The organism is Gemmatimonadaceae bacterium, assembly GCA_020846935.1.
Taxonomy (GTDB): domain Bacteria; phylum Gemmatimonadota; class Gemmatimonadetes; order Gemmatimonadales; family Gemmatimonadaceae; genus RBC101.
The window spans coordinates 173,014-230,199 of sequence record JADLCY010000006.1 but is presented as its reverse complement, the minus strand read 5'-3'; the positions used below and the strand labels follow the sequence as shown (position 1 = coordinate 230,199).

Annotated in this window: 56 protein-coding genes and 1 tRNA gene (2 of these 57 cut by a window edge); 10 read left to right on the top strand and 47 right to left on the bottom strand. The window is 67.1% G+C overall.

Annotated features, from left to right (window positions below):
- The 17 genes from IT361_08515 to IT361_08435 all read right to left on the bottom strand — a co-directional run.
- Window positions 1–603, bottom strand: the start of a protein-coding gene (locus IT361_08515; GenBank protein MCC6317719.1) for an aspartate ammonia-lyase. Its footprint begins 813 nt before the window's first position; only the first 603 of its 1,416 coding nucleotides appear in the window; its start codon is at window positions 601–603; its stop codon lies beyond the left edge, outside the window.
- Window positions 604–758: 155 nt separating this feature from the next.
- Window positions 759–1,580, bottom strand: coding sequence for a hypothetical protein (locus IT361_08510; protein MCC6317718.1), 822 nt, complete (start codon window positions 1,578–1,580; stop codon window positions 759–761).
- A gap of 99 nt (window positions 1,581–1,679) precedes the next feature.
- Window positions 1,680–2,327, bottom strand: a complete 648-nt coding sequence (locus IT361_08505) for an MBL fold metallo-hydrolase (protein MCC6317717.1) — start codon at window positions 2,325–2,327, stop codon at window positions 1,680–1,682.
- 12 nt (window positions 2,328–2,339) lie between these two features.
- Window positions 2,340–3,365 carry an FAD-dependent oxidoreductase gene (locus tag IT361_08500; GenBank protein MCC6317716.1) on the bottom strand — a complete coding sequence of 342 codons (1,026 nt, stop codon included), beginning with the start codon at window positions 3,363–3,365 and terminating at the stop codon, window positions 2,340–2,342.
- A gap of 209 nt (window positions 3,366–3,574) precedes the next feature.
- Complete coding sequence (locus IT361_08495; protein ID MCC6317715.1) at window positions 3,575–4,288, bottom strand: SDR family oxidoreductase; 714 nt, start codon at window positions 4,286–4,288, stop codon at window positions 3,575–3,577.
- A 1-nt stretch (window position 4,289) separates the two neighbouring features.
- Complete coding sequence (locus tag IT361_08490) at window positions 4,290–5,165, bottom strand: PHP domain-containing protein (protein MCC6317714.1); 876 nt, start codon at window positions 5,163–5,165, stop codon at window positions 4,290–4,292.
- Window positions 5,162–5,428, bottom strand: coding sequence for a hypothetical protein (locus tag IT361_08485; protein ID MCC6317713.1), 267 nt, complete (start codon window positions 5,426–5,428; stop codon window positions 5,162–5,164). Before IT361_08485 ends, IT361_08490 begins: the two co-directional genes overlap by 4 nt.
- 2 nt (window positions 5,429–5,430) lie before the next feature.
- Window positions 5,431–5,673 carry a hypothetical protein gene (locus IT361_08480; GenBank protein MCC6317712.1) on the bottom strand — a complete coding sequence of 81 codons (243 nt, stop codon included), beginning with the start codon at window positions 5,671–5,673 and terminating at the stop codon, window positions 5,431–5,433.
- 14 nt (window positions 5,674–5,687) lie between these two features.
- On the bottom strand, window positions 5,688–7,025 hold the full coding sequence (locus IT361_08475; GenBank protein MCC6317711.1) for a 2-oxo acid dehydrogenase subunit E2: 1,338 nt from the start codon (window positions 7,023–7,025) through the stop codon (window positions 5,688–5,690).
- A 25-nt stretch (window positions 7,026–7,050) separates the two neighbouring features.
- The gene (locus IT361_08470; GenBank protein MCC6317710.1) at window positions 7,051–7,350 is read right to left on the bottom strand and encodes a hypothetical protein; all 300 of its coding nucleotides are present in this window, start codon (window positions 7,348–7,350) and stop codon (window positions 7,051–7,053) included.
- Between the two features lie 12 nt (window positions 7,351–7,362).
- Window positions 7,363–8,340: an alpha-ketoacid dehydrogenase subunit beta gene (locus IT361_08465; protein ID MCC6317709.1), complete on the bottom strand. Its 978-nt coding sequence runs from the start codon at window positions 8,338–8,340 to the stop codon at window positions 7,363–7,365.
- Window positions 8,340–9,533 carry a thiamine pyrophosphate-dependent dehydrogenase E1 component subunit alpha gene (locus IT361_08460; protein ID MCC6317708.1) on the bottom strand — a complete coding sequence of 398 codons (1,194 nt, stop codon included), beginning with the start codon at window positions 9,531–9,533 and terminating at the stop codon, window positions 8,340–8,342. The genes IT361_08465 and IT361_08460 overlap by 1 nt, the downstream gene beginning before the upstream one ends.
- A complete protein-coding gene (locus tag IT361_08455) occupies window positions 9,533–9,844 on the bottom strand; it encodes a hypothetical protein (GenBank protein MCC6317707.1) in 312 nt (103 codons plus the stop codon). The genes IT361_08460 and IT361_08455 overlap by 1 nt, the downstream gene beginning before the upstream one ends.
- A gap of 5 nt (window positions 9,845–9,849) precedes the next feature.
- Window positions 9,850–10,200: a hypothetical protein gene (locus tag IT361_08450; protein ID MCC6317706.1), complete on the bottom strand. Its 351-nt coding sequence runs from the start codon at window positions 10,198–10,200 to the stop codon at window positions 9,850–9,852.
- A gap of 116 nt (window positions 10,201–10,316) precedes the next feature.
- On the bottom strand, window positions 10,317–11,654 hold the full coding sequence (locus IT361_08445) for an inositol-3-phosphate synthase (protein ID MCC6317705.1): 1,338 nt from the start codon (window positions 11,652–11,654) through the stop codon (window positions 10,317–10,319).
- 32 nt (window positions 11,655–11,686) lie between these two features.
- Entirely contained in the window at window positions 11,687–12,403 is a 717-nt protein-coding gene (locus IT361_08440) for a CDP-alcohol phosphatidyltransferase family protein (protein ID MCC6317704.1), read from the bottom strand.
- A gap of 95 nt (window positions 12,404–12,498) precedes the next feature.
- Window positions 12,499–12,831 (bottom strand): hypothetical protein, encoded by a 333-nt coding sequence (locus IT361_08435; protein MCC6317703.1) that lies wholly within the window; start codon window positions 12,829–12,831, stop codon window positions 12,499–12,501.
- Between the two features lie 230 nt (window positions 12,832–13,061).
- Here IT361_08435 and IT361_08430 point away from each other — a divergent pair, with 230 nt between their 5' ends.
- The 6 genes from IT361_08430 (at window position 13,062) to IT361_08405 (ending at window position 20,076) form a co-directional block, all read left to right on the top strand.
- A complete protein-coding gene (locus IT361_08430; protein MCC6317702.1) occupies window positions 13,062–14,234 on the top strand; it encodes a beta-lactamase family protein in 1,173 nt (390 codons plus the stop codon).
- 192 nt (window positions 14,235–14,426) lie between these two features.
- Entirely contained in the window at window positions 14,427–14,783 is a 357-nt protein-coding gene (locus tag IT361_08425) for an iron-sulfur cluster assembly accessory protein (GenBank protein ID MCC6317701.1), read from the top strand.
- 12 nt (window positions 14,784–14,795) lie between these two features.
- Window positions 14,796–16,796: a glucosamine-6-phosphate deaminase gene (gene nagB / locus IT361_08420; GenBank protein ID MCC6317700.1), complete on the top strand. Its 2,001-nt coding sequence runs from the start codon at window positions 14,796–14,798 to the stop codon at window positions 16,794–16,796.
- On the top strand, window positions 16,796–18,343 hold the full coding sequence (locus tag IT361_08415; protein MCC6317699.1) for a sodium:solute symporter: 1,548 nt from the start codon (window positions 16,796–16,798) through the stop codon (window positions 18,341–18,343). The genes nagB and IT361_08415 overlap by 1 nt, the downstream gene beginning before the upstream one ends.
- Window positions 18,340–19,272: a hypothetical protein gene (locus IT361_08410; GenBank protein MCC6317698.1), complete on the top strand. Its 933-nt coding sequence runs from the start codon at window positions 18,340–18,342 to the stop codon at window positions 19,270–19,272. Before IT361_08415 ends, IT361_08410 begins: the two co-directional genes overlap by 4 nt.
- 150 nt (window positions 19,273–19,422) lie before the next feature.
- The gene (locus IT361_08405; protein MCC6317697.1) at window positions 19,423–20,076 is read left to right on the top strand and encodes a DedA family protein; all 654 of its coding nucleotides are present in this window, start codon (window positions 19,423–19,425) and stop codon (window positions 20,074–20,076) included.
- A 22-nt stretch (window positions 20,077–20,098) separates the two neighbouring features.
- On the opposite strand, the gene IT361_08400 is transcribed toward IT361_08405, so the two are convergent.
- From IT361_08400 to IT361_08390, 3 genes are all read right to left on the bottom strand, one after another.
- The gene (locus IT361_08400) at window positions 20,099–20,506 is read right to left on the bottom strand and encodes a cupin domain-containing protein (GenBank protein ID MCC6317696.1); all 408 of its coding nucleotides are present in this window, start codon (window positions 20,504–20,506) and stop codon (window positions 20,099–20,101) included.
- A 104-nt stretch (window positions 20,507–20,610) separates the two neighbouring features.
- Window positions 20,611–20,892, bottom strand: a complete 282-nt coding sequence (locus IT361_08395) for a hypothetical protein (GenBank protein MCC6317695.1) — start codon at window positions 20,890–20,892, stop codon at window positions 20,611–20,613.
- A 1,067-nt stretch (window positions 20,893–21,959) separates the two neighbouring features.
- Entirely contained in the window at window positions 21,960–22,103 is a 144-nt protein-coding gene (locus tag IT361_08390; protein MCC6317694.1) for a hypothetical protein, read from the bottom strand.
- A gap of 622 nt (window positions 22,104–22,725) precedes the next feature.
- Between IT361_08390 and IT361_08385 the strand changes: the two genes are divergently transcribed.
- The gene (locus IT361_08385) at window positions 22,726–23,727 is read left to right on the top strand and encodes an AAA family ATPase (protein ID MCC6317693.1); all 1,002 of its coding nucleotides are present in this window, start codon (window positions 22,726–22,728) and stop codon (window positions 23,725–23,727) included.
- 117 nt (window positions 23,728–23,844) lie between these two features.
- Here the strand turns inward: IT361_08385 and IT361_08380 are convergent, their stop codons facing one another.
- From IT361_08380 to IT361_08275, 22 genes are all read right to left on the bottom strand, one after another.
- Window positions 23,845–24,984, bottom strand: a complete 1,140-nt coding sequence (locus IT361_08380) for a DUF480 domain-containing protein (GenBank protein ID MCC6317692.1) — start codon at window positions 24,982–24,984, stop codon at window positions 23,845–23,847.
- Window positions 24,956–25,924 (bottom strand): GNAT family N-acetyltransferase, encoded by a 969-nt coding sequence (locus tag IT361_08375; GenBank protein MCC6317691.1) that lies wholly within the window; start codon window positions 25,922–25,924, stop codon window positions 24,956–24,958. Before IT361_08375 ends, IT361_08380 begins: the two co-directional genes overlap by 29 nt.
- A gap of 177 nt (window positions 25,925–26,101) precedes the next feature.
- A complete protein-coding gene (locus IT361_08370) occupies window positions 26,102–27,361 on the bottom strand; it encodes a dicarboxylate/amino acid:cation symporter (protein MCC6317690.1) in 1,260 nt (419 codons plus the stop codon).
- Window positions 27,362–27,392: 31 nt separating this feature from the next.
- Window positions 27,393–28,973 (bottom strand): amino acid permease, encoded by a 1,581-nt coding sequence (locus IT361_08365; protein MCC6317689.1) that lies wholly within the window; start codon window positions 28,971–28,973, stop codon window positions 27,393–27,395.
- 191 nt (window positions 28,974–29,164) lie between these two features.
- Window positions 29,165–31,666 carry a sodium-translocating pyrophosphatase gene (locus IT361_08360; protein MCC6317688.1) on the bottom strand — a complete coding sequence of 834 codons (2,502 nt, stop codon included), beginning with the start codon at window positions 31,664–31,666 and terminating at the stop codon, window positions 29,165–29,167.
- A gap of 278 nt (window positions 31,667–31,944) precedes the next feature.
- Entirely contained in the window at window positions 31,945–32,838 is an 894-nt protein-coding gene (locus tag IT361_08355; protein MCC6317687.1) for a hypothetical protein, read from the bottom strand.
- Between the two features lie 206 nt (window positions 32,839–33,044).
- Window positions 33,045–33,467 carry a biopolymer transporter ExbD gene (locus tag IT361_08350; protein ID MCC6317686.1) on the bottom strand — a complete coding sequence of 141 codons (423 nt, stop codon included), beginning with the start codon at window positions 33,465–33,467 and terminating at the stop codon, window positions 33,045–33,047.
- An 11-nt stretch (window positions 33,468–33,478) separates the two neighbouring features.
- Window positions 33,479–33,967 carry a biopolymer transporter ExbD gene (locus tag IT361_08345; GenBank protein MCC6317685.1) on the bottom strand — a complete coding sequence of 163 codons (489 nt, stop codon included), beginning with the start codon at window positions 33,965–33,967 and terminating at the stop codon, window positions 33,479–33,481.
- A 38-nt stretch (window positions 33,968–34,005) separates the two neighbouring features.
- Window positions 34,006–34,743: a MotA/TolQ/ExbB proton channel family protein gene (locus IT361_08340; GenBank protein ID MCC6317684.1), complete on the bottom strand. Its 738-nt coding sequence runs from the start codon at window positions 34,741–34,743 to the stop codon at window positions 34,006–34,008.
- A gap of 33 nt (window positions 34,744–34,776) precedes the next feature.
- Window positions 34,777–35,496 (bottom strand): TonB family protein, encoded by a 720-nt coding sequence (locus IT361_08335; protein MCC6317683.1) that lies wholly within the window; start codon window positions 35,494–35,496, stop codon window positions 34,777–34,779.
- A 212-nt stretch (window positions 35,497–35,708) separates the two neighbouring features.
- Window positions 35,709–37,202 carry a HAMP domain-containing protein gene (locus tag IT361_08330; protein ID MCC6317682.1) on the bottom strand — a complete coding sequence of 498 codons (1,494 nt, stop codon included), beginning with the start codon at window positions 37,200–37,202 and terminating at the stop codon, window positions 35,709–35,711.
- A gap of 243 nt (window positions 37,203–37,445) precedes the next feature.
- Entirely contained in the window at window positions 37,446–38,111 is a 666-nt protein-coding gene (locus tag IT361_08325) for a response regulator transcription factor (protein MCC6317681.1), read from the bottom strand.
- Entirely contained in the window at window positions 38,108–38,368 is a 261-nt protein-coding gene (locus tag IT361_08320) for a hypothetical protein (protein ID MCC6317680.1), read from the bottom strand. The genes IT361_08325 and IT361_08320 overlap by 4 nt, the downstream gene beginning before the upstream one ends.
- On the bottom strand, window positions 38,365–39,906 hold the full coding sequence (locus tag IT361_08315) for a PAS domain-containing protein (GenBank protein ID MCC6317679.1): 1,542 nt from the start codon (window positions 39,904–39,906) through the stop codon (window positions 38,365–38,367). The genes IT361_08320 and IT361_08315 overlap by 4 nt, the downstream gene beginning before the upstream one ends.
- 126 nt (window positions 39,907–40,032) lie before the next feature.
- A complete protein-coding gene (locus IT361_08310; protein MCC6317678.1) occupies window positions 40,033–40,866 on the bottom strand; it encodes a carbohydrate ABC transporter permease in 834 nt (277 codons plus the stop codon).
- A complete protein-coding gene (locus tag IT361_08305) occupies window positions 40,856–42,469 on the bottom strand; it encodes a sugar ABC transporter permease (protein MCC6317677.1) in 1,614 nt (537 codons plus the stop codon). Before IT361_08305 ends, IT361_08310 begins: the two co-directional genes overlap by 11 nt.
- A complete protein-coding gene (locus IT361_08300; protein ID MCC6317676.1) occupies window positions 42,466–43,737 on the bottom strand; it encodes a sugar ABC transporter substrate-binding protein in 1,272 nt (423 codons plus the stop codon). Before IT361_08300 ends, IT361_08305 begins: the two co-directional genes overlap by 4 nt.
- On the bottom strand, window positions 43,734–44,804 hold the full coding sequence (locus IT361_08295; GenBank protein ID MCC6317675.1) for an ABC transporter ATP-binding protein: 1,071 nt from the start codon (window positions 44,802–44,804) through the stop codon (window positions 43,734–43,736). The genes IT361_08300 and IT361_08295 overlap by 4 nt, the downstream gene beginning before the upstream one ends.
- Window positions 44,804–47,665, bottom strand: coding sequence for a hypothetical protein (locus tag IT361_08290; GenBank protein MCC6317674.1), 2,862 nt, complete (start codon window positions 47,663–47,665; stop codon window positions 44,804–44,806). The genes IT361_08295 and IT361_08290 overlap by 1 nt, the downstream gene beginning before the upstream one ends.
- A complete protein-coding gene (locus IT361_08285; GenBank protein ID MCC6317673.1) occupies window positions 47,665–49,941 on the bottom strand; it encodes a hypothetical protein in 2,277 nt (758 codons plus the stop codon). Before IT361_08285 ends, IT361_08290 begins: the two co-directional genes overlap by 1 nt.
- Window positions 49,941–50,360 (bottom strand): redoxin domain-containing protein, encoded by a 420-nt coding sequence (locus tag IT361_08280; protein MCC6317672.1) that lies wholly within the window; start codon window positions 50,358–50,360, stop codon window positions 49,941–49,943. The genes IT361_08285 and IT361_08280 overlap by 1 nt, the downstream gene beginning before the upstream one ends.
- A 276-nt stretch (window positions 50,361–50,636) precedes the next feature.
- Window positions 50,637–50,709: transfer RNA gene (locus IT361_08275), tRNA-Ala, on the bottom strand.
- Window positions 50,710–50,883: 174 nt separating this feature from the next.
- Between IT361_08275 and trxA the strand changes: the two genes are divergently transcribed.
- Window positions 50,884–51,321, top strand: coding sequence for a thioredoxin (gene trxA / locus IT361_08270; protein ID MCC6317671.1), 438 nt, complete (start codon window positions 50,884–50,886; stop codon window positions 51,319–51,321).
- Here trxA and IT361_08265 read toward each other — a convergent pair.
- Window positions 51,318–52,820, bottom strand: a complete 1,503-nt coding sequence (locus tag IT361_08265; GenBank protein ID MCC6317670.1) for a protein kinase — start codon at window positions 52,818–52,820, stop codon at window positions 51,318–51,320. The genes trxA and IT361_08265 overlap by 4 nt on opposite strands.
- 161 nt (window positions 52,821–52,981) lie before the next feature.
- Here IT361_08265 and IT361_08260 point away from each other — a divergent pair, with 161 nt between their 5' ends.
- Window positions 52,982–53,659, top strand: a complete 678-nt coding sequence (locus IT361_08260; GenBank protein MCC6317669.1) for a hypothetical protein — start codon at window positions 52,982–52,984, stop codon at window positions 53,657–53,659.
- A 45-nt stretch (window positions 53,660–53,704) separates the two neighbouring features.
- Complete coding sequence (locus tag IT361_08255; GenBank protein MCC6317668.1) at window positions 53,705–54,244, top strand: DinB family protein; 540 nt, start codon at window positions 53,705–53,707, stop codon at window positions 54,242–54,244.
- Between the two features lie 216 nt (window positions 54,245–54,460).
- Here the strand turns inward: IT361_08255 and IT361_08250 are convergent, their stop codons facing one another.
- The 4 genes in view from IT361_08250 to nrfD are tightly spaced (at most 13 nt apart) and all read right to left on the bottom strand, a layout consistent with a single transcriptional unit that may run on beyond the window.
- The gene (locus tag IT361_08250) at window positions 54,461–55,789 is read right to left on the bottom strand and encodes a hypothetical protein (GenBank protein MCC6317667.1); all 1,329 of its coding nucleotides are present in this window, start codon (window positions 55,787–55,789) and stop codon (window positions 54,461–54,463) included.
- Complete coding sequence (locus IT361_08245) at window positions 55,789–56,511, bottom strand: cytochrome c (GenBank protein ID MCC6317666.1); 723 nt, start codon at window positions 56,509–56,511, stop codon at window positions 55,789–55,791. Before IT361_08245 ends, IT361_08250 begins: the two co-directional genes overlap by 1 nt.
- A gap of 13 nt (window positions 56,512–56,524) precedes the next feature.
- Window positions 56,525–57,028, bottom strand: coding sequence for a DUF3341 domain-containing protein (locus tag IT361_08240; GenBank protein ID MCC6317665.1), 504 nt, complete (start codon window positions 57,026–57,028; stop codon window positions 56,525–56,527).
- Window positions 57,028–57,186 carry the 3' end of a polysulfide reductase NrfD gene (gene nrfD / locus IT361_08235; protein MCC6317664.1) on the bottom strand. Its footprint extends 1,284 nt past the window's final position, so 159 of the gene's 1,443 nt are visible here — the last part of the coding sequence; the start codon falls outside the window, past its right edge — the gene reads right to left on this strand; its stop codon occupies window positions 57,028–57,030. The genes IT361_08240 and nrfD overlap by 1 nt, the downstream gene beginning before the upstream one ends.

The following is a 57,186-nucleotide window of genomic DNA, read 5'->3' as shown; positions in this document are numbered from 1 at the left end:
CGCGTACGCGGCGAATTCCTGGCCAAGCCGGATGGGCATCGCGTCCTGCAGGTGGGTTCGACCGGCCTTCATCACGTCGTCGAACTCGCGGGCCTTGCCGGCGAGCGCGTCGCGCAGGCCGTGAAAGGCGGCGACAAGACCTCCGAGCTGCGACAGACACGCGAGCCTGATGGTCGTCGGAATCGTGTCGTTGGTGCTCTGCGCCATGTTCACATGGTCGTTCGGATGCACGGGATCGTATGTCCCGCGCGCTCCGCCGAGCAACTCGTTGGCCCGGTTGGCGAGCACCTCGTTCACGTTCATGTTGTGCGAGGTACCGGCACCAGCCTGGTAGGGGTCGACGACGAACTGGTCGCTGTATCGACCCGCCAGCACCTCGTCGGCGGCTTGCACGATCGCATTGGCGCGCCGCGCATCGAGCCGTCCGGTCTCCCGGTGCGTCAGCGCCGCGGCACGCTTGATCCAGACCTGTCCGATCACAAACGGACGGAGCGGGCGAAGCCCGGAGATGGGAAAGTTCTGCACGGCGCGCATGGTCTGCACGCCGTAGAGGGCCTCGCTCGGAACCTCGAGCGGGCCGAGGGGATCGCGTTCGATGCGCATGATCGGCGATGGGCAGAGGGGCGGGTCCGGGTCCATACAACGATCGCCCCGGTCACACGCCCTGTCACCCGGGCTCGACCGCATCACGCACGCGAGCGGACACGCTCGAGCCTGCCCCCTCGCCTCGACGCCCCGTCGACCAAGGCTGCCGAACCCTACGGCGTGGGCGTCGGCAGCTGGTACGTCGAGATGAACTGGATCGCGCCACCGTTCACGTTCTGCAGCACGGTGCGGAGTCGATTGGCGACCACCTGACGCGTCACGTTGCTCGCGGCGGACCACTCCTGGTACTTGGCCACCGGAATGGAATCGACGCCATCGTCTGCGAACGCGCAGAGAATCTCGCGCGAGACGGTGCTCCCGCCACCGGCCGGTGCGTACTGCAAGCTCAGGACGAGGGCGCTGTTGTTGTCGCTCGCTGCGGTCCAGCGAAGCTGCATGTAGCCGCTGGCCGGTGGCGTCACCGGCTGCATGGTGAAGGCCTCCGCTGTCTTGCCCCGCACCTCGGTCGTGGGATAGCCGCCATTGGCTCCGGGTACCCGCACCACGATGGAGTCACCTGGGCGATAGGCCACAGTGGTGCCTGCGGCGAGGTTGTACTTCGTGATCCCACCCCCCGAAATGCGCGGAACTTCGGTTGTTGTGCCCCCGATGTTCAGCGAGATGCTCGCACCGGCATCGAGAAACGCCACGCCAGCGAACGAGTTGGTCGGCGGGACGTAGGTGCGCGACGGGAAGCAGGTGTCGGGACGGACCGCAGCGCTCGGGAGCGACGAAACTTCGCCGCGAAAGAACGTCCCCGTTGGCGCGGTTCGCGTTTCGCCGGCCGGGTTCTTCACGGCGGAGAGGGACACGAAGCCCCACAGGAGTTCGTTGGGGCGAAAGCCGACGGTGGTGTCGCACGACGCAACGAAGGCGGTGGCGGCGCACAGGCCGAGCAGGCCGAGCCGACGCGGCGAATGACGAAGGAGGGGCATGTGGCGATGGTTGGGCGTGACGTCGCGGAAAAGATGGCGGGGCGTTCAAACCGGCGCCAACGGCAAAGATAGACGCCTGGCCCGGCCACACACCCTACTTCATCGGCGGATCGGGTGCGCCGTTCCGCGCAGGAACGGATTCGAGGCGAGCTCCTCGCCAATCGTCGTCTCGGGGCCGTGCCCGGGATACACGATGGACGCGGCCGGCAATCCGGCGAGGCGAGCCAGCGACCGCTGCATCGCGGCACCGTCGGCCAGCGGAAGGTCGGTGCGTCCGATCGATCCGGCAAACAGCAGATCGCCACCGAGCACCACGCCGTGGCCGTGGAAGATCACGTGGCCCGGCGCGTGACCCGGCACGTGCCACACGTCGAAGGCCAGCGAGCCCAACGTCACTCGGGCGCCTTCGGCGAGTGTGCGATCGGGTGCGGGAGGCGGCTCGAAGGGAACGCCGTAATACTGCGCGGCACGAATGGATCCCTCGCCGTACAAGGGAAGATCATCGGGATGCAGCCAGATGGGGACCTCGGGGTGCGCGCGACGCACGGCGGCGATCGCACCGATGTGATCAAGGTGTCCGTGCGTCACCCAGATGGCATCGAGCGTGGCGCCGCTCGCATCGAGCATGCGCAGCACTTCGTCACCCTCGTCACCCGGATCGACCAGCGCGGCGCGGTTGGTCACCTCATCGACGACCAGCCACGTGTTCTCCTGGAACGGACCGACCACTCTCCCTTCGATCCGCATGGTCACCGACGCCTAACGCGCGAGCCCGCGAATCCCGGCGTGCGACTCCTCGACGGCGCGGAACTCCATCGTTTCGGCGGACCGCTGCTCGCGCTTCGCCTCCATGAACGCCTTCACGTACTTCTCGGCGGCGACGGCGGCCGTGGTGCCGTCGCCGGCGGCCGTCGTCACCTGACGCGTCAGTTGCGCGCGCATGTCGCCCGCCACGAAAAGGCCGGGCACCGATGGTGACATCATCGTCATGTCCGTGATGACGTATCCGTTGACGTCGTGTTCCAGGTGCCCGCGGATGATGCCGGTGTTGGGCTTGAACCCGACGAAGACGAAGAGCCCCGTGGCATCGAGCACCTGCGTCGCTCCCGTCTCGACGTTGCGCAGTCGCAAGCCGGTCATGAGACCGTTTTCGCCCAGAACCTCTTCAGCCACGGTATTCCAGATGACGCTGATCTTCGGATTGTCAAAGAGCCGCTGCTGGAGGATCTTCGACGCCCGCAGCTCGCTTCGCCGGTGAATCAGCGTCACCTTCGAGCCGTAGCCGGTGAGGTATCCCGACTCCTCGACCGCGGCGTCGCCCCCGCCAACGACGGCGATGTGATGGCCCTTGAAGAAGTTCGCGTCGCAAACGGCGCAGTACGAAACGCCACGACCCGCGTACTCCAGCTCGCCCGGAATGCCCAGCTTCACCGGCGTGCCCCCAGCCGTCACGATGACGGCAGGTGAGACATACACGTCGCCATTCTCGCAGACCGTCTCGAACATTCCATCCGAGCGCTTGCTCACGGAGTCGACGCCCGTGAACTCCAGGAGCTCGGCACCGGCCTCGCGGGCGTGCGCCGCGAACTTTGCGGCGAGGTCGCGGCCAAGCACCTTGGGATAGCTGATGAAGTTCTCGAGGTACTCGGTATTGAGCAGCTCGCCCCCGGGCTCCCCGCGTTCGAGCACCACCGTCCGAAGCAGCGCGCGGGCGCCATAGAGGGCCGCCGTCATGCCCGCGGGGCCTGCGCCGGTGATGACAAGGTCGTAGTGGTGGACGGTCATGCCTGGGGGGTCCGGATCGGGTTGAGCGCGAGCACGTTGCGTGGAGTCAAAGATCGAGAACAGGCGGCACCGAAGCCGCAGGCGATGCGTTCACCACCAATCGTCAATCGGGCTCGAGGGTTCCATGTGGGCACGGGACCGGTGCGTACCGGCCGTCGATGCCGCGTGTTCGCGCCGCGTCTGACCACCGCTTCCGGACCACCACGACCTCAGCGGCGCACATGCCGCCCGCCATCGACGAAAAGTACATCGCCGGTCACGAACTCGGCGTCGACGAGGTAGAGCACCGCGCGCGCGACGTCCTCCGGCGACCCGTGACGACGCAACGGCGTGGAGCGGCGCAGCTGTTCGGATTGCTCCGGGCTGGCGTCGTCGGGCAGCAACACGACCCCTGGCGCGATGGCATTCACCCGGACGCGAGGCGCGAGCTGCGTGGCGAGGGCGCGCGTCATGTACGTCACCCCGGCCTTGGACACGCCGTGCGGGATGTAGTCGGGCCATGCCTCGAACGCGGCGAGATCCGACATGTTCACGATGCACCCGCCCTCGCGCATCTGCTTCGCGGCCTCCAGCGCGAGAAAGAAGGGCGCGCGCAGATTCACGTCGAGGATGCGGTTCCAGGTCTCGACATCGACACGGTCGATCGGAGCCCGGATGAAGTTCGACGCGGAGTTGACGAGGACGTCGAGGCGACCGAATGCCTGCATCACGTCATTGACCAGCCGGCGCGGCGCCTCCGCGTCACCAAGCTCCGCCCCGAACGCCTTGGCACCGTGGCCGATCGCGGCCACCGTCCGTCTGGCCTCTTCGCTCGACGTGTTGTAGTGCACCGCGACGCGAAAGCCACGCCCGGCGAGGGCCTGCGCCACCACGGCGCCGACGCGCTTGCCGCCTCCGGTGACGAGCGCGACGGGCGCGGACAATTCAGGCCACCCGCGCGCCGCGGCGTCGTTCGGCGAGGCGCTCGCGCTGGCGCTCGAGCCAGGCGAGCGGCACGCGCATCGCCCCGATCACGCGCGGGCCCTCGACCGCGCCGTGGGAGTCCGAACCGCCCGACGGCACCATGCCTAACGCGTCGACGGCCTCGAGCAGCCGGCGTCGATCCTCCAGCCCGTGGCTGGGGTGCAGCACCTCGGCGCCATCCAGACCCTGTATCTGCAGCGCCGCGAGCCGCGCCTTGTTGCCGTGCTGGCCCGGGTGGGCGAGGACCGCGAGGCCACCGCAGTCGTGCACCATGGCAATGGCGTCGCGCATCGTCAGCCGGCGCTTCTCCAGGTATGCGGGGCGGCCGTTGCCGAGATAACGATCGAACGCATCGCGCAGATCCCGGGCCCATCCGTGCTCGACCAGCGCCTTGGCGACGTGGGGTCGCCCGATCGCGCCCTCACCGGCCTGCTCCAGCACATCGGCGAACGTGATCTTGACGCCGATCGCGTTCAGCCGCGCCACCATGGCCTCGCCGCGTGCGTGCCTCGCCTCGCGAAAGGCGTGGAGCCCGGCGTCCATCGCATCAACATCTTCGATGTGCAGTCCGAGCAGGTGCGTCTCCTCGTCGCCCTGGTAGGCCGAGAGTTCGACCCCGGCGATGACCGTCAGGGAGCTGCCCTCGGCCGCCTTCCGCGCGGCCGCCACTCCGGCCACCGTGTCGTGGTCGGTCAACGCGATGGTGTGGAGTCCCGCCGCGAGGGCCGACGCCACCACGTCTTCCGGCGACCGCGATCCGTCCGACGCCGTCGAGTGCAGGTGGAGGTCGATGCACGGGCCGGGCGGCACCGCGTCGGGTGCCCGCCCGTCCGTCACCTGGCGTATCCGGCTTCGGGGGACGTATCGCTCGCCTGCGACTGCTCGAAGAGTCGCGTGAGTTCCGCGTCGGGCAGCTCGGCCAGCGACTGCTCGCGCGATCGTGCGCCGACGGGCGAGTAGCGCGTCACACGAATCTTCCGCTCGCCCAACGTCCCGGTCACGAACATCAGCCCGAACTCGTCGCGGTCGTACTGGGTCACATAACCGGACGGGAAGACCCGCCAGTCCGTGCCATCGATCGTGAGGATACGCGTGGGCATCGTCAAAGCTCCACTTCGAAGAGAATGGCCTGGCTCGCGGTGGCACGACCGGCCGCCGTGCAGGCGCGCTCGAGCGTTTCGACATCGCGGGCTTCGTAGAACTCGATCAGCACGCCGGGCGTTTCCTTACCCTCGAACACCCAGTAGTTGCAATCGTTCGCCTTGAGCGCCGCCTTGCGCTCGCGCAGCGCCGCGAGGACCGCGCTCCGCGACTCGGCGGGAACGTGCAGTCCGTGCGTGAACATGGCACGCGCCATCTTCAGTAGCCGCCCTCGGGAATCGTCTCGAGGGTCTTCTTCACGAAGGCCATGAACTGGTCGGCATCCGCGCCGTCGACGACGCGATGGTCGAAGGAGAGCGAGAGGTAGCAGCAGGTGCGGATGGCGATGGTGTCCTCACCGTCCGGCCCGGTCATGACCTTCGGCCGCTTCTCGATGGTGCCAAGGCCAAGGATCGCCACCGTGGGCTGCGGAATCACCGGCGTGCCCATGACCGAACCAAACACTCCTGGGTTGGTGATGGTGAACGTGGCGTCCTGCACGTCTTCAGGCTTGAGCTTCTTGCCGCGGGCACGCGTCGCGAGGTCGTTGATGCCCTTGGTGAGGCCAACGAGGTTGAGCGTGTCGGCGCGCTTGACGACGGGAACAATCAGGCCCCAATCGAGCGCGACGGCAATGCCGATGTTGTATTGCTTGCGGAACACGATGTCGGTGCCGCGCACCGCTGCATTCACCACGGGGAACGCGCGGAGCCCCTGCACCACCGCTTGAGTAATGAAGGGCAGGAACGTCAGCTTCTCGCCGTACTGCGCCTCGAACGCACCGCGCAGCTTCGCACGGACCCTGGCGACTCGCGTCAGGTCGACCTCAAAAAACGACGTGACGTGCGCCGAGGTGTGCTTGGAGTAGACCATGTGCCCGGCGGTGAGCCGCCGGATACGCGACATCGGCTCGACGACATCACCCGGCCAGGACGTGACCTGCGGAGGCTCGAATCCGAACCCGGCGGGCGCGTACATCGACGGCGCCACGGTGCCCGCTCCGCTCGAGGCAGCGCTGTCCGGGCGCGCAGCGGGCCCCTTGGCGATGTGTTCGAGGATGTCCTTTCGGGTCACGCGCCCCGCGATTCCGGAACCCGAGAGGCCACTGATCTCGATCCCGTGTTCCGCGGCGATCTTGCGCACGAGCGGCGACGACTTCGTACGAACACGGTCTTCGAACGAGCCCGCGGCCGCATGCGGGGCGGCGGGAGCTGGCACGGGAGACGCGGCCGACGCTGTCGCGGTCGCCGCGGCCGCGGGAGACGCCGCGGGTGCGGGTGCTGGCGGAGCAGCGGCGGGCGCCGGCGCTGGTGCCGTGGCAGACACCGCCACGCTGGCGTCCGTTTCCAGTCGCGCGACCACGGTCTGCACGGGCACCGTCTGCCCATCGGTCACGAGGATCTCGGCCAGCACACCGGCCGATGGCGCAGGGATCTCGGCGTCCACCTTGTCCGTCGAGATCTCGAAGAGCGGTTCGTCGCGCTTGACGCTGTCGCCCACCTTCTTCAACCAGCGCGACATCGTGCCTTCGGCGATCGACTCCCCCATCTGGGGCATGACCACATCGATTCGTGCCACCGCTCTATCCTCGCAGGTTGGACCCGCGCGCCTTGCCGCGTTCGAGTCGCCAGAAGACCAGGGACGGGAGTGTCAGTGCACCGACCACCGCACCCCCGATTGCGTAGATGTACCAGTTGCAGGTCGGCAGTCCCTCGCACGACGGCGCCTTGCGCGCCGCTTCGACGACCTTGCCGATCAGGACTCCCACCATCGCCCCGCTCCACACCCCGACGAACAACGTAAAACATCCCACGCCGACGCGCCGACCGAACGAGATGGCGTCCTCGTTGCTCAGGGTCGGGGGCTGGTCATTCGTGGCCATCGGCCGCTGCGCTCAGTACGCGGCGACCCAGCGGGCCGCGCGCACCACGTCGCTCGACTGTGGCAGCACGAAGTCCTCGAGCTGCGGCGCGTAGGGGAGCGGAATGTCGTGCGCCGTCACGCGCATCACCGGTGCGTCGAGCCAGGAAAAGCAGGACTCGTTGATGCGTGCGGTGATCTCTCCGGCGATGCCACCCGTGCGCGTATCCTCGTGCACGACGAGCGCGCGGCTGGTCTTGCGCACCGATGCCAGGATCGCCTCGTCGTCGAGTGGGGCAAGGCTGCGCAGGTCGATCACCTCCACCGAGAGGCCGTCTTCGCGCTCCAGCTGTTCGGCGGCTTCCAACGCCTTCCACGTCGCGGCGGCGTAGGTGAGGATCGACAGATCCTTTCCTTCCCGCGCCGTGCGCGCCTTGCCGATCGGCACGACCCCATCTCCTGAGGGGAGCGTGCCCTTCACGCGACGATAGAGGTACTTGTGTTCGAAGAAGAGCACGCAGTCCTCGTCGCGGATTGCGGCCTTCATGAGTCCATAGGCGTCTTCGGCGGTCGATGGATAAACGACCTTGAGGCCTGGCGTGTGGATGAAACCCGCCTCGGGATTCTGCGAATGGAACGGTCCGCCGCGCACGTAGCCGCCACTCGGGCCACGCACTACCATCGGGCACGGCAGGAACGCGCGGTAGCGCGCGGTGGCCACGTAGTTGGTGAGGATGTCGTACGCGTTGGCGATGAAGTCGATGAACTGCATTTCGACGACGGGACGCAGCCCCATGTGCGCCGCGCCAGCCGCCGCGCCCACAATGCCGATCTCGGAAATCGGCGAATCGATCACGCGTGCTTCGCCGAACTTCGCCTCGAGCCCTTCGGTGACCTTGAATGCTCCGCCGAACTTTCCGATGTCCTCTCCGATGCAGAAGACGTTGGGATCGCGCTCCATCTCGTCAAAGAGCGCCTGGCGGATCGCCTCCAGATAGGTGATCTCGGCCATCAGCGCTGCGCCTCCGGCTTGGCGTTCCACGTACCCCAGCCTTCGGCGCGCTCATTGCGCTCGACGGCCGAACGCGTGCCCTCCCGGAACCAGAGTGGTTCTTCACGCGGAGGGTCGGCGTAGACACCATCGAGCGCGTCCAGCGGCTCCGGCTGTGGAGATTGCTCCGCAAGTTCGGTGGCCGCGTCGACCTCACGACGGACCCGTTGGTCCACCGCGTCGAGGTCCGCGACCGTGAATGCGAATTCCGAGCGCAGGCGCGCGTGATACCGATCAATGGGGTCGTTGTTCGCGGCCCACCAGTCGACCTCGCCCTCGGGCACGTATGACTGATTGTCGTGCTCCGCGTGGCCCTTGCGGCGATAGGTGACCAGCTCGACCAGCGTCACGCCGTGTCCCGCGCGTGCGTAGTCCACTGCCGTCTTCGTCGCGTCGTAGACCGCAAGCACGTCGTTCCCGTCGGCCTGGAGCCCCGGCACACCGTAGCCTGCGGCCTTGTCGATCATCTGCTTTGCTGCCGTCTGCTTGTGCGTGGGCGTGGAGTAGGCGTACTGGTTGCTCTCGACGATCACGACCAGCGGACAGCGCTGCACGGCGGCGAGGTTGATGCCTTCGTGGAAGGCGCCGGTGGACGTCGCGCCGTCGCCGACATAGACGAGCCCCACGCGATCTTCACCGCGCATCCGGAACGACAGCGTGACGCCCGCCATCACCGGTACCATGTCTCCCAGCGGGGAGATCTGACCGATGAAGCCGCGATCGAGGTCACCGAAGTGGATGTTCAGCTCGCGTCCCCGTGTTGGCGAGTCGCCCTTGGCCATGTACTGCCGCAGGATCTCGAGCGGCGTGGCGCCCTTCACGAGCATCGCCCCCATGTTGCGGATCAGCGGGGACATGATGTCGCGGCGCTCGAGGGCAAAACACGAACCGACCGCGTCGGCTTCCTGGCCTAACGAGCGGAACAGACCGCCCACGACCTTGGTCTGCCGGTACAGGGCAACCAGGCGCTCCTCGAGGGTGCGCGTCAGGCGCATCCAGTGGTACAGCTCGAGCTTCTGCTCGCGCGTCAGCCGGTCCGAGGGACGCGGCGTGGCGGCCGTGCGCGATGCAGCGCCCGCCTTCGGGGCGGCAGTGCCCGTCTTGCCCCCGGCTTTCGATCCCCTGCCTCCTGTTGTCGGGCCCTTCGACGCCATCAGTACGACGCCTCGAGCGCGTACCGGGGGTCCTCCTGGTGTCGCAGGCCGACAAAGAAGCGCTTCACGTTCCGGTCGATGCGGCTTTCGCCCATCTGGTCGGTGTGCACCTCGACGAAGGTGTAGTGGCCCCCCTCGGCCCACGCCGAGAGGCGCACGCGTGAAGGCACCTCGGGTGTGCCGACCACGCCCGTGTACATGCGCTCGCGCGCGCTCGAAGCGGCGGTCGCGAGCCCCAGCGACGCGAAGAACGCGTCGGCAGCCTGCATCACCTCGGCGGGCATGAGGTGCGTTCGATAGAAGTGTCGCATGACGACTATTTCCTGCCTTCCTCGCCCGGCGGGGTTTCGGGGTAGACTTGCTGCATCCAGTCGTTGGTGCGCTGCAGCGGCGCCGTGGAGTCGCGCCGGAAGCGCATCCCGATCGCCCACGGGCCGGCGTTCACGAAGATCAGCTTGCTGTAGTAGGTGCCCAGCTCCGGTCCCTTTTCGAACCCGTTGTCGACGTTCTTGCGATCCTCATTGGTCGCGAAGATCTGCCCTTGGCCACCTTCGACCGGTTCGCCGGTCTTCTTGTCGCGCACCACGATGCGGAACTGCACGTCCTCGAGCGCGCGCGGCGGCGCCGGATCCATCCAGATCTGAATCGCGAGGTCGTCCGTGAACATGCGCTGGTGCGGCTGGGGCCCTTTGGGACCACATGCCGAGGCGAGAGCCATCACCGCGATCGCCAGTGACACCTGAGGGAGTCGCCCAGCCGACGTCATGCGGGACCGGACCGCGCTCACGACGCGTAGTACTCCAACCCCAGGTGCGTGATCTGCTCTTCGCCCATGAGGTGGCGCAGCGTGTTCTTCAGCTTGGTCTGCTGGATGAACAGGTCGTGTTCCGGTTGCAGTCCGGCCGCCGCCATCGGGCTCTTGTAGTAGAAAGACAGCCATTCCTGGATCCCCTTCATGCCTGCCCGCATCGCGAAGTCCGACAGGAGCGCCAGGTCGAGGACGATCGGCGCGGCCAGGATCGAATCGCGGCAGAGGAAGTTCACCTTGATCTGCATGGGATAGCCCATCCAGCCGACGATATCGATGTTGTCCCAGCCTTCCTTGTTGTCTCCGCGCGGCGGGTAGTAGTTGATGCGCACGACGTGCGAGAAGTCCTTGTACAGGTCAGGATAGACTTCGGGCTGCAGGATCGTGTGCAGGACGGACAGCTTGGACTCTTCCTTGGTCTTGAATGACGCCGGATCGTCGAGCACCTCGCCGTCACGATTGCCGAGAATGTTGGTGGAATACCAGCCGGCGAGGCCCAGCATGCGCGCCTTGAGCCCCGGCGCGATCACGGTCTTCATCCACGTCTGGCCGGTCTTGAAGTCCTTGCCCGAGATCGGCACGCCCTTCTCGTTGGCCAGCTGAATCAGGGCCGGCGTGTCCACCGCGAGGTTCGGGGCGCCGTTGCAGTACGGCACGCCCTCCATGATGCAGGCCCACGCGTAGAGCATCGACGGCGCGATGGAATCGTCGTTCGCCTCCATCGCCGCCTCGAACGCCGCCACGGTCGCGTGCTGCGCTCCCGGCTTGATGAACGTCTCGGTCGAGGCACACCACACCGCAACGACACGCTCGCACCCGGTACGCGCCTTGAAGTCGCGGATGTCCTGGCGCAACTGCTCGGCGAGGTCGCGCTTGTTCTTTCCCTGCTTGACGTTGGTCGTGTTTGTCAGGCGAGTGACGTATCGCGAGTCGAAGACGGCCTTCATCGGCACGATGGTCTTCAGAAAGTCGGCCACCGGAGCGAGATCACGTTCCTCGAGCACGCCGGCTTTGCGCGCGGCAGTGTAGGCATCGTCGGCGATCGGATCCCACGCGCCGAAGACGATGTCGTCCAGACCCGTCAGCGGTACGAAATCCTTGATCAGCGGCGACCGGCCTTCGGTGCGCTTCCCGAGCCGCACGGTGGCCATCTGCGTCAGCGAACCGATGGGCTTTGTGTGCCCTCGGCGCACACTCTCGACGCCCGCAATAAAGGTGGTCGCAACGGCGCCGAGGCCCGGTGTGAGGATGCCGAGCTTGCCCGTCGCCGGGAGGATATTGACACGCGGTGTCGAGGGAGACGAACCCTGCACGTTGGTATGGCCGGAGGAAGGGAGAAGAACGACTAGCGAGACAAAGACGATGCGGCCGCGGTGTGCACCGGGGTGTCGAGCGGCGCGACCTCGGGTTCCGTGGCCTCGCCATTGGGCACCGCGAGCGTCACCCGGTACACGTAGATGATGCGCTGCACGGCGGTGATCCAGGCGGTGACGGACAGCAGGATGCAGATGGCGATGAGGACCCACCCGTCGAGGGCAAGGCCGAAGAACGCCTGCGGTGCGGAGAGCAGCGTCACACGCTCGGGGCGCTGCAGGATGCCGACTTTGGCGTCGATGCCCAGACTCTCGGCGCGAGCACGCGTGTACGACGTCAGGAAGGTGCCGATAATGCCGAGGAGCACGACGCCAACCATGGGCGTGGCGATCCAGTCCGGAACGCCGTGGTGCATCTCGTTGCGCGCGAAGAAAACGATCAGGCCGCCGAGCACGGCGCCGTCTGCGACGCGATCCAGGGTGGAGTCGTAGAACGCGCCAAAGACGGTCGCCCGACCCGTCCGCCGAGCGACGGTCCCATCGAGCACATCGAACAGCGCCGTGAGGCCAAGCACCCAGCCCGCGATCGAGATGTGTCCCGTGGCATAGATGACGCCGGCAGCCATCGAACACAGCGTCCCCACCGTCGTGATCGCATTGGGGCTGATGCGACGCGCGACCATCCAGTCAGCCACCGGGGCAATGACACGGAGATAGCCGCGTTTGATCGCTTCCCAGATAGTGACCATCGGAGGGTTCGGGGGGTGGCGCCGACGCGTCGGGCCGAACGAAGGAAGTCCGTGAAATTACGCCGCTTACCGGCCTCGAACAACCCTGCAACCCGTTACGGGACGCGCCATTCGAAGGTGCCGGCAATGGTCACGTTATCGCGCGAATACGTGCGCGAACCGTCGGCCAATGTGGCGCGCAAGCGTACCGTCGAGCCCGAGGCCACTTGCGGGACGCTGAGGATCTCGGTGGAGTTGGCCGCCACGCGTCCGACCGTGTAGTCCGTGCCGTTTGCCTGCACGACGACGGTGATCGCCTGCGCCGCCGAGTTCGTGACACGCAGGGTCACGGCATCGCGGGTTGACGGCGTGGTGACGACGACCTTTCGGGAGCAGCCTGCGGCCGCACCGGCGAGTACGAGGCTGAGAGCGAGGGAGCGGAGGCGCATGGGCTGGGGTCGAAGGAGTGGGGGATTCTACACTCGGTCGGGCGGCGGGGTCACAAGGTGGGCTCGGCGGCGGCCGGGGAGGCCCAGCAACGCGGTGGCGCCCCATGCCCGAGCGCCTTCCGGTGGCAACTGCGTGATCCGCGCGTCTTCTCGTCCGGGGGGGGGCGATGCGGGGGGTATGGATTCCGTCGCCTTTGCTCCGTCCCAGTCTCTCCCCTATTGTGTGCGGCATGCGCCTCCTCGTTGCGTCCCTCTCGCTGCTCGCGGCGTGTGCCGCCGGCAGCCAATCGCCACTCGTTTCCGCGCCCACCACCGAGCTCGCTGCGCGCGGCATCGATTCGCGCGCGGTACACGACTCCATGGTGGCCGTACTGACCCGTGCCATGCGCGACAGCGCCTTCCCGGGCGCCGTGGCGATCGCCGGCACGCGCAGCGGGGTCATTGCGAAGGCTGTCGCCGGCCACCTCGATCGCGCGGCCGGTTCACCGGTGCCTGACGAGAACACCGTCTGGGACATGGCGTCCCTCACCAAGGTCCTCGCGCTCACGAGCGCCGTCATGCAGCTGACCGCTCAGGGGAAGATCGACCTCACCGCCTCGGTGCAGCGTTACCTGCCGGAGTGGACGGGCCCGTGGAAAGACCAGGTGAAGGTGCGCGATCTCCTCACGCACACCGCGGGGCTGCCAGCGTGGCGCCCGCTGTACAAGGAGACGGAGACGAAAGACGCGGCGATTCGGCTCGTGCTGTCCACGCCGCTCGAGGCGGCCCCCAACACCCGTATGGTTTACAGCGACCTGGGCGCGATCCTCATGGGTGAGATCGTGAAGCGCGTGTCCGGGGAGTCCTTCGACGGTTATGTGCGGAAGCACGTCTTCGGCCCGTTAGGCATGACGCACACGCGATTCCTCCCGCCGTCGTCGTGGTCGTCGCAGATCGCCCCCACCGAGGTCGATCCCTGGCGACAGCGGCACCTGCGCGGCGAAGTGCACGACGAGAACGCCTATCGGCTGGGCGGCGTGTCGTCCCACGCCGGGCTGTTCTCCACGGCCGGCGATCTCGCGCGCTTCGGCCGAATGATGCTCAACCACGGCCGCCTCGATGGCGTGCAGGTGCTCGACTCGGCGACCATCGACCGATTTACCACGCCACAGGTCCCGCAGCTCTCGGCGCGCGGCATCGGGTGGGAGACGGCCAATGGCAGCAATTCGGGCGGGCACCGGATGTCGAAACGCGCCTTCGGCCATACCGGCTTCACGGGAACCTCAATCTGGATCGACCCCGAACGCGACGTGTTCGTCGTCCTGCTCAGCAACCGCGTGAATCCCACTCGGGAGAACCGACGCATCGGCGAGGTCAGGATCTCGCTCGCCGACGCCGTCATGGCGGCGATCGGGGCACGGTGACCGCACGCGGCGGACACGGGAACCTGCGCGGTGCGGGATCGCCGATCACGCCAACCGACCGTCCCGCCGGCCCGGGAACCGCCCTCCACGTCCCCGGATAACCTCAAGCAGCACACGTGACTACGTCTCCTTGTCCACCCCCTGAGCCGCAGCTACGTTTCACGCACGCCGCAACCCGAAGGAGCTTGCCCAATGTCCGCCCACGTCCAGCCGGAAGTCTCCGTGACCGTCACCCCGGTCGCGGCCGTTGAAGTCAAGCGATTCATGGAGGCCGAACAGGTGTCGCCAGACGTGGGTGGCCTGCGCGTGAGCGTCCAGCCGGGCGGCTGCAGCGGCTTCAAGTACGGCCTGCTGATCGAAGATGCCCCGGCTGACGACGACTATGTGCTCACGCAGGACGGCTTCAAGATGTTCGTGGACCCGTTCTCGGCGCAGTACATGAATCAGGTGATCATCGACTACGTCTCGTCGATGCAGGGCTCCGGTTTCACCTTCAAGAACCCGAACGCCACAGGTGGCTGCGGGTGCGGCTCCTCGTTCAACGCCTGATTTCTTCCCACAATGACTCCGTCGGTGACTGGCCAATCGGCCGGTGCCGGCGCTGGTGAGGAAGCGGCCCGCGATGTGACCACGCATCGCGGGCCGTCGCCTTTCGGCCCCTCCCACTCGGGCCCCAGCGGCGCCATCGGCACCCCCACACCTCGCACCTGGCCACACGAGCGCATCCCTTCCCTCGTCCTGGCCGACCACGACACGGTCGCACGCGAGGTCGCGCACCGCATTGCCGCGCTGGTTCGCGCGCGCGCAGCCGAGGGGAAAACGTGCGTCCTTGGGCTTGCGACAGGCTCGACCCCGATCGGCGTCTATCGCGAACTGATCCGCATGCATCGCGACGAGGGGCTCTCATTCGCGCATGTCGTGACGTTCAACCTGGACGAGTACTACCCGATGGCGCCGGACAGCATGCACTCGTACCACCGGTTCATGCATGAGAATCTGTTTGCGCACATCGACATCCCGGCTTCGCACATACATATCCCGCGTGGCGACGTAGCCGCCCAGGATCTCGCGTCCCATTGCGCGGCGTACGAAGCGGCGATCGCGGCGGCGGGCGGCATCGACTTCCAGATCCTCGGGATCGGAAAGACGGGGCATATCGGCTTCAACGAGCCCGGGTCGAGTTTCGAGTCGCGGACACGGCGTGTGACGCTCGACCTGGTGACGCGCCGCGACGCGGCGGCCGACTTCTTTGGCGAAGAACATGTGCCGCGCGAGGCCGTGACCATGGGCATCGCCACGATCATGAGCGCGCGCGAGGTGGCCATCCTCGCCACCGGAGAACACAAGGCGGCGATCGTTCGACGCGCGATCGAAGGCGATGTGGACCTCGAGGTGGCGGCGACGTTCCTGCAGAGGCACTCCAACTGCACGTTCTACATCGACCAGGCCGCGGCCGCCGACCTCACGAAGGTGGCAACGCCCTGGTTGCTCGACGCCGTGGCGTGGGACGACACCGCCGCGGAGCGAGCCGTCGTGTGGCTCTCGCTGACGACGAAGCGCGCCATCCTCAAGCTCACGCACGGTGACTACGCGGAGCACGCGCTCTCATCGCTCGTGGCGCACTACGGATCGCCTGGTGCGGTGAACGGGCTCGTCTTCAACCGACTGGGCGCCAAGATTCGCGGCAAGTCCAAGCTGCCTCGTGGCCTTCGGGTGATCTGTTTCTCCCCGCACCCCGATGACGACGTCATCTCCATGGGCGGGATCCTGCTCAAGCTGGCGCAGAACGAAAACGCGATCACCGTGGCGTACATGACGAGCGGCAATATTGCCGTGTTCGATCATGACGTGCGACGCTACGTGGACTTCCTCGCGCGGCTCGCCGCAGCGCGCGGGCTCGACGTCGGCGGTGTCAACGCCATGCGAGACCGCGTGATTGCCTTTCTCGAATCCAAACGGTCCGGGGACGTCGACGTGGACGAAGTGCAGGACATCAAGCGCATCATCCGCGAGTCGGAGGCCGTGAGCGGCATCGAGACGCTGGGACTCCCCGCGAGTTCGGCGCGTTTTCTCGATTTGCCGTTCTATCAGACGGGGAAGGTTCGCAAGGATCCCGTTGGCCCGGGCGACGTCGCCATCGTGCGCGCCCTGCTCGAAGAGGTGCAGCCGCATTTCGTCTTCATCGCCGGCGATCTCTCCGACCCGCACGGCACGCATCGCATGTGCAAGGAAGCGATCGAGGCCGCGCTCGCCGAGACGCGCACGGCAGGCACGTTGCGCGAACGGCCGGAGGTGTGGCTCTATCGCGGCGCATGGCAGGAGTGGCCGGTGACCGAGGCAACGTACCTGGTGCCGTTGTCACAGGAAGAGCTGCAGCTCAAGATCCAGGCGATCTTCAAGCACCAGTCGCAGAAGGACTCGGCGCCCTTCCCCGGCCAGGACGACCGGGAGTTCTGGCAGCGGGTCGATGCGCGCAATCGCGACACGGCGCACATCCTCAATCAGCTTGGCCTCGCGGAGTATTTCGCGATGGAGGCGTACGTCACCCTGCCGGACTCCTGATGCAACTGCGATTCACGCTTCTCGACGGCCTGGTCCTGCTCGCCTACCTCGCCGGGACGACCGCGCTCGGCATGTGGGTCGGTCGACGACAGGCCGATGCGAAGGACTACTTCGTCGCCGATCGCGCCATCCCATGGTGGGCGGTGATGTTCTCGATCGTGGCCACGGAGACGAGTGCGCTCACGTTCATCTCGATCCCGGGGCTCGCCTATACGGGGAACCTCGGCTTTCTGCAGGTAGCCGCCGGGTACATCATCGGGCGCATCGTGGTCGCGTACGCCCTGCTGCCGCGGTACTACCAGGGCGAGATCGTCACGGCATACGCGCTCCTCGAGAAGCGCTTTGGCCTGGCAACGCGCCGACTCACATCGATCGTCTTCATGTTCACGCGCGCGCTGGCCGATGCCGTGCGCGTGTTCGCCACGGCGATTCCGGTGGCGCTGATTCTCGGCGACGAGGCATCGCGCGCCACGGTGATGCCCGCCGCCATCGTCATCCTCGGTGTGCTGACCGTGATCTACACCTACCGCGGCGGCATGAAGGCCGTCGTGTGGACCGAGATCGTGCAGGCCACGGTGTACATCCTGGGTGGGCTTTCGGCGATCGTCCTGATCGGCGGCGCGGTGGATGGCGGCTGGGGCGCCATCATGGAACGGGCGGGTGCGCAGGGCAAGCTGCAACTGCTCGACTTCTCCACCGGAATGGATCGGCCGCACACGGTCTTTGCCGGCTTGATCGGTGGCGCATTCCTGGCGATGGCTTCGCACGGGGCCGACCAGCTCATCGTGCAGCGCCTGCTGTCGTCGAAGAGCCTGAAGGACGCGCAGCGTGCGATCATCGGCAGCGGCATCACCGTGTTCCTGCAGTTCACCTTGTTCCTCTTCATCGGGATCGGGCTCTTCGTGTTGTACGGTGGCCGGGAGTTCTCGGCTCCCGACGCGATCTTCCCGACGTTCATCATCGAACGGATGCCGCCGGGGCTCGTTGGGCTCCTCATTGCAGCCATCGTCGCGGCGACGATGAGCACCCATTCGGGGGCGATCAACTCACTCGCCGCCGCCACGACGCACGACATCTACCTCCCGCTCTCGCGCCGCAAGGCCAGCGATCCGGAGACGCTCAAGGCCGGCAAGCTCTTCGCGCTGTTCTGGGGCGTCGTGCTCACCGGCGGCGCGCTGCTGTTCAAGGAGCAGGGCACGCCGGTGGTCGTGGTGGCGCTCGGCATTGCGTCGTTCACCTACGGCGGCCTGCTCGGCACGTTCTTTCTCGGCAACTTCTGGCGCCGAGCCACGCAGCGCGACGCCATCACGGGCCTCGTGGTGGGGATCGCGGCCATGTCCTTCGTGGTGTTTGCACGGCAGATCTCGACCGCTTACCCTTCGCTCGCTCAAACCCTGGGCCCGTTCGCGCGCATCGCGTGGCCCTGGTACGTGCTCATCGGAACGTCCATCACCGTCATCGTCGGCATGCTTTCGTCGTTTACTCATCCCGCGCCCGTATCGCCGGATCGAAGCGAGTCCTCGGCCCCGGTCCGGAAGGTGGCGTGAGCGACATCGTCATTGGCGTGGACGGCGGCGGCTCTCGGACCCGGGTGCAAGTCGCGGATGAGACCGGAAAGGAGATCGTCACGATCGAGACCGCGAAAGGCTCGGCGGCGCGACCAGGCGAGACCGACAGCGCTGCCGACGTGATTGCCGCCGCGGTGAAGGAGGCGCTGGTCGCGTGCGAAATGGGGCATGCGACCCCAAAGGCGCTCTGCGCCGGCCTGGCGGGAGCTGGTCGGGAGAGCGAGCGCGAGGCCATGTGGCAGGCGCTGGTCGCGCGCCAGGTGGCGGTCGACGTCCTCGTGTGTGCCGACGCGATGATCGGCCTCGACGACGCCTTTGGCGACGGCCCGGGCCTGCTGGTAATCTCGGGGACGGGTTCGGTGGCCTACGGCCGCGGCCCGACTGGCGCCTTTGCGAGGTGTGGCGGCTGGGGGCCGAACTGTGGCGACGAAGGCAGCGGCCAGTGGATCGGTCGTCGTGCCCTCTCCATCGTGACCGCAGCGCACGACGGCCGTGAGCCCGAGACCGCGCTGACGGGCGCCGTCCTCACCGCCCTCGAGGTCAACGAGGTGGCCGACCTCATCCCATGGGCTGCCGGGGCGACCCCAGCGGACCTCGCGACCCTCGCGCCCGTGGTGATGTCGGTGGCGCAACAGGGCGACCTGCGGGCGAACTCTCTCATGACGCTCGCCGTCGAGGAACTCGCTCTGCACGCCCGTACACTCGCGCGCCAGCTGTTCGTGGACGAACGGGCCGCCATGTCGCTGGCGCTCAGTGGAGGCCTCCTGGCCAAAGGGACTCTGCTCCGCAAGCGATTGGTCTCGCGCCTCAAGGTCGCGACACCGGGAGCCACGGTCCGTGACGACCATGTGGTTCCGGTTCGTGGCGCGGTGCGAGCGGCACTGCGCTTGCTTGGTACGCCGGCGTAGGGCCAGGCAATCGTCGGTCGACGTGACCGGCCGAGCGCCCGGCTGCGTCCACGGCGCGTCCCGGGATCGTTTGCGGTCGTGTCCACGTGAAGCTCGTCGCCCAGACCGAGTCCTGGCCTGGGAGCAACTCAACACCAGTCCAGCGACCCCATGGAGCTGATCCGCACCGCGCTCGAGTACGTCCTGCACCTCGACGCCCACCTCGTCACCCTGGTGGAGTGGGCGGGTCCGTGGACCTACGTGCTCCTCGCCCTGATCATCTTCGCGGAGACCGGTCTGGTAGTGACGCCGATCCTTCCGGGTGATTCCCTGCTTTTTGCCGTGGGCGCGCTCGCGGCAGCGACCGGGTCGCTCAAGATCGTGATCCTGCTGCCGCTGCTGATCGTGTGTGCGATCCTCGGGGATGCGTGCAACTACTGGTTCGGGACGATCTTTGGCGAGCGGGCGGCGGCGGGCAGGCTACCGCTGGTGAAGAAGGCGCACATCGATCTGACGCACGGGTTCTTCGAGCGCCATGGCGGCAAGACGATCTTCCTCGCGCGGTTCGTGCCCATCGTGCGCACGTTTGCCCCGTTCGTCGCCGGCGCGGGGTCGATGGCCTACGGCCGCTTTGCCTCGTACAACGTGATCGGGGGCATCGTGTGGGTAGGATCGATGCTGATGGCCGGGTACTTCTTCGGCAACTTGCCGTTCGTGAAGGAGAACTTCTCGGTGGTGATCCTTGCCATCATCGTGCTGTCGGTGATCCCGGGCGTCGTCGCGGTGTGGCAGGAGCGGGCGAGGATCAAGGCTTCGAGCCGGTGAGCGTACGCAGCCGCGAGGAACGCTAGGCGCCCCGCTTGGGCAGGCTGCCGCATGCGCGCTCCTCGAACGCCCGGACCTTGACAACAAGGTATACCAGCGGAGCCGCACCGAGTGGCGAAATGGAGTGGGCTTCCCCGGCCGGAACACGCAGCACGTCGTGTGACGCCAGCGTGATTTCGCTTGCGCCCACGAGAGACGAGGCGCGCCATTCACCCGCACCGTATCGGACGAGACCCTTGACCTTTCGACCGTGCCGCAGCACGCCAAGGCCGCTGCGTATCACGAGGATGTCATCCCAGAAGCAATGGAGCTCGAGCGCGCTCGCGGTGGTCCGACGATTGAGAACGAACTGCGCATTGTTGTCGCGTGCGGCCCGGAACAGCCCGCCTCGAGAGTCGGACTCGTCGCTCGCCATGAGGGCTGCGCGCATGTCTGAATCGGCGATCCTCGTGACAACCTGCGATCCGAGGCTGTCCGTCACCAGCACCAATGACGCGACAACAAGCGTGGCACTCGCTGATCGCATGGCCAACGTTACCTCCTGCGAATGGCGTTCAGACTCAGCCGCATCACCCCGTCGACATCCGTGCGCGCAACGATCGCGTGTCCGTCGTCGACCGCAAGGAGACTCCGGCCACCGTCGAGGGTCAGTTGGGCGATCCACTGCCCCGTTTCCGTCAACACCATGTAGGTCTTGTCGTCCTGAGGGTCTTCAGCGAATGCCTCAACCCACAGCGAGCTGCCGGTAGTTGGTACAAAGCGCACGAAGTGGGGCGCATAGGAGAGGGGGAGCGCCTCTCCGAAGCGCGCTCGCACCCGAGCCGAATCATCTGACGTGCGAACGTCGTGGAGCGCTCGTGCCGCGGCCTGACGGAGACGTTCCCTGGAGAGGCGATGACGTGCGAGCGGCCACACGGCTCGTGCCACGATTCTTCCTGACCGATCCACGCCCCTGATCCAGCCAGGCTCTGTGTCGCCATACCACAGCCGGGTGCCAGTCCCGCCAGCGACGAACGCCGGGCCGGGGTGAACGAGCGTGAACGCAAAGCCCGCAGGCCCCGCCCTGAGCGGATACCGGGCAAAGGTGCCTTGCGGGAACCTGCCAATCCATGAAAGAGAGACAAGGTCAGGCGAGGCCACCCCGATCTCTACACTGTCGCGCCATACCGCCTGGGAGTGAGGAGCCATCGCGCGCATCCCCCCGCCCCTTGTCACGAGAAATCCAGCACGTGGCGAGTACGCAAGCGGGAGCAGCAGCGCACGCGAGGAGTCAAGCGAACGCAGCAGCGAGCGTTCAAGGAATGTGTCCGCTCGAAACTTGCTTACCTGATTCGGTCCAGGTGATCGCTCGAGCGCAACGATGGTATCTGCCGAGGCGCTCAGCAACCAGAGCGCGGAGAGTTCGCCCGGGCCCATTCCTTTCCGCCCAATGATACCGCGCAGTGCTCCACCAGGGTGAAAGACGAACAGCGACTGCACTGCGGCATCAGCGACTACCACCTCACCTGACGGAAGGCGGCAAGCGCCGACCACTCTCCCGAAGCCGCCGTCCGGGAGATCCCCATCCCGGAGGGGAGTGGCTTCGGTCAAGTGCCACCGCTGTACCGAGGGCGGGGGGCGCTGTCCATGAACTGCGCCAGGATATGCGCCGAACAGCGCCAGAAAGAAGGCTGCACGAGTGCTGTATCTCACCGTTCCGTTCCCGCAAGTCGACGCAGCTGTTCGTATGTCGCGACGCCCCGATGGACCCCAGTGCGGCTTACGATGGTCGGGGTTCCGTTTACGCCAATAGTGTCACCCCAAGCCAGCTCGCGCACCAGCATCTCCGCTGCATTGACGGAGTGCATGCACGTGACGAGGTTGGACGGATCGCGGATCCCGGCTCAGCACGCATGCTTCTCCCAGGCAGATCCCGCCTGCCACGTCGAATCGCGCATCAGGTAGTTGTGCAGTGGAAGGAACTCGCCCGCCTGCCTGGCACACGTGGCGGCCAAGGCACCGAGCTTGGCCTGCGGATGGGCAGGCACGGGATAGTGAAGGTTGGGAACCCGGAAGTCCCGAAGTCACGGCGGAATCGACGACGGCCTTCACCCGTCGACAGAACGGGCATTCGTGGTCCGACACCTCGACAAGCTGAGCCGTGCCGACGCCCGACCACAGCGGGATGGCGGCCATGCTGAGAGGGTTCGTGCAGACCTGCTTGGTGTGGGGAGCCCTGACCACCTCACTGCGGCTCCAGGGAGCGCCCGGATACCCGGAAGTGCGCGGAGACAGCCGCAACAGGCGACACGCATAGAACCGATTTGCGCATCAGCCATGAGGTGGCCGCTGTACCGAGCGACTCCGGGGGGCGGCGACGGCGACAGAGTCTCAGGAACGCCCAGGGCCGCAAGGCGAGCAGCTCGCGGGATAGTCTCGGATGCCCTGGATTGTCGCGAACGCCTGGACCACCAGCCGGACCACCGCCAGGCAACGGATCCTGCGAGCACTGCGACTGGCTGAACGAGGAGATTGCGCAGGGGAGGCGCTCGGAATGTTGGCGCGAAATCACACCAACGCGGCGCGCTTCAAGCGCGATCACACGCCTTCCCGGCGCGCAGCGACGAGTCGATCTTTCGCGCGGCTCTTTCCCGCGCGACTCCATATTCGATGCTCATCATTGGACTGACCGGCCGAAATGCCGCTGGCAAGACCACCGCCGGGGAAATGCTCGGCGCCAGGGGATTCACCTATCTCTCGCTGTCCGATGCGATTCGCGAGGAGGCGAAGCGGCGCGGACTCTCGGCGGAGCGCGAGAACCTGATCGCGCTCGGCAACGAGTTGCGCGAGCGCCACGGCCCCGGCGCGCTCGGTGATCTGACGGTGGCGCGCATGCAGCCGGATCGGAACTATGTCGTCGACAGCATCCGCCACCCGGCTGAAGTCGCCGCCCTTCGGAAGGCGGGCTCGTTTACGCTCTTCCACGTCTTTGCGGCCCTCGAATCACGATTCGCCCGGGCGCAGGCGCGAAATCGCGAAGGCGACGGCCGAACGCTGCAGGAGTTCATCCGCCAGGAGGAGCGCGAGTTCGCGAGCAGCAACGTGGCCGCACAGCAGTTGCTCGAGACGGAGCGGCTGGCCAATCGGGTCATCGAGAATCACGGGACGCTGGACGAGTTCGCCGAGCGCGTCGCGAGCGCGCTGCGCGACGTGGAGGTGTCGTCCGCCCGCCCGACGTGGGACCGCTACTTCATGGACATCGCCCGTCAGGTCGCCGCGCGCAGCAACTGCATGAAGCGCCAGGTCGCGGCCGTGATCGTGGCCGACCGGCGGATCATCAGCACGGGCTACAACGGCACGCCCCGCGGGGTGAAGAACTGCAACGAAGGCGGCTGCCCACGGTGCAACGGCTTCAGCGAGAGCGGCAAGAACCTGGAGGAGTGCCTCTGCTCGCACGGGGAGGAGAACGCGATCGTCCAGGCGTCGTACCACGGCATCGCCATCCGCGATGCCACGCTCTACACGACGTACTCCCCGTGCCTGCTCTGCAGCAAGATGATCATCAACGCCGGCATCAGGAAGGTTGTCTACAATGAGTCGTATCCACTCAACGAGACGGCCACGCGGATGCTCAGGGAGGCGGGCGTCGACCTCGTCAGACTGAGCGTCTGAGCGGGATCGCTGGTCGACGGAACCGCCACGACGTGCCACGGGTCCGTCGGGTCGTCCTCGGGCCTGCGCCGCAATACCGCGACGTGGGTATCCACCGTGCGGCTCGCGCCGGAGGCGCTATAGCCCCACCCAGGTCGTGAACTCGCTCGCTGCCGGACGCGTTCTTGGCCCCGGTGTTTCGGCCGGGACTCCCACGCTGAGTATCGCGACGATGCGCTCTCCGTCCCGGACGCCGACGGCCGCACGCGCGGCGGGGTCTTCCATCACCGCTCCCGAGCGCACGTGCGTGCCCAGTCCGCGTTCGACCGCCACGAGCATCATGAGGGCGACCGCCTGCATCACGGCGGCGTAGTCCTCCTCCCGCTGCTCCGGACTGTCGCTCTGCACCATCGCGACGGCGATGAGCGCGGGAAACGCTTCGTACTCCGCCGCGGTCTTTTCCCTTACGGCCGCGGCAGCGTCCGCGTCCGGCAGCTTGCGGGCCTTGCGGTCGCCGAGCGCGAGACCATAGCGCCGACGGGCCACCGGCCCGAGGACGTAGTAGCGCCACGGCTGCGTCAGCTTGTGGTTGGGCGCGAGGACAGCCGCCTCGAGGAGCGGCTCGAGTTCCGATCGCGTGAGGGGCCGCTCGGCAAACTTTCGGATCGAACGGCGCTGCGAGATGGCATCGGTGACGTGCATTGCGGGAATGGCCACGGCTGGCGGTTGCACCGCGTGCGGGAGCAGCGGCTCTCCGGCGAGGAGGTGTGTGTAGCGCGCCTCCTTCTGCCCTGCACGACGATCGAGGCGCCTGACGAGCGGCGAACCTTCACGTTCCGCGAGGTTGTGCAGGGCCTGATCGACGGCCTCCCCGTCGGCAAACGCGTGGAGACGCGCCGTGCGCGTGCGCAGCTCGGCTCCTGTCTGCGCACCACGCAGCGCGAGCACGCCCAGCAGCGCCAGCTCGCCCGCCTCGAGGTTCCACGCCTCGGCGAGCAGGTGCTGGTACTTCATCACGCGCGAGTCGACCCTCTGGATCGCGCGGACGAGTGAGCGCCGCCGCAGTCCGTCGATCGCGGCCAGCACCTCGCTTTCCTCGTAGTGCACGACGGGATCACGGTTGGATGACTGGTTGCACGCAACGGTGAGTGCGTTGAGGGAGAGCGGGTAGTAGTCGGGCGTGGCGAGCGCTTTTTCGATTAGCGCACCGAGCACGCGTACCTGCACGTCGGTGAGTGGGTCCATCAGGTCACCACGCTGCATAGTCCATGTAGACATCGCCCCTGGCGTACCCCGTGGCGCCGGGGATCGGTTTGCGAACGAACCCCATCCGTTCGTAGAGCCGCAGCGCGTCAGCCAGCTTTTCGTCGGAGAGGAGGTAGACCTGCGTGGCACCCTGTTCCCGCGCATACGCCAGCGCAGCGGTCACGAGCCACTGTCCGTAGCCCTTGCCGCGGCAATCGTATTGTACGGCCATCTTGGCGAGTTCGAATCGACCATCCGGATCGCGGATCAATGCGCACGTGCCCACGGTACGTGCCCCCTCGCGCACGAAGAAGATCGCTCCCCCGGTCTTCAGGATCGTGCCCTCCGGATCGGCAAAGTAGCGACGATCCTTGTCCTCGACCCGGAAGTACTCCTCCAGCCACTCCCGATTCAATCGCTCGAAATGCGCGGCGTCGCCTGGCGCGTAGCGCTCGAGCGTAGCTTGCGGTTGCTCTGGCTCGAGCGTCAACTCGAAGAAGCGCGCACCCGGGGTCGGGTTGGGCTCGTACGCCGGAATCTCCTCGAAGCCGAGCGAGCGATAGAGCCGCACCGCACTCCGCATGAAGGGCAGCGTGTCGAGCCGCAGGCGACGCGCCCCGAGCCGCGACGCGGCCTCGATGGCCTCGATGACCAGTCGCCGGCCCAGCGACTGCCCGCGAAACGCCGGTCGCACGAACAGTCGCTTGAGTTCCACGGCACCTTCGCCCGACGGCCGGATCGCCACGCAGCCGGCGGCGTCGCCATTCACCAGTGCGAGAAGCAGCACCCCTCGCGGCGACGCATATGCCCCCGGCAGGGCTGCGACCTCCTCGGCAAAGCCCTGCGCCCGGAGTACCTCATCACTCCCTGCATGCGCCACAAGCGCCGCCCCGTATTCCAGGCATAGCGCGCGCACGACCTCGACCTGGTCGGGCGTCGTCACCTTGATGACTTCGGTCGAGTCGGACTCCATGGGCGAATGCGCGAAACGTCAGGTTGAGCTCGTAACGGAGTCGTGCGCGGTGGCGACGATCACCCAGGCGGCGCGGTGGCGCGATCCAACGCGGCCCTCAGATTGGCCACACGGGGCGACGGGTGCAACTCGACTTGCGGGCGCTACCGCGCCATGGCTTCGCACGAACGAGATCGCTCAGTGTGCCGACAACGGCGCCGTCGTCGCTCCTTCGCTCGGCGCTTCGGTGCGGAACGACCCTTCCCAGCGTGCCATGACGGCCGACGCGAGGCAGTTCCCGAGCAGGTTCACCGAGGTGCGTGCCATGTCCATGAGCGCGTCCACGCCCAGGATCACGGCCACGCCCTGCAACGGGAGCCCAAACGTCGCCAGCGTGCCGGACAGGATCACGAGCGAGGCCCGCGGCACCGCCGCCACCCCCTTCGACGTCAGCATGAGCGTCAGCATCATCAGGAGCTGCTGCGAGATGGGCATGTCCACGCCCGCCGCCTGCGCGACGAACACCGATGCCAGCGCGAGGTACAGCGTGGACCCATCGAGGTTGAACGAATAGCCGGTGGGCATCACGAAGGCCACGATGCGCTTGGGAACGCCAAACGTCTCCATGACCTGCATCGCGCGCGGAAGCGCGGCCTCGGAGGACGCGGTGGTAAACGCCACCAGCCACGGCTCCTTCACCGCTCGCACAAACTCCAGGATGGGAATGCGGGCAACCATCGCCACCGGCACCAATACGAAGAGCACGAACACGACCAGCGCTCCGTAGAGTGACAGGACGAGCAGGCTCAGGCTCTTGAGCACGCCGATGCCGCTCTGGCCGACGGTCACCGCAATGGCGCCGAGGATGCCGAACGGCGCCAGCGCCATCACCAGGCTCGTGTACTTGAACATCACCTCGGCCAGCGCGTCGAGCACGCCGAGCATGGTGCTGCGCGGCTTGGCCGGCGTGCGCGCCAGGGCAATGGCAAAGATGATCGCGAACACCACGATCTGCAGCACTTCGTTGGCGGCCGCGGCCTCGAAGAAGCTCTGCGGGAACGTGTGTTCGATCACGCCGGAGAATGTCTGCTGGCGGCCCGCGAACTGCTCGCCGGCTTCCGCGGTCACCGACTCGAGCCCCACGCCCTCCCCCGGCTTGATCAGGTTCACCGCGAGCAACCCGACGGCCAGCGCCAGCGTGGTCACGATCTCGAAGTACACGATCGAGCGGAACGCGAGCCGACCGACCGCCTTGAGGTCGTCACCATGCCCGGCGATCCCGACCACGAGCGTGCTGAACAGCAGCGGCACGATGAGCGACTTGATCAGCCGAAGGAAGATGGTCGACAGCGGCTTGAGCGAAACCGCGAACTCGGGCCAGAAGATGCCGATGACGATGCCGAGCACCATCGAGATGACAATCCATTGCGTGAACGAAATCCGTCGCAGGAACGACATGTGGCCGCGCGTGTGGGAGGTGACGAAATGATCAGTGGCCGCCGTGTCCGCCCGGCGGCAGGGTGTCAACGACGACGCGCTTGCCCGTCCGCAGCACGGAGTTGCGGTAGCCGTAGAGGAAGTAGACCACCAGGCCAAGCGCCAGCCAGATGCCGAACCGGATCCAGGTGATGCGAGGCAGCTGCATCATGAGGTACAGGCACGCGAGCACCGAGATGATCGGCGTGAAAGGCGCGCCCGGCACGCGAAATGGGCGCGGCCGATCCGGCTCGCGGTAACGGAGCACGATCACGCCGATCGAGACGAGCACGAAGGCGAACAGCGTGCCGATGTTCGTCAGGTCCACCACTTCGGCGATGTTTGCGAAGGCCGCGAAGGTGGCGACAAACGTGCCCGTGATGATCGTGCCGACCCACGGCGTGCGATACTTCGGATGCACCTTGGCCATGAACGGCGGCAGCAGACCGTCACGGGCCATGGAAAAGAAGATGCGCGGCTGCCCCATCTGGAACACGAGGAGCACGCTCCCCATCGCGATCACCGCTCCCAGGGCGATGATGAAGCGCGAGGCGTTGAGCAGCACCGCGGGCCCATCCGCGTACTGCAGCGCGGTGATCATCGGCTCGGCGGTACCGAGTTGCCGCCACGGCGCCATGCCCGTCATGACGGCGGACAGCAGGATGTACAGCACCGTGCATACCACGAGCGACATGATGATGCCAAAGGGCATGTCGCGCGCGGGATTCTCCGCTTCTTCGGCGGCCGTTGATACAGCGTCGAATCCTATGTAGGCGAAGAAGATGATCGCCGCTGCCGCCGACACACCCGCGAACCCGTTGGGCGCGAACCCGCCCTGTGCAGGGTCGGTCCAGTTCGACGGCTGGATCAGGAAGAGCCCCACCGCAATGAAGAACAGGATGATGCCGATCTTGAGCAGCACCATCCAGTTGTTGAGGGTCGCCGATTCGCGCACGCCCTTCACCAGCACCACCGTCATGACGAACACGACGAGCGCCGCGGGAAGATTCACGATCACCGGCAGGGTGCCCAGACGAGGCGCCGCGGTCCAGGCAGATGCGAGAAACTGCTGCGCGGCATCGGTGGATCCGCCGCTCACCGCATTGAACGCGTCGTGTGCGCTCCGATAGTCGGTCGCGAGCCAGGCCGGCAGGTTGAGCCCGATGTGTGACAACAGCTCGCGGAAATGGCCGGACCATCCGATCGCGACGCCGATGTTGCCGACCGCGTATTCAACGATCAGGTCCCAGCCAATGATCCAGGCGATGAACTCGCCGAGCGCGGCATACGAGTAGGTGTAGGCAGAACCGGAGATCGGCACCATCGCCGCAAACTCGGCATAACAGAGCGCGGCAAATCCGCAGGCGACCGCGGTGAGGAGGAACGAGAACACGATCGCCGGCCCCGCGCCCGGGCGTACCGCATCACCAACGATCGCGGTTCCGGTGGTCGCGAAGATGCCGGCTCCGATCGTCGCTCCGACCCCAAGCGCCGTCAGGTGCCACTTGGTCAGCGATCGTCGAAGCCCTCCGCCTATCGAGGCTTCGGCCTCGCAGTCAGCGAGGGTCTTCCGGGCAAAGATGCTCTGAGACATCGGTGGCGTTGGCGGATGGCAGTGGTGCGGCTGGGAAATGCAGGGACGAGCGACCGTGGTCAAGCACCAGAAGCAAAGTGCGGGTGATCGACCTGTTCCTCGATCACCCGCGACGTACTCAACGCGCTACCCGTCGGCCGACGCACCCCAGGGACAAAAACGCCCCAGGGAAGTTCGGTCAACCCGCCCGGCTAGGCGCGCACCGCCTCACCGCTCTGGATCCGCATTCCGTAGAACGAGCGGTACACGAAGTACATGCTGATCACGAGGAAGACCACCGCCAATCCGCGCGTCAGCGAGGTTCCCGACTCTGCCGTGAGGCTCACGGCGAGTTCCACCGCGAGGAGGCCGAACAGTGTGGTGAACTTGATGACCGGGTTCAGCGCGACCGACGAGGTGTCCTTGAACGGATCACCGACCGTGTCACCGACCACGGTGGCGTCGTGCAGCGGCGTGCCCTTCGCCTTGAGCTCGGTCTCCACGATCTTCTTGGCGTTGTCCCATGCCCCGCCGGCGTTCGCCATGAACACCGCCTGGTACAGACCAAAGAGCGCGATGGACACCAGGTAGCCGATGAAGAAGAACGGCTCGACGAACGCGAACGCCAGGGTCGCGAAGAACACGCCGAGGAAGATGTTGAACATCCCCTTCTGCGCGTACACGGTGCAGATCTCCACGACCTTCTTGGAGTCCTCGACCGAGGCCTTCTCGACGCCCTCGAGCTTGATGTTGGCCTTGATGAACTCGACCGCGCGATAGGCGCCGGTCGTAACCGCCTGCATCGACGCGCCGGTGAACCAGTAGATGATCGCGCCGCCCGTGATGAGTCCAAGCAGGAACGGCGGGTGCAGCAGCGAGAGCTTGTCGAGGTCTGCGGTGAGACCCTGAGTGAGCGCCACGATGATCGAGAAGATCATGGTCGTCGCTCCAACCACTGCGGTCCCGATGAGGACCGGCTTGGCCGTCGCCTTGAAGGTGTTGCCGGCGCCGTCGTTCTCCTCGAGGTGCTCCTTGGCCTCGGCGAACTTTGCGTCGAACCCGAAGTCGCGCTTGATCTCACCCTCGATGCCTGGAATGGCCTCGATGGTGGAGAGCTCGTAGACCGACTGCGCGTTGTCGGTCACCGGACCGTACGAGTCCACGGCGATGGTCACCGGACCCATACCAAGGAAGCCGAACGCCACGAGACCGAAGGCAAACACCGCCGGCGCGAGCATGAGTTCTCCGAGCCCCTGCAGCGCGACCCAGTACGAAATCGCCATGAGGAACATGATGGCGATGCCCAGCCAGTAGGCGGAGAAGTTGCCGGCCACGAGGCCGGAGAGGATGTTGAGCGACGGCCCGCCCTCGCGCGATGACGTGACCACCTCGCGCGTATGCCGGGACTCGGTCGACGTGAACACCTTCACGAACTCCGGGATGATGGCGCCGGCGAGCGTCCCGCAGGTGATGATCGCCGAGAGCTTCCACCAGAGCGTCGGATCGCCGGCGAGGTTCCCGATCAGGAGCTTGGACGCGGCGAAGGTGATCACGACCGACACGATCGACGTGAGCCACACCAGGCGCGTGAGCGGCGCCTCGAAGTTCATCTTGTGTACGTTCTGGTACTGCGCCTTCGCCATCGCCTCATTGATGAAATACGAGAGGCCGGAGGCGAGCACCATGAACACGCGCATCATGAAGATCCAGACGAGGAGCTGGACCTGGACCTCCGGACTGCGGACCGCGAGCAGGATGAACGAAATGAGCGCCACCCCGGTCACGCCGTAGGTCTCGAAGCCGTCGGCCGAGGGACCGACGGAATCACCGGCGTTGTCACCCACGCAGTCCGCGATCACGCCGGGGTTGCGGGCGTCGTCTTCCTTGATCTTGAAGACGATCTTCATGAGATCGGACCCGATGTCCGCGATCTTGGTGAAGATGCCGCCCGCGATGCGCAGCGCCGCGGCGCCCAGCGATTCACCGATGGCGAACCCGATGAAACACGGCCCGGCGTATTCTCCCGGCACGAAGAGCAGGATCATGAGCATCAGCAGCAGCTCGACCGAAATGAGCATCATGCCGATCGACATGCCGGCCTTGAGCGGAATCGCGTAGCACGGGAACGGCTTGCCGCGCAGGGCGGCAAACGCGGTACGCGAGTTCGCGAAGGTGTTCACGCGAATACCGAACCACGCCACGCCGTACGAACCGGCGATGCCGATCAGCGAGAACGCGAGGATGATGATGACGCGAAACCACTCGAAGTCGAGCAGGAACTTGAAGTACAACAGGATCACGAGCGCGATGAACGCCCACAGCGTGAGGATGAACTTCCCCTGGGTCTTCAGGTAGGTCTTGCACGTCTCGTAGATCAGCTCGGACACCTCGAGCATCGAGCGATGCACGGCCATGGTCTTGAGCTGGCTGTAGATCATCAGGCCGAAGAGCAGGCCGAGGACCGAGACGAGGATGCCGCTCATGAGGAGCGTCGTGCCGGGGGTTCCGCCGAGGAACGTCGCGGTCGAGAGGTCCGGGACGACGAGATTGGCCTCACCCCCGGGGCGATGCTCGGCCTGCGCCGGGGCCTGGGCCACCGGAGCGGCAACCGGATCCTGCGCGGCCACCGGTGTGCTGAGGGCCGCCGCACCGGATACCAGCGCGAAGCCTAACGCGAAGAGGTGTCGAAGTCGTCGGGACGAACGATTGCGCATTCCACGTTCTCCATGCTGTGGGCTGGGGCGAAGCCGCCTCATGTCATGGGTGCGGGTGCGCCCATGGGTTCGCTTGGCACCAGGGTCAACGGATCCGGCCACCGGCCAGAAAAAGGGCCCATCCCCAAAGCCGTGCCGGAATGGACCCAGCCTGTCGACGGCTGTCCTCAGCCGCGATCCCCACCTGCCAAAGCCGCGAAAAGATACCCGCACGCCGGCCGCGAGGCCAGACCGATCGACGCCAGGCTCAGGCCGTGACCAACATGTGGGACTTGGAGTTACGTGCGCGGCGCCAGGGCGGTCACGATGGCCGTGTCCAGCACGGGACGTCCGTTCCCGCGCACCGCCGGGCGGAAGCGGATCTCCGACAGCATCTCTCGAATGCGTTTGTTGTAGCCACCGTCACTCGACGGGTTGAACGAGAGGAGTCGCGAGTTACCGAGCGTGTCGACCTCGAAGTACGCCACCAGCTTGTACGGGCGCACCTTGTTTGGCACTGGAAGCGGCAGGATCGGCAGGGCGATGACCGCCGGCGGGTAGATCTCCGAGTCGTCGTTGCCGTTTCCGGTTCCATCCCCCGTGCCCGAGCCACGCCCCGTTCCCGTGCCCGAACCCACACCGCCGCCGGTTCCGGGTCCGCTACCGGCCGTTCCGTCCTTTCCGGATCCACCGCCCTTTCCCGCCTCAGCCGAAGCGACCTCGGTCGTCGGGCCAGGTTTGGCGGCCGAATCGACCGAGGTCGGGGGCATGGTCTCGGACTTGGGGATCGGGGCGGGCGGCGGGGGCTTCACGGCCTCCGGTGGAGGAACTGGCGGCGGGATCGGCAGCGGTTCGATGGGAACAGACGGCGAGGCCTCGGGAATCTGGAAGTAGCGCAGGCTCTCACGCGTCCACTCGCCTCCCGTGCCGCGATTGCCGCCTCCGCCACCACCAACGCGTCCGTTCCCGCTCGGCCCGAGCTGTTGCGTGGCGTTGATCTGTCGCGAGAGCCAGAGCGGAGGAAAGACGACGATCACGATGAGCAGCGCGTGAAGGGCAAGCGACGCGATCGTGGCCTCGCGTCGATGGTCGTCCCGAGCGGGAATGCCGATGGGTGGCCGATACCCACGCCGCAACGGCTCCGGCGCGGGCACGCCGGTCGTGTCGATGAACGTGGATCGACGAAGGGTCACGTGGCTGGTCTCGGTCTCGGGCTTGCGGTCTCCCAAGCTAATACGACCCCTGGGAGGAAAGGGTTCATCGTTCGAACTGCGCAAACGAAACCGCAGACCAGAAGTTGGTGGCCGTTGCGTCCGCGCCGTCGAGGTTCATCGTGGGAAAGCGGAAAACGAAAACAGCGGACCCCGAGAGGAGTCCGCTGTGCTCGCCTGCGTGCGGCCTACTTCGCCGCCGCTTCTTTCGGTGTGACGCCGAGCACCTTGACGCCGGAGCCACGCGCCTGATCCATGGCCCAGATCACCGCCTGATACTTCACCGTGGGATCGCCCTTGAAGAACATGATCTTCTCGGGTCGCGGGTCGTAGATCGACTTGATGCGTGCGGCCAGGTTGCCCTTCGGCACGTTTTCCTTGTTGATGAAGTACTGATCGTTCGGCATGACTTCGAGCACGATCTGGTCCGAGACCGCGTTGGCCGGAGCCACCGACGGGTTCGGGTCAGGGAGCTGGAGGTCGACCGCACGTCGGACGCGCGGCTGCATGATCATGAAGATGATCAGCAGCACGAGGAGCACGTCGATCATGGGCACCACGTTGGGCTCGTTGTTGAGCGCGCCCGAGGGTCCGCCTGCACTCATTCCCATGGTGTCGTCTCCTATTTGCCGGCTTCCGGATCGTCACCTGGCACCGTGGATACGGTACCGGGGCGCTGATCCGAAACGGCGCCAACGACGCGAACCCCTGCTCGCGATGCGATGTCCATCGCATCGAGGATCTTGCCGAACTCGAGATCCTTGTCGGCCTTGATGTAGAGGATCTTGTCGATGGTGCGCTTGTCGTAGATGGCACGGAGGATGTTGCCGAGCTTTTCGTTCTGGTCGGCGCCAGGCTCCGTGTACAGGTCGATCGGCTTCTTGTTGATGTAGTACTTGCCCGACTTGTCGATGCCGAGCACCTGATCGAGGTCTTCTTCAGGGTGGGCCTTGAGGTTGATGCCGTCTGGCGGCACCGCCGTAAAGCCTGCCGTGATCGCCGGTGTCACCACCATGAAGATGATGAGCAGCACCAGCATGACGTCGATCATGGGCACGACGTTGGGCTCGGCCTTTACGCCGCCGGCCCCACCGCCTACCGACATACCCATGGCTTAGGTCTCCTGGGACAAAGGGGATGTCAGCGCGCTTACTGCGAGATCGGGCTGGCGCCCGCGGCCTGCGTGTTGAACTCGCGGGTGAAGCGGGAACGACCGAACTCGCCCGAGACGCCCTTGATGAGGTAGTCGATCATTTCCTTCGACGTGTAGGTCATTTCCGCCGAGAGGTTGTCGATCTTGGTCGTGAAGTAGTTGTAGAACCACACGGCCGGGATGGCGACGAGGAGACCGAAGCCGGTCGCGATGAGCGCTTCGGCGATACCGGCCGCGATGGCGGTGATGCCGGCGCCGCCCGAGGAGGCCATGCCTTCGAAGGCGTTGATGATGCCGAACACCGTACCGAGCAGACCGACGAACGGCGCCGTCGAGCCCACCGTCGCGAGGATCGCGAGGCCGCGCTTGAGCGAGACCATTTCCATCAGCATCTCACGCTCGACCGCCCGCTCCGCCGTGTTGATGTCGGCAACCGTGACCGAGCCGTCCATGATCAGGGGCTTCACTTCGGCCAGCGCGCCACCGAGCACGCGAGCGACGTGCGACTTCTTGTAGCCTTCGGCCAGCTTGATGGCTTCGCCGAGGTTGTCCTCTTCCAGGAACTGCGAGAACTCCGGCGCGAACTTGATCGTTTCCGCCTGGGCCTTGCGCAGGTTCCAGAGCTTGCCGATCGCGGTGGAGAGCGACCACACCGACATGAAGGCCAGGATGGCCCACAGGATCTTTCCGAAGAGCGGCGTCTGGGTCCAGATGTCCTGCAGATTGATATTCATACGTCGGGAACTCCGCGGGGTGAGGGAGGGGACTTACTTGGCGATGCCGAACGAGAAGGGTTGCTGCACGAGCTGACGCACCTTGCGGCCGCCCACCTCGGCAGGGATGAAGCGCATGGCGGGAAGCGCGTTCTTGACCGCGGTCCCGAACAGGTCGTGCGAGGTCTTGAGCACCTTGAAGGACGACATCTCCGCGCGGCCCGTCGTGTCCACGACGAACTGGGCGAGGACTTCACCCTCGACGCCGGCCTGCCGGAGGATGTCCGGGTAGCGGGGCGGCGGGCTCCCGGGGAGCGCCGTCACCGGCTTCTCCACCTGGAACTCGAAGAACGGCTGATCCGCTTGTTGGATGGGCGCCGGCTTGCCACCCTCGACCCCGGTCGCGCGTCCACCCGCAACGCCCTTGCCGGAGAAGTCGGCCTCGTCCGTCATCTTCTTGGACAGGTCGATGTCGGGAAGCACGTCGGGGATCTCGACCGGAGCGGTCAGGACCTGGAAGCCTTTCGGCGGGGGCGGAGCCGCAACGACATCAGGCGGCGGTGGCGGCGGCTCGTCCTTCGGCGGAGGCGGCTCGTCCTTCTTGACCTCGACGAAATCCACCTTCTCCTGCTTTGGCTTCTCGAACGCCACCGCAGCACGCTGCGTGGCCCACACCGCACCCGAGATCATCACGGCGTGCAGCACGAAAGAAGCCAGGGTACCGCCCACACTCCGCTGTTTCTTGCGTTTCGACTCGACCAGGTTGGAAAACATCGGCATCGTCGTGCAAGACCTCGTCTTTGAGGGACAGGGGACTCTGGTGCGCACGATTCTACCTCGCGCGCATGATCGCGGAATATCGTGGCGATTAAGTTTGCATTACGGAAGGGCCGGCTCGCGGCCGGAAGCGATGAACCGTGGCTGCCGAGGGGATCCGACGTTCACGTTAGGCAGCGGGCGGCCGGGCTCGCCTGGCCCCTGCCCCCTCAGCGGACGGCGTCGCCCGCCACTTCCGGCTCCACGGTGGCCAGCGCCGGCGTCGCGTGCCCGATCGGGATCGTCGCCGTGAACGTGCTCCCGCGATGCAGGCGCGACTGCACGGTCAGCGTGCCGCCGTGCGCCTGGGCGATCCATTGGCAGATCGCGAGGCCGAGCCCGTTCCCGCCACGTTCGGCCATGCGCGAGCGCGCGCGATCGGCGCGCCAGAATCGCTCGAAGATGTGGGGCAGGTCGGCCGCGGCGATCCCGATGCCACTGTCCTTGACGGAAAAGTGTGCGGCGTCGCCTTCACGCTTGAGGGACAGCGTCACCGTGCCACCCTTCGGCGTGTACTTGATCGCGTTCTCCACGAGGTTCAAGTACAACTGGCGGAGACGCATGCGATCTCCCTGCACCGTAATGTCTTGGACCTCGGGCATGGCGACATTGATTTCGCCGGGCTCGCCCAGGATGAGGCCCGTTTCGTAGACCTCCTGCGCGATGCTCCGAAGGTCGACGGATTCCCGGAACAGGTCGAACCGGCCCTCATCCGCGCGCGCCAGGGTGAGCAGCGAATCCACCAGAGCGGTCATCCGCGCGGTCTCCGCGAGCGCTTCCTCCAGCGCCACGAGCTGCTCGGTGGAATGCGAAGGGGCGCTCATCGCGCGCTCGACATCCGCGCGAAGCACCGCCAGCGGGGTCTTCAGCTCGTGGCTGGCGTCGGCCGTAAAGCGGCGGAGGCCACCGAACGACGTCTCGAGGCGGCTGAGCATGGCGTTGAGCGTGGTGGTCAGCCGCGACATCTCCTCGTCGACCTCGACCGCCACGCGCTTGTGCAGACTGCGCCCGTCAGTGATCGCCTCCACCTCGCGTCGGATGCGGTCCACCGGCTCGAGGACGTTGCCGGCGAGCAAGTAGGCGCCCACGACGGCGATGAGCACGATGAAGGGCAGCGCGACCAGGGCGCTTCCCAGGATTTCGCGCCACGAGGTGTTGGACTCCTTCTCCGAGATCCCCGCAACGACCACTCGCCCGGAGGGGTCGCGCAGCGCCACGAGCACGCCGGCGTCGTTTCGTATGGAGAAGCGGACGGCGGAGAGCGTCGCACGAGCCTCGTTCACGTAGCCCTCGAAGGCCGTGAAATCGGCACGGGCAAGTTCCGTGATCTCTTCACCCTGGAGATACGCCGACAGCGCGCGAACCGAGGCTGACGCGTAGTCGCGGTTGCCGTCCGCGGAGTAGACGACGAGGTATCCCGGAATCGCATCCAGCGAGTACCGCAGGAAGCTGGTGCGATTCACGCCCTCACCCACGGAGAACTGCGACGCACCCGCCTGCCGGAACATGTGGAGCGTCAGCTCGGCTCGCTGTCGTGCGTGGCGCTCGAGTTCCGAGTAGGCCCCCGTCCGCCGCGCGGTGTACACCGTCCCCGCAAAGATCGCCACCGCCGCGAGCACCAGCACGGCGAATCGATTGGCGAGGCGGCTGCGGACTGAGGACACGACTGGATGGATCGAGGGGTGGTCCGATGGCGCAGGTCGGGGGGCCAGGTCAGCGGCGGGGCGTCCGTACACTGAGGAGCACCTGGCTCCGCCCCTTCCCTGCCCCCGGAACATACGAAAGGCGGGCCAGAGCGGCACGCCTCTCCTCTCGCGATCCGTTGATCCTCTGGGTGTGTCCGAGCCACCCAGGGCCTCGTCATCGCAGCGCGATCGAAGAACCGATCGCGCCGTTCTTCGTCGGCCCTACTTCACGACGTATCCCACGCCGCGGACGGTCGTGATGAGTTTGCGCGGGTGTTTCGCGTCGACCTTCTTGCGCAGGTGGTTGATGACCACGTCGACGATGTTGGTGCCGGGATCGAAGTGATAGCCCCAGGCATATTCCGTGATCAGGGTCCGGCTCATCACCCGACCCGCATGACGCATGAGGTACTCCAGCACCGCGAACTCCTTGGGCGTGAGGTCGACCGCGTCGCCGCCCCGGGTGACTTCACGGGTGTCGCGGTTGAGCTCCAGGTCCGACACACGGAGCACAGGACTGACCATGGCGCGCGGTCGGCGCGCCAAGGCTTCGACGCGGGCCAACAGTTCCTCGAACGCGAACGGCTTGGTCACGTAGTCATCGGCGCCGGCGCGGAGCGTCGCCACCTTGGCGTCCACGGCGTCCTGGGCGGTGAGCACCAGGACGGGCTTCTCGAAGCCGCGGGAACGCAGGCCGGACAGCACCTCCAGTCCGGACTTCCCGGGCAGACGCATGTCGAGGATCACGACGTCGAACGGCTCATCGATCGCCGCCCGTTCGCCGGCCTCGCCGTCGGTCACCAGGGAGACCCCCCACCGCTGTTCCTCGAGACCACGCTTGACGAAGGAACCAACGGTCGGGTCGTCCTCGATGACCAGAACTTTCATCGTTGCTCGTTAGGGACCCCGTGGGGACGCTTGAAGCCGTACTGGCGGATCTTCCGGTACAGCGTCTTGGAGGATATCCCGAGAACGGCGGCGGCGCGACCCTGGTGCCACCGGACGCGCTCGAGCACGTAGCGGATGTGGACCCGCTCGAGTTCCTCGAGCGTGGGAACGTTGGCGACGAGGTGAGACTCCGCCTCGTGGCGGCCGGCGAAGGCGTCGGAGAGTGTGGTGGTGTCGAGCACGTGAGAGTCGGTCATGTGGGGATCCCTTCCGGCAGGAGCAACCGGAACGTGCTGCCAGCGCCGACGGCGCTGTCAACCTCGATCCGACCACCATGGCCGGTCACGATGGAGTAGCAGATGGAGAGCCCGAGGCCGGTGCCCCGACCGGGTTCCTTGGTGGTGTAGAACGGTTCGAAGATGTGTTGCAGGTCGCTGCGAGCGATGCCGCGACCTTCATCGATCACCTCGGCGATCACGGCCTCGTGCGTCGACGGGCCTCGCCGCGTGCGCACGGTTATTGATCCGTCGTGTTCCGTCGCGTCGGCCGCGTTCTGCAGCATGGCGATGAACACCTGGAGCAGCTGTTCAGACGAGGCCATGATCCGCGGGAGATCCTGGTCCAGGAACGACTGCATCTGCAGTCGCTTGAACTGCTGCTGGTGGCGGAGGAGCGACAACGCCTGCTCGACGACCGCATTGACGTCGGTCATCGCCTTGTCCTTCGACACGGGGCGTGCGAAGTCGAGCAGCGACCCGACGATCGTCTTGCAGCGAGCGACCTCGCTCTGGATGATTCCCAGCGTGTCGCGCGCCGCGCCCGGTACGCGCACGCCTTCTTCCGCGAGGTCATCGAACCGCGCCCCGAGACTGTCCGCGCACGCCGTGATCGTGGCGAGCGGGTTGTTGACCTCGTGCATGACACCCGCCGCGAGCTGTCCCATCGCCGCCAGCTTCTCTGACTGCGCGAAGCGCTCCTGGCTCGCCGAGAAATCGGTGACGTCCTCGCCGATCGTGATCACGTGCGTCGGCGGCTCGCCCTCGACGAGCTGCATGGGGATCTTGGTGATGCGATAGGTCCGCGGCTCACCGGTCGCCTTCGTCTCCAGGTGGTACTGCTGGATGCGCGCGGTGCGGAACACCTCGTCGAACTCCCGGCGGAGCTTCTCGGCCGGGGCCCGGTGCAGGATCTCGAAGATGGTCTTGCCTAACGCGAGGTCGCGGCGCACGCCCTGCGAGCCGCTTTCGCGGCCGCGGTTCCAGACCGAGACGCGGTAGGCGCGATCGATGACGTACAGACTCACCGGCAGCGAGTCGACCACCTGGTGGATGAAGCGACGTTCCTCGTCGGCGGCCCGGGTGTGACGCGCCACCTCGCCCTCGAGCTCCCGCGTGCGCTCCGCCCACCCGAGCACCGGGGCGAGCATGTTGGCCACGACGCCAAAGGCCACGCCGACCTCGGAGGGCACCGGACCCTCCGTGCGGAGTGCCAGCGCGCCCATGCGACTGGCGCCCGCCACGAGTCGGCGCACCAGCAGGCCATCCCGACCTCCGCCCTCCATGCCCTCGGAGACCTGCGCGGCGGCGACCCCCGACTTTCCCGCACGCGCCGCGCACACCAGCCCCTGCGGCGTCACGAGCCAGAGACTGCACTCCGCGGCGCCGGTCGAGCGTACGACGCACTCGAGCACGTCGGTCGCCTTGCGCACGATCTCGTGCTCGGTGTTCAGCCGCGCGGCCACGTCCGCCAGCAGCGTGAGCGGAGCGGCAGCGACTTCGAGTTGTGTTGCTGACATGACCGATCCCCGTGGTGTTTGAAGGGGCCCGTCTCGCGGCGTTCACGCGCGTGCGCGGTGCCCCCGGTCATGCTGACCGATGAGCCCGGCGCCGGGTAACAAACTCGCGCGCCGCGTGAGCTCGAATCAGCGCAGACCGGTCAGCTGGATCCCGCGTGTGACGTAGCGCTGGGTCAGGAGGAAGACGGCCATCACCGGGAGCAACGCGGTCACGGCGGCGGCCATCTGGTACGGCCAGTTGGCGTAGTACAGACCGTGAAACGACGCGATGCCCACCTCCACGGTCCGGAGCCCCATCGATCGCGTGATCACCAGGGGCCAGAGAAAGGCCTTCCACGCATCGATGAAGGCGAACAGGCCAAAGGTTGCGAGCGCGGGACGCGCCAGCGGGACCGCAATCCGCCAGAAGATGGTCCACTCCGACGCGCCGTCGATGCGCGCGGCGTCCTCGGTCTCACGCGGCATGGTCACGAAGAACTGCCGCATCATGAACACGCCCCAGAGTGACACGAGCTCCGTGGACACGAGCCCGGCCATGGTGTCCACGCCGCCCAGTGCATCCACGAGCAGAAACCGTGGAATGAGCAGGACGATGCCGGGAATCATGAGCGCGCCGAGGTAGGCCGCAAACACCGCACGCTCGCCGGCGAACCGGAACCGCGCCAGCGCGTACCCGCCGCACGCGCCGGTGATCACCTGGCCGGTGACCGTGAACAGCGCCACGATCGACGAGTTGAGGAAGAAGCGGGCGAAGGGCAGCGTGGTGAGCGCTTCGGGAAAGTTGCGCCACTGCGGTGATGCGGGAACGAGTGGCGGCGGGTACTGCAGCACCTCGAACTCGCCCATCAGCGAGGTCGACACCATCCAGAGAAACGGGATGAGCATCACCGCGGCGATGGCGAACGCCGCGAGGTAGCCCATCGCGCGCTGTGCGCGCATGCCCGCCAGATCACGCCGCATGTTCGACCCTGCGGTTGAGCAGACGCCACTGCAGCGCGGTGAGCACGACGAGAATCGCAAAGAGGACCCAGCTCATCGCCGACGCGTACCCCATCCGCCGAAACTCCCACGCATTCTGGTAGATGCGGTAGACGAGCACGTCGGTCGCGTGGACCGGACCACCCTCCGTCATGACATATACGAGCGCGAACACCTGAAACGACCAGATGATGCCGGTGATGAACAGGTAGAGCGACACGGGCCGCAGGAGCGGGAGCGTGATGTGTCGGAAGCGACTCCACGCACTCGCCCCGTCGAGCCGCGCTGCTTCGTGCAAGCCTGCTGGAATGCCCTGGAGGCCCGCCAGGTACACGATGACCTGGTAGCCGACCTGCACCCACGCCGAAACGATCATCACCGCGAGCAACGCAAAGCGTGGGTCGCCCAGCCAGTCGACGCCGGTACCACCAAGCGAACGCACGACGTAGTTGAGCAGTCCGTAGTCGGCGTGATAGAGCCACTGCCACACCATGGCGATCGCCACGTACGAGATCACGGTGGGCAGGAAGACGATGGCCCGCAGCACGCGCATGCCACGCAATGGCTGGTCCAGCACCAGCGCCGCGGCGAGGGCGAGCGCCATGGTAACCGGGACGTAGAGCGAATAGAGCGCCGTGTTGCCTAACGCGCGCCAGAACAGCGGATCGCCGGCCAGTTCGCGGTAGTTGGCCAGCCCGACGAACGGCCGCGACGTCGCGAGGAGATCCCAGTCGTGGAACGAGAGCCAGGCGGTGAACAGGAGCGGCCCGAGGGTGAACACCGCGAGGTGCAGGCCGCTGGGCGCGAGGAACGCCCACGCCGCGAGTGCCTCGCGCCGCTCGCCCGCCGGCCGGCGCGACGACGTGGCCCACGCCAGCGCATGGAGCACACAGACGGTGGCCGCAAACGCGAGCATCAGTGCGACCGTCTGCACACGATGGTTTGGCAGGGAAAGGACCAGCGGATCGAAGCGGCTGGCCGCCGAGACCGCCGGCAAGGTGAGCTCCGCTCGGGTGACCTGAAACCGTGCCAGGACGGCCACGACGGCCATGCCGACCGAAAGCACGGCACTCGTCTCGACGAGGGCGCGCCACGGTGGGACGTCGCGCGAGTCGGCGACGCGCCGCATCGCGCGCCGGGCAAGCAGCGCACTCACCAGGGTCGTCGCCCCGATCGTGAGGAGCCCCCACAGGAGTCCGCGCCACCATTGGGCCCGCAGCACCACCGCCCCCACGATGTCCCACTGGTCGGCATCCTTGATCGGTACGCTCACGTACCGGGCGAACCCGCCGGAGAGCACGAGCGCACGGTCTTCGACCGCAAGGCGCCGCGCCTCCTCACCAACCCGCCGCTGCATGGTGCGCACCACCGGCACGATGCGACCGACGGCTTCCGTCGCGCGCACCGGCGTGCGCGTAGGCTGCCAGCTCGCGTCGACCGACGCCGCGACGGCGCGTGCCTCGGCCGCCGCGAGCGCAAACTCGGTGCGCGCGGTGGTTCGCAGGAGGATGAGCGCGGACGCCACGGCCCAGACCACGCACAGGGTCACGGCGAGGTTCACGGCGTGCGCACGGGTGGGGATCACCGCGCGAGCACCTGGTCGATGCGTCGGGCAACCTCGCGGGCCACGTCGGCCACGGGGCGCCCTTCGATGATCACGCGGTCCAGAATCTCCGGGAGCAACGCCTCCACCTCGCGAAAGCGGGCGATCCGCGCGCCCCACGGAGGCCGTCCGGTCGCCACCTGCCGCGCGAAGGCGGCATCGATGCCTGACGAGTCGGTGGCGGCAAACGCGGCCTGCACGGTCGGCATGGCCGACAGTTCGAGGCCGGCGTCGAGCCGCGAGCGCTGCGCCGCCTCACCGGACAGCGCGGCCGCCAGGGTCACGGCCAGCCGACGATGCGGCGTGTTGCGCGGCACCGCCCAACCGGACGCGAACAGCGGCGTGGCAACACGGGCCCCGGCCGCACGTGGGTACGACACCACGCCGAGTTGCAGTCGTCCGTTGGCGAGTTGCGCCCGGATGTTCGGGATGAGCCAATGCCCGCTGGGCAGGAGCGCGAGACGGCCGCTGTAGAACAGGCGCGTCTCGTTGCCGGTGACCGCGCGAAATGCATTCGGGCGCGGTGCCACGGCGTGCGTGGTCACGAGCGACGTGAGGAAGTCGAGCGCGGCGATCGAGGCGGCACCGTCGAGCGCGCCGCTCGCCGAGCGTCCGTCCGGCTGCAGAATATCGCCGCCGGCCGACCAGATCATGGCCTGCCACGCATAGAACGGACGGAGCACCGCCGTTCCCCATAGATCCACGGCGCCGTCCCCATCGGTGTCGCGTGTGAGCGCGCGCGCGGTCGCGAGGAACTCTTCCCAGGTCCAGCCGTCGCGCGGGTACGGCAATCCGGCCGCGTCAAACAGGGCGCGGTTGTAGTAGTAGACCATCGGCGAAAACCCTTTCGGGAACGCCTGCACATGGCCTGCGTGCGTGAAGATGCTGAGGACGTTTGGGTAGTAGGCGGCGAGGTCGATGCCGACGCGCGCGGCAAACGGCGCGAGGTCGAGCGCCACCTGCGCCTCGGCAAACGCCGGCACGTCGATGTTGTCCATGAGGAACACGTCAGGCGGCGCACCCGACACGATCGACGTGATGACCTTCTCGCGGTACTCGGCCTGATTGCTCACCGGTTCGTTCTCGACACGTACGCCCGGATGTGCGGCCTCGAACGCGCGGATCGCCGGCAGGTCGATGGCGTTCTCCGCCGGGGTTTGCCACGAGGTCATGTGGAGCACGATGGTCGAGCCGTCACCTCGGCATGCGGTGATGCATGCCGCCACGACGAGCGCAGCGCCGAGCCTCACGCCCTCCCCCTCCCCACCAGTCGTCCGGTGCCATCATAGACGAGGGCGCCGGCGGTATCGAGGCTGAGGTGCACACGGGCGCCGACTTCGACCGACGGCGGCCCCGCCATGCGCGAGGTCAGCTCGGCGCCGCCGTGCAGTCGCAGGTGAAGAATCGTCTCCGCGCCCAGTGGCTCGACCAGGAGCACGACGGCCGCGTATGGGGTTTCCGCAGCGACGAGGCGGACCTGTTCGGGACGCAGGGCCAGCGTGGCATCGGCAAGCAATGGCGACGAAACGTCCACGGTGATCGGTCCGATGAACCGCTGTCGGTCGCCTTCGGCGGCGACGTGACCGACGAGGCAATTGATCGACGGCGCGCCGACAAACCGTGCCGTGAAGAGCGTGGCCGGCGTGCGATAGACCTCGAGCGGCGCGGCAAGCTGTTCGAGGCGCCCCTCGTGCATCACCGCCACGCGCTGCGCCATCGACATCGCTTCGACCTGGTCGTGAGTCACGTAGATCATCGTCGTGCCCAGTTGCCGGTGGAGGCGCACCAGTTCGGCGCGGGTGGTGGCGCGGACCTGGGCGTCGAGGTTGGAGAGCGGCTCATCGAACAGGAAGACGGCCGGCTGCCTGACGAGGGCGCGAGCGAGCGCCACCCGCTGGCGCTGCCCGCCGGACAGCTCACCGGGCCGCTTGTCGAGCATCGACTCGATGTGCAACGACTCGGCGACCTCCCCGATGCGCTGCGCCGCGTCGGCCGACGGCATGCGCCGCATCCGAAGCGGAAAGCCGATGTTCTCGCGCACGGTGAAGTGCGGGTAGAGCGCGTAGTTCTGGAAGACCATGGCCACGTCGCGCCGCCCGGGCGCCACGTCGGTCACGTCCTCGTCGCCAATGATGACGCGTCCCGATGACGGCGTCTCGAGGCCGGCGATCATGCGCAGCGCGGTGGTCTTGCCACACCCTGACGGCCCCACGAGGACCAGGAACTCGCCGTCCTTCACTTCGAGCGAGAGTCCCGACACCGCGGTGCTCCCGTCGGGAAATCGCTTCGCCAGTTGCTGCAGCGTGACGCCGGCCATCAGCCCTGCGCCTCGTCCGGGAGAACCCAGACTGCGTCAGCCGTCGGCCCGCACGTCTGGGCCGACACGCCGTCGTCGAGCGCAACCACTACGGGCGGACCCTCACGATGGCTCGCCTTGAGCTGCTGCGCCGAGCCCAGGGCGCTCCAGTGCAGATCGAGCCGCGTGGCACCGATCCGCAACGATGAAAGTCCAACCGGGAGCAAGGATCGCGGGACGCGTGCGCGCACCGTCAGGCGTCGACGCCACGCGTCGGGACGTACGCGGAGCACACCGCTCACGATCGGCGAGACGACCATGGCGGCCGACCAGGCCTGGTCCGGGCACACGCCGATCCGAGCGCCCGATTCACCGTGAAGCACCTCCGCAAAGCCGCCGGCACCGTCGCGGCTGGCCCATGTCGCCAGCCCGCGCACGCGCTCGACGGCGCGGGCCGCTTCGCCGACCTCACAGTCCGCGAGAGCCGCCCAGCCGGTGAACAGGGGCCACACGGATCCGGCGTGGTAGGCATCGGGTGCGTAGCGCGGGTCGTCGTCAGGCAGCATCCGGAGTCCCCAGGGTGGCGAGAAGCGTGCGGCGGCCAGCTCGTGCATCAGCGCCGCATCGCCAGACGTTGCACCCACGACGAGCGCGAGCGGAACGGCCGCCAGGGCCGTCCGGTCCGGAAAGAGGCGGCCGACGACATCGCGATGCAATGCGAGCGTGCCGTCGGCCAGGCGCAACGCCTCCAGTCCGTTCGCGGCGGCCACGCGGAGCGCGTCGACGCGATCGGCCAGAGCGTAGTCGTCCAGGTGGCGTGCCAGGGGAGCGAGTCGCCTGAGCGCGTCGAGCCAGATGGCCGCGACGTAGCTCGTGGCGACACCACCACCGAGCGGGCCCATCTCGACCCAGCCGTGGCCCACGTCGGTGTTCTCGGGAAGCCCATCGCCGTCGCGATCACACGAGGCGACGAAGGCGATGCCCGCCCGGACGGCCGGCCACCAGGCCCTGACCGACGACTCATCGCCGGACCACTCCGCGTACGCCGCGACGCTCCGGAGGAAGAGCGGCGTCGCATCGGCCGCGTCGTAGTGCGTCACGCCACTCGCCGTGAGTTCGTGAATCACCTTGCCCGTGACATCGCGCGTGCGCACGAGCAGGTCGATCGCGTCGCGCGCTTCCTCGTGCAGTCCGCCGGCGAGGAGCGCATCCACGGTCCAGCAGGCGTCGCGGCCAAAGAACCAGGCGTATCCGGGCCGCGAGCGATTCCAGCCGGGTCGCGAGGCGGCGTACCCGGCCACGAGCCCGCGTCCGCCCCCTGGCGCGTGGACCATGAAGCTCGCCATCCGCCTGATCGCGCGCGCATGAGCCTCATCGAGCGCTGCGTCGGCCGACGAGAGCAGTGTGCTTCGCGTGGTGATGTCCGTTGAGGCTGCGCGTCGGGCGTCGAGCGCGGCATCGAGGTCCGTCGTGCGCAACGTCAGGTCGCGCTGTCCATCGGTCGATGCGCGCAACACCATGCGCAGGCCCTCGTGTGCCAGAGACGTCAGGCGCACGACCGGCACCTCGTTGTCGTCTTCCACCCGCACATCGGCCACGCCATCGACGTGGCAGGCCACGGCATGTCGGCCATCGCATCCGGTCACCACGATCACCGCCTGCGTGCCTTCGCGGCGCACTTCGCGGCGGAGGGGAACGAGCGCCGTCGGGGCATACGGCCACTGCCGCCGCACCGGCAACCGCATCACGACGGTCACCGGGCCGGCGTTCGCTGCCGCTGGTTGGAGTACCCAGGCCAGTTCCGGCGCATCCGGCGCCACGAAAGCGCGTTCATGCCACCGGCTGCCGGACGCATCGCGCAAGCTGCGCTCGATGTGCACGTCCGACACGGAAGCCCACGTCGCCACGAGCGGCCCGCCAGGACCCGTCAGGCGCATGCCGTCGCCCAGCACGCACAGGGGATACAGCCAGGCCTCGCCGATCCCGTCGGCCGCGGTCGCGACGATCAGCCCGCGCGGTGCGCCGAGTGTGATCGGGGCATCGCCCGGGGGCGAGGAACCGACGCGGGACGGAACCGCATCGCTCGGGCATCGAACCGTGATGGCTGCGGGTCGCGGGAGCGGCGCGACCGCGGCGTGCCGACGCTCGGCGGGCGGCCAACCCACGCGCGAGGTGTTCGACCCGTCGACCGCGTCGTCGCCCAGGGCGTTGCGCATGAGTGCATCGCGCTGGCCGGACAGCGTGGTGTCGGCACTGGCGAACGCCAGGTTGGCGCCGAGACAGGTGATGCGACCGCCGATCTCGAACTCCCACGCGACGGCGATGTCGGCATCCAGGTGCACATACGAACGATCGACAGCGATCACGCGGGCCTCGGGCCAGTGGGGGCGCGTGTACACGGCCCGTGACACCCGCTCGCCATCGACTGCACGCCACGTGTAGGTGCCGTCGCCGGGCAGGGTGGTGAAGAGCGGATGCTGCCCCCAGCCCTGGAAACCGCGCAGATGGGGGTAGCCCGGCCAATCGCGAAAGGCATCGGGCCAACGCGGATCGTCGGCGTCGCGCCAGGGCACCGACACCTCGACCAGGTTCGGCGCCGGCCCGCGGCCACCCAGCTGGCCGGCGAGACTCGTGGCGAGGAGCGTGAGAACGACGTGCCCACCCTTCCCTACCCACGCCGCGATCGACGCGGCGTTCCCGTCAGTCAGCGTGGGCACTCGCGACGCGGCGTGACACCAGAGCACGTCCGCCCATGCGAGGTCGTCGTGTGTGCAGTCCTCCAGGACGACCTCGCGCACGAGGTAGCCCGCCTCCGATGCCCAACGATATGCAGCCAGTGCCTCCCGGTCGTTGGCATCGGCGCGCAGCGCGACGACGCGCATCAGCGTCGAATGACGAGGCGTTCTCCCAGCGGGACCATGTGCAGGTCATCACCCACCGTGACGGTCACGAACCCGGCGTCGAGCCTGACGCTCAGTGACCGGCCGTCGACCTGCACACCGCGAAGTTCGAAGGACTCCACGTCGAGCGGGAGCGGATCCACCACGATCTCGTCACGCCCGACCCGGAGCCCGGCACAGTACCGGATGATCAGGTCCGCCACCCACGAGTGCTGATAGTCATCGATGCCGCGGTAGACCGAGGCCGCGCCGGAATGCGGATTGTAGTGCTCGTAGCAGTTCGGCCGATCGAGGTTGCCGTCGTGGAACATCATGTGTACGAACCGCTGCAGCAGGTGCGCGGTGGCGCTTCGCAGTTCGGGCCGCGACGCATCCGCCCAGCGGCCCAGCGCCTCGATCACGTGACTGTTGGTCATCGGCCAGACACGGCCGTTCCACGGGCAGACGTGTCGCTTGCCCTTCCACTCCGCCTCGGCGGAAAAGCGCGGGTCGTCGCGAGCGGACGAGGGCACCGGATATTGTGTCCAGAACTTCGCCGGGTTGAGCAGATTGCGTTCGAGCCCTTCGAGGTGTTCCTCGGTCGCAAGGTCGGTGAAGTACGGGTAGAAGCAGACCGCGGCAGCCACGTCGGTCCGGCGCATCGTCGTCGGATCGACGTCGGAGAACATGCCGCGCGTCGGATTCCACATCGTGGTGCGAACGGCGCGCGCGGTGCGCCGCGCGAGGCCCGCCCAGTGCCGCGCCTCGCCTTCACTTGCCACGCGCGGCGCCAGACGCTCGAGGGCACTGAACAACGCGTAGGCGTACACGGTGACGTCTATGCCCTTGAGACGTATTCGGTTCTCCCAACCATAGGCGTCGGCCTGCGGGTCGACCGCCTGGTAGCGCGACATGTACTCCTGGCCCGTCTCGTACTGATCCACGACATCGAACATGCCCGTGCCGTCGGCATCACGAGTCGATACCAGCCACTCGGCGTGTCGAGAGAGCGGCGCGTACATCTCGCGGGCGAACGCATCGTCAGGACGCAGCACGTCGAGCGCCTCGAAGGCGTCACCCCAGTTGGCGTGGTAGAAGTCGGTCCCCTCGAGGTGGTTCATGTACACACGACCGTGCAGCGCACCGTCCGGCCGCTGGTGGTCGAAGATCGTGCGCAGCACACCGCGGGCGTGCTCCGGGTCGGCGCGCCAGCGCCACTCGCGCACGTGACATTGCGCGCTGTAGGTGATCGGCGTGTGGAAGAAGCCGATGCCCTCACACGTCGTTGGCCAGCGATAGTTGCCGACGCCTCCCTCGATGCTGTTGAGGAAGAGCCCGTACCATCGGTACCAGTAGTAGCGCTCGAGGTAGGGATCGGAACACGTGAACTGCGGGACCGACGCGAAGAACTCGCGCCAGCGCCGGCGGCTGGCGCGGGCGAGCGGCAGCGGGGCCACCGGTCGCCCGGCCTGCACTGCGGCAACGCTGAGCGGCGTGTAGGCACGCTGCGCCACGACGGCCGGCGTGCCCAGCGGCGTCGGCGCGCGCCCGCCGCGCCAACGGTCGTGTGCCGGAGCCACGCGCATCGCAAACGATACCGAGGCGTCTGCGGCGCCACGCGGGATGGCAGCGTGCACGGCGCCGTACACGAAGCCGTCCATCGTGAGGCCTTCGATCCGGATGCGCGAAGGCAACCGGTTGCCCTGCCACTGCTCGGCAAACGGGGCAAAGCGCCAGTGCGGCTGCAGCGCACTGCGCTCGCTCAGCGTCGCCGAGTAGCTCGTCACGTCCCCGATCACGGCGAGATCGAGGCGCACGTCGAACGGTTGCTGCCTCCGATCGAGGAGTGTTCTGGTCAGGCAGAGCGCGCCCTCCCAGCGAACCGATCCCACGTCGAGCTGTGCGGTGTCCTGCACCGTCCATGCGACGGCGTGCAGATCGCGCGCGCCGTGCCCATGCAGGGTCCACTCCGACCCAAAAACGCCGCGCGGCTGCACCGTCCGCACTTCACGCGCGGTGATCCCGTCAGGCAGCGCATAGTCGACGGTGAGCTCGGCCGGACTCCAGCGCCGCGACACCAACCGCAGTGGAAGTTCGCGGCCGTCGCCGTCGAGCCAGGCGACCGTGAACAGCGGGCCCACCTGGTATTGGTAGATGGTCGCCTCGTCCCAGAACCCCGGGGCATCCAGCCACACCGGAAACGGCGGAGCGAACAGGATGCCGTCGCCGCACCCCAGGTACCACTTGTCCTCGCGAGCCAGCAGCTCAATCGGGTCCATCAGTCCAGCTTCGCCAGTTCAGCCAGCACTTCCTCGTTGGAGCGTCGCTGGCCGGGGTGTTCCTCCACGTGGGCCCAGCGAACGATCCCATCCCGATCGACGAGGAAGTACGCCCGGTTGGACCACCAGCGATGCGGCATGTACGTGCCGTAGGCCTGGGAGACCTCTCGGCTCATGTCGCTCAGGAGGTCGACCTGAAAGCCGTACTTTGCCTTGTATTCCGCGAGCGCATACTTCGAGTCCACGCTGACGGGGAAGACCTCGACGCCGTGGGCCCGGTACGCGTCCCACGAATCGCGCATGTCGCAGAACTCCGAGGTACACGTTGACGAAAACGCGGCCGGGAAGAAGCAGAGGAGCACCGGGCTCCGCCCGCGAAACGCCGAGAGCGTGACCTGCTCACCCGACGTAGAGGGCATCGTGAAATCCGGCGCGACCTCCCCGATCATCGGGGGCCGGGCGGATGTGGCTGGCGTCATCGGGCGGGAACGAATTGGTGGCGGCGAAAGCTACTCGCCGCGCGCCGGCCCGCAGCGACGGATTCGGATGCTGGACAGGTTCGTGCGCGCGCCAGCGGGCGGCCGCCGGAGGCCCGGGTCGGTGGATTGCCATCGAACGACCATCGAACGGCCAAAGTCCGCCGACGGAGTGCGTCGCGCCCGTCCCGAAGGTGCTGCGACAATCGTATCGCGAAATGGAGCGGACCGGGATCGAACCGGCGACCCCCTGCTTGCAAAGCAGGTGCTCTCCCAGCTGAGCTACCGCCCCAACGATGTGGGCAGAAAGGTAATCAGGCGAGGCGACGCACGGGCCAGTCGCGGACGCGTCTGGGGCGCTGGTTCCCTGGCGCGCCGAGGCATGTCCCCGGTGCCTGACGCGTTCACTCGCTAGACTCAGGCAGTCTGCCGTCCGCCACACTGCCCACACAACCAGACTCCCGACATGCCCTCCCTCACCCTTCGCTGCCAGTTCTGTGACACGTGGAACCGCGTGGACGCGGAGCGCGCCGAGGATCGACCCAAGTGCGGCCAGTGCGCGCGATTCCTCCTCCTCGACCGGCCCTTCGCCCTGTTCGCGGACACGTTCTCCAGGACGATCCGGGAAGCCGAGTTGCCGGTCTTTGTCGACTTCTACGCGGACTGGTGCGGGCCGTGCAAAATGATGGCCCCGGCCGTCGACGAGCTCGCGCTGCGAAATACCGGAACGGCACTCATCGCCAAGCTCGACACGGACGGGGCGCCGGAAATCAGCCAGTCGTTCGGCATCCGCGGCATTCCCACATCGATCGTGTTCCGGGGCGGCAAGGAGGTCGCGCGCGCCTCGGGAGCCCTGCCACTCGCCGCCCTCCAGGGGCTGCTCGATCGCGCCGGGGCCGCCTAACGCGCCTTGGCGGCCTGGCGCACTGCGGGGTCGAACGTCCCCTGAGAAAAGGCCTCGGCCACCGCGGCAGCAATCTCGGATTGCGTCCCGAGCAGATCCTTGTCGGTGCTCTCGTACACGTCGGACCACACCGTAAAGCCGTCGTCCGCGTCGACGAGGCGCACCGTCACGCGCAGACGATCGGACGCGCTCTGTACGGTACCCTCCACATACATCGTGACGCCGAGCTGCCTGGCGACCGCGGCCAGCGGCTGTCCCAGGCGCAGGGACTGTTCCACCGCCGTGCGCGACGTCACGCGGACGCTGGGTAGCCCCGCAAAGGCGTTGGTGAGCGCTTCGGTCATGCCCGCCGCGATGTAGTTGTCCGACGTGTCCTGGGCAATGCTCACGAGCGGAAAGACAGCAAGCGCGGTGACCCCAAGGGGGATGTCGGGCAGTGCGGGCGTCACGACGGCAGCGGCCGGAGCCGACGCGACGGGAGTGCGCTGAGCGAGCCACGCGCCGGCCCCAACCAGGAGCGCAATCGCGGCGGCGGCCACAGGCCACCATCGGCGCGCAACCCGGCGGCGCAGCACCAGGCTGGGTGTCTGCGCTGAAGCCACTTCACCACTCACGACCGCAGGATCGTCGAGCAGGGTCAGGATCTCGTTGGCCGACTGCGGGCGACGCGACGGCTCCTTCTCGAGGCAGCGCGCGATGAGCTGTTCGAGCGCCGCCGGCACACCCGGCCGCAGCGTGGAGACCGGGGCCGCCTCGTCCACGAGGTGTGCCGACATCTGCTCGGCGACCGAGCGGCGCGCGAACGGTGGCTGGCCCGTGAGCAGTTCGTATCCGGTCGCGCCGAACGCGTAGATGTCGGCCCGATGGTCGACATCCGGATCGCCGGCCACCTGCTCCGGCGACATGTACGCGGGCGTCCCGAGGGAGATGCCGGCGCCGGTGAGCGTACCGTGCGGATGCCGCTCGTTCTCGCGCGCCGACACGAGCGCCTTGGCGACTCCGAAGTCGGCGACCATGGCGGCGCCGCCCGCCATCAACACGTTGTCCGGCTTGATGTCGCGATGGACGATGCCGCGCGCGTGCGCAAACGCGAGAGCGCGCGCGATGTCGCGCAGGATCGCGACGCTGTGCGGAATGCCCAGCGAACCTTCGCGGCGCAGCATTGCGCGCAGCGACTCGCCCTCCACGTAGGGCATTACGAAGTACGGCAGCCCGTCGGCCGATCCCGCCGCGATCACGCCAACGATGTTCGGGTGCTGCAGGTTGGCCGAAACGAGTACTTCGCGCCGGAACCGCTCGCGCGAGAGGCCTTCCAGCACGTCCTCCCTGAGCACCTTGATGACTACGCGTCGGCCCAGCTCGGCGTCGGCGGCCAGGAACACCCGCGACATGCCCCCACCACCCAGTTCACGCTCGATCTCGTACGACGCGCCCAACGCCCCTTGCAGCTTGGCGGCAAGGCTGTCGGTCGCGGTCGTCCTGGCGTCGGGCGGTGGCATTGATGGTGCAAGTTAGACAGCGAAGCGCTCCCGAAGGATGCACGCTCGCTGGGCCATATTCCGGCGGCTCGGGCGCTTCCCTAGCTTGACGCTCTGAATCGCGCGATGTGAAGGGCACCGGTGCATCGCGTCGCCATCCGCCAAGGGGAGTCCCTACGCCCATGTCCAACCGCCGTTCCTTCCTCAGCCGACTCAGTGCCACCTTCGCCGCCCTGGGCGTCACCGTGCCGGCTGTGTCGCGCGCGCAGTCGCCGACCCCTCAGACCTGGACGCCCGCGAGGCATCCGCAGGATGACTGGATGGACGCACTACCCGGCAAGCATCGCTTCTTCTACGACACGGCCACGCCCAACGGAGCGGGCGACGGAATCACCTTCGCGACCAACTTCTACACCGCCAACCGCACCGGGTACCAGCTCGGAGACGCCGACCTCGCCGTGATCATCTGCCTGCGCCACTGGTCCACGCCGTTTGCGTGGAATGACGCGATGTGGGCGAAGTACGGCGCACCCATCTCCGAGCGCATCCGTTTCGTGGATCCGAAGTCGCAGCAGCCGCCGGTAATCAACGTGTACCGCTCGGCGGACTACGGCATGCAACTCCCCAACCGCGGCACCACGCTCGACGCGATGGCCCGACGCGGCGTCCACTTCGCCGTCTGCGACATGGCGACGCGTGCGTATGCCGGGATCATTGCGGGCAAGGTCGGCGGCAAGGCCGATGACATCCATGCGGAACTCAAGGCCAACTCGATTCCCAACGCGCATTACGTGCCGGCCGGGATCGTCGCGGTGAACCGCGCACAGGAGCGTGGCTACTCGCTGGTGCAGATGGGCTGATCGATGGACGTATCGACGGAGGGACGGATGCCAGCGTGGGGGACCCTGAAGTTCTCCCTTGACGACGCGCGCGCGGTCCTGGTGCGCACGCCCGCGACCCTGCGCGCCATGCTCGGCGGGCTCTCGACGCGCTGGACCGATGCCGATGAAGGGCCCGACACGTGGAGCCCCTGGGTCATCCTCGGGCACCTGGTGCACGGCGAGCGCACCGACTGGATCGCACGCGCCATGATCATTCTTGACCAGGGGCCGAACCGCCGGTTTGCGCCCTACGATCGCTTCGCGCAGTTCACGGAGAGCAAGGGCAAGCCGGTTGCCGAGCTGCTCGACGAGTTCGAGGCGCTGCGGCGCGCGAACCTCGAGACGGTCGCCGCATGGAACCTCGGCGAGCCCCAGTTCGCTCTCGAAGGGACGCATCCGGAGTTTGGCGCTGTCACGCTGCGTCAGCTCCTCTCCACCTGGGTCGCGCACGACCTCGGCCACATCGCCCAGATCTCGCGCGTGATGGCCAGGCAGTATCGCGAGGCCGTGGGACCGTGGGTGGCGTACCTGCCAGTACTCACCGACAGACGGGCGGTGGGATGAGATTGTGGGCGGATGAACGCACGGGGCATGCTCCGTGTGGGGCGGCGCCGCCCTGCGCGGACGTTACCGTACCGCGTGCGCTTCGCTGGCCAAAGGCGACCGGCAACGGCGGGTGAGGCAACGGATGGAGAAAGGGACTCGCGAGCACCGGCTCGCGAGTCCCTTCTTTCGCCCAATGGTCAGGCGTCAGTCCATTCGCCCGGAAGCCGTCGGGCCCTATTCGTGTGCAGGCAGCGGCTCCATCGTGCGCGGATCCACCGGCACCTGCATCTCGTCGCGATACGGTGAGGTCATCAGCACCACCCGCAGACGCGGGAAGGCTTCCATGAACATCAGGTAGCTCCAGGCGAAGAGCCCGAAGAAGCCAACCGTGGTTCCGACCTCCCAGATGCCGAACGGCGCCGTCGTGGCCGTGAGGTGGGCGTTGGGATAGATCTCGAGATAGCGGTGCAGCCACATCCCGAGGATCGCCGACAACGCGAAGAAACTCATCGTCGGCGCGTACAGCTTGGGGAACTTGCCCATCAGGCCAAGGAACGGCAGCAGGAACACCATCAGCGCGACCGCCACCGACAGGTTCGCCCACGGCGCGATGAGGCGGAGTCGGAGATAGTGCGTCTCTTCCCCCATGTTGCCGAACCAGATCACCAGGTACTGCGAGAACGTGAGGTAACCCCAGAATGCGGTGAACGCGAAGCACAGCTTACCGATGTCGTGCAGCTGCGTCTCGGTGATCACCTCGTGCAGGCCAAGGTAGTTGCGCCAGGCTCGTGCCAGCAGGGCGAAGGCCATCAGCGCCACCAGCCAGCCGCCCATGAATACCTGCCAGCCGTACATCGTCGACTGGAAGTGGTAGTCCATCGACATCGAGAGGTCCCAGGCGAGCATCGTCCAGCCAAAGCCGAACAGGATGGCGAGGAACACCGCCGCCTTGCCCTGCCTGGAGTGTGTGGTGTGCAGCTCCCGGCGCTCCTCACCAAAGCCGCGCCGCATCCCATCGCGCAGCCCTCGTGCCCACGCAGCGCCCCACTCGGGGAGCAGCGCCACATCGAGGCGCACCGACGATCGGACGTACCAGAGACTCAGGCCCGTGAGCAGCGCGTAGACGAGGATCACGCGAGCCGACCAGAAGGTCGTGTTGAGCCAGAGCGCCTTCTCGGGGATCGCGATGTGCTCCGAGACCCACGGGAAGATGTGCCCCTTGCCCAGGAACACGGTGACCAGCAGGAGCACCAGCGCGATGGGCATCCACGCGACGAAGCCTTCCAGGAGCCGGATCACCGATCGCGACCAGCGCGCCGTGGTGATGCGCTGCACCGCCGCCAGCATCACGGCCGCCGACGCGGGGATGGTGAAGAAGAGCCAGTTCACGTGGAACGCCTGCCAGGCACGCGCCTCGCCCATGGCCGCGCCCGCGACAAACACCGCGAAGCCGACGACGGCGAGCGCCAGGGCGATCGTGCGCAGCCCCTTTGGTCCCGGCTTGCTGATCATCGCTGCAATCTGCGCGCGATCGGGCCCGTTGTTGCCGTTGTGCGCGCTCATCAGCGGGCTCCCTGCGGCGCTGCGGCGCCGCTATCAGCTGGTGCAGGTGTTGCCGATGCCGCCGGCGCGGCGGCCGACGTGGGTCGCACCCAGTGGTTCGGGCCGAGGAGCGTGGCGCCTGGCACCTTGTCACCGCTCACGCCGGGCAATGCAAGCGGGCCTGTCTCGAACGGGACGCCGGTCACGGTCCCCTGCAGAGCGCGCACGTAGTTCACCACGTCCCATCGTTCCATTTCTTCGATGCGGTTGTACGAAGGCATGGCACCGCGGCCGTTTCGCAGGATTGCGAACAGGTAGCCATCGCTGCGCGCCTTGGTCACCTCGGCGACAATCGGCATTGGCACCATGCCAAAGCGGGTCGCACCGCCGTCCCCCTTGCCGGTGTCACCGTGGCACACGGCACAGTTGATCTGGAAGTACATGCGACCCCGGGCGAGCGACGCTTCGCTCACCGGCGTGGGATTGGTCGCGAGCGCGGCCACCGAGTCCAGGGCCGCGGGGCTTGGGGTGTACGAGACCTGAAACGCGGCCACGGCCATACCCGTCGTCGGGACCGAACCCACCGGTGCGCCGCGCACCTTGAGGATCGAATCCGCCTCCCACGTGGTCACCATCGGCGTCCGCTTGAAGTCCGTGAACCACTCACATCCCGTGAGCGGCAGTACCGCGACGGATGCGAACGCGAGTCGCGTCAGGGTCGACGGCCAGGTGCGACCATTCATGTGTCCTCTCGTGTCACGACTCACCGCGCACCTCCACGGCCCCGTGCTGCCGCAGCATGGACTCGGCTTCCCGGAGGCGTTCGGGTGCCGCCTCGACGAAGATGCCGAAGTCACCGCTCGTGAATCGGGCATCGAACCCGACGGTCATCGTGATCTTGGGTATGCGCGAGTTGATGAACATGCCGGCCACGGTGGCCAGTGCGCCGATCAGCACCATCAGCTCGAAGGAGATGATCGTGTATGGCACCCAGCTCGCGATCGCCTTGCCACCGACGACCAGGGGCCAGTAGTCGGAGGTCCAGATGGCGACCCAGTAGCCGAACGTCGCGCCAAGGAGCCCGCCGATCAGCGTGAAGCGCCGGACCGGGCTCACCGGCGGGTGGACCGCGTGTTCGATCTCGTGACGCGGCGTGGGCGTGTAAACGGTGAAGTTCGTGAAGTTGGCCTTCTTGAGTGCCTCGATGGCATCACACGTGTCATCGAGGTGGGGGAAGGCAGCGACGAGTCCGCGACGCATCAGTCGAATTCTCCCGGAGTCTCGGTCCCGTAGGTCTTGTGGTGTCCGGCGGCATCGATGCCATGCCCCACGGCGTGCGTGCGCAGCTTGGGTGGCACCACCTCCTTCACCTCGGCGATGGCCACGACCGGCAGCTGACGGATGAAGAGCAGGAACCA

Bases quoted from the DNA above. Each gene is read 5' to 3' on its own strand.
- IT361_08285 (MCC6317673.1), bottom strand. From the start codon at position 49,941: ATGGACCCGATTGAGCTGCTGGCTCGCGAGGACAAGTGGTACCTGGGG.
- IT361_08510 (MCC6317718.1), bottom strand. From the start codon at position 1,580: ATGCCCCTCCTTCGTCATTCGCCGCGTCGGCTCGGCCTGCTCGGCCTG.
- IT361_08315 (MCC6317679.1), bottom strand. From the start codon at position 39,906: ATGTCAGCAACACAACTCGAAGTCGCTGCCGCTCCGCTCACGCTGCTG.
- IT361_08290 (MCC6317674.1), bottom strand. From the start codon at position 47,665: ATGCGCGTCGTCGCGCTGCGCGCCGATGCCAACGACCGGGAGGCACTG.
- IT361_08340 (MCC6317684.1), bottom strand. From the start codon at position 34,743: ATGAATATCAATCTGCAGGACATCTGGACCCAGACGCCGCTCTTCGGA.
- IT361_08430 (MCC6317702.1), top strand. From the start codon at position 13,062: ATGCGCCTCCTCGTTGCGTCCCTCTCGCTGCTCGCGGCGTGTGCCGCC.
- IT361_08335 (MCC6317683.1), bottom strand. From the start codon at position 35,496: ATGTTTTCCAACCTGGTCGAGTCGAAACGCAAGAAACAGCGGAGTGTG.
- IT361_08480 (MCC6317712.1), bottom strand. From the start codon at position 5,673: ATGTTCACGCACGGACTGCACGTTCCCGCCGAGTCGCGGAGCGCGGTC.
- IT361_08250 (MCC6317667.1), bottom strand. From the start codon at position 55,789: ATGAGCGCGCACAACGGCAACAACGGGCCCGATCGCGCGCAGATTGCA.
- IT361_08435 (MCC6317703.1), bottom strand. From the start codon at position 12,831: ATGCGCCTCCGCTCCCTCGCTCTCAGCCTCGTACTCGCCGGTGCGGCC.
- IT361_08385 (MCC6317693.1), top strand. From the start codon at position 22,726: ATGCTCATCATTGGACTGACCGGCCGAAATGCCGCTGGCAAGACCACC.
- IT361_08350 (MCC6317686.1), bottom strand. From the start codon at position 33,467: ATGGGAATGAGTGCAGGCGGACCCTCGGGCGCGCTCAACAACGAGCCC.
- IT361_08505 (MCC6317717.1), bottom strand. From the start codon at position 2,327: ATGCGGATCGAAGGGAGAGTGGTCGGTCCGTTCCAGGAGAACACGTGG.
- IT361_08415 (MCC6317699.1), top strand. From the start codon at position 16,796: ATGCAACTGCGATTCACGCTTCTCGACGGCCTGGTCCTGCTCGCCTAC.
- nagB (MCC6317700.1), top strand. From the start codon at position 14,796: ATGACTCCGTCGGTGACTGGCCAATCGGCCGGTGCCGGCGCTGGTGAG.
- IT361_08475 (MCC6317711.1), bottom strand. From the start codon at position 7,025: ATGCCCCAGATGGGGGAGTCGATCGCCGAAGGCACGATGTCGCGCTGG.
- IT361_08425 (MCC6317701.1), top strand. From the start codon at position 14,427: ATGTCCGCCCACGTCCAGCCGGAAGTCTCCGTGACCGTCACCCCGGTC.
- IT361_08370 (MCC6317690.1), bottom strand. From the start codon at position 27,361: ATGTCGTTCCTGCGACGGATTTCGTTCACGCAATGGATTGTCATCTCG.
- IT361_08245 (MCC6317666.1), bottom strand. From the start codon at position 56,511: ATGAATGGTCGCACCTGGCCGTCGACCCTGACGCGACTCGCGTTCGCA.
- IT361_08465 (MCC6317709.1), bottom strand. From the start codon at position 8,340: ATGGCCGAGATCACCTATCTGGAGGCGATCCGCCAGGCGCTCTTTGAC.
- IT361_08320 (MCC6317680.1), bottom strand. From the start codon at position 38,368: ATGACCGACTCTCACGTGCTCGACACCACCACACTCTCCGACGCCTTC.
- IT361_08460 (MCC6317708.1), bottom strand. From the start codon at position 9,533: ATGGCGTCGAAGGGCCCGACAACAGGAGGCAGGGGATCGAAAGCCGGG.
- IT361_08345 (MCC6317685.1), bottom strand. From the start codon at position 33,967: ATGGGTATGTCGGTAGGCGGTGGGGCCGGCGGCGTAAAGGCCGAGCCC.
- IT361_08485 (MCC6317713.1), bottom strand. From the start codon at position 5,428: ATGCCCACGCGTATCCTCACGATCGATGGCACGGACTGGCGGGTCTTC.
- IT361_08405 (MCC6317697.1), top strand. From the start codon at position 19,423: ATGGAGCTGATCCGCACCGCGCTCGAGTACGTCCTGCACCTCGACGCC.
- IT361_08240 (MCC6317665.1), bottom strand. From the start codon at position 57,028: ATGCGTCGCGGACTCGTCGCTGCCTTCCCCCACCTCGATGACACGTGT.
- IT361_08375 (MCC6317691.1), bottom strand. From the start codon at position 25,924: ATGGAGTCCGACTCGACCGAAGTCATCAAGGTGACGACGCCCGACCAG.
- IT361_08260 (MCC6317669.1), top strand. From the start codon at position 52,982: ATGTCCAACCGCCGTTCCTTCCTCAGCCGACTCAGTGCCACCTTCGCC.
- IT361_08295 (MCC6317675.1), bottom strand. From the start codon at position 44,804: ATGGCCGGCGTCACGCTGCAGCAACTGGCGAAGCGATTTCCCGACGGG.
- IT361_08360 (MCC6317688.1), bottom strand. From the start codon at position 31,666: ATGCGCAATCGTTCGTCCCGACGACTTCGACACCTCTTCGCGTTAGGC.
- IT361_08280 (MCC6317672.1), bottom strand. From the start codon at position 50,360: ATGCCCTCTACGTCGGGTGAGCAGGTCACGCTCTCGGCGTTTCGCGGG.
- IT361_08470 (MCC6317710.1), bottom strand. From the start codon at position 7,350: ATGGCCACGAATGACCAGCCCCCGACCCTGAGCAACGAGGACGCCATC.
- IT361_08380 (MCC6317692.1), bottom strand. From the start codon at position 24,984: ATGTCTACATGGACTATGCAGCGTGGTGACCTGATGGACCCACTCACC.
- IT361_08450 (MCC6317706.1), bottom strand. From the start codon at position 10,200: ATGTTCACGGACGACCTCGCGATTCAGATCTGGATGGATCCGGCGCCG.
- IT361_08325 (MCC6317681.1), bottom strand. From the start codon at position 38,111: ATGAAAGTTCTGGTCATCGAGGACGACCCGACCGTTGGTTCCTTCGTC.
- trxA (MCC6317671.1), top strand. From the start codon at position 50,884: ATGCCCTCCCTCACCCTTCGCTGCCAGTTCTGTGACACGTGGAACCGC.
- IT361_08265 (MCC6317670.1), bottom strand. From the start codon at position 52,820: ATGCCACCGCCCGACGCCAGGACGACCGCGACCGACAGCCTTGCCGCC.
- IT361_08455 (MCC6317707.1), bottom strand. From the start codon at position 9,844: ATGCGACACTTCTATCGAACGCACCTCATGCCCGCCGAGGTGATGCAG.
- IT361_08440 (MCC6317704.1), bottom strand. From the start codon at position 12,403: ATGGTCACTATCTGGGAAGCGATCAAACGCGGCTATCTCCGTGTCATT.
- IT361_08310 (MCC6317678.1), bottom strand. From the start codon at position 40,866: ATGCGGCGTGATCTGGCGGGCATGCGCGCACAGCGCGCGATGGGCTAC.
- IT361_08400 (MCC6317696.1), bottom strand. From the start codon at position 20,506: ATGCGCGCAGCCCTCATGGCGAGCGACGAGTCCGACTCTCGAGGCGGG.
- IT361_08365 (MCC6317689.1), bottom strand. From the start codon at position 28,973: ATGTCTCAGAGCATCTTTGCCCGGAAGACCCTCGCTGACTGCGAGGCC.
- IT361_08500 (MCC6317716.1), bottom strand. From the start codon at position 3,365: ATGACCGTCCACCACTACGACCTTGTCATCACCGGCGCAGGCCCCGCG.